General features: G+C 63.6%; 55 protein-coding genes, 1 tRNA gene, 2 rRNA genes and 1 pseudogene (1 of these 59 running past the window's edge). 29 read left to right on the plus strand and 30 right to left on the minus strand.

What is annotated here, in order from left to right:
• Positions 1-68 precede the first annotated feature (68 nt).
• Positions 69-818 carry a phosphonate metabolism transcriptional regulator PhnF gene (gene phnF / locus A4R29_RS25050; protein ID WP_063173106.1) on the minus strand — a complete coding sequence of 250 codons (750 nt, stop codon included), beginning with the start codon at positions 816-818 and terminating at the stop codon, positions 69-71.
• Positions 819-951: 133 nt separating this feature from the next.
• Here phnF and phnG point away from each other — a divergent pair, with 133 nt between their 5' ends.
• The 13 genes from phnG to phnE (A4R29_RS25115) all read left to right on the plus strand — a co-directional run bounded on the left by phnG (position 952) and on the right by phnE (A4R29_RS25115) (position 11,659).
• Positions 952-1,413: a phosphonate C-P lyase system protein PhnG gene (gene phnG / locus A4R29_RS25055; protein ID WP_063173107.1), complete on the plus strand. Its 462-nt coding sequence runs from the start codon at positions 952-954 to the stop codon at positions 1,411-1,413.
• Positions 1,413-2,024, plus strand: coding sequence for a phosphonate C-P lyase system protein PhnH (gene phnH, locus A4R29_RS25060; protein ID WP_063173108.1), 612 nt, complete (start codon positions 1,413-1,415; stop codon positions 2,022-2,024). The genes phnG and phnH overlap by 1 nt, the downstream gene beginning before the upstream one ends.
• A gap of 1 nt (position 2,025) precedes the next feature.
• The gene (locus A4R29_RS25065) at positions 2,026-3,138 is read left to right on the plus strand and encodes a carbon-phosphorus lyase complex subunit (RefSeq protein ID WP_063173109.1); all 1,113 of its coding nucleotides are present in this window, start codon (positions 2,026-2,028) and stop codon (positions 3,136-3,138) included.
• On the plus strand, positions 3,135-3,554 hold the full coding sequence (gene fosX / locus A4R29_RS25070; protein WP_013529521.1) for a FosX/FosE/FosI family fosfomycin resistance hydrolase: 420 nt from the start codon (positions 3,135-3,137) through the stop codon (positions 3,552-3,554). Before A4R29_RS25065 ends, fosX begins: the two co-directional genes overlap by 4 nt.
• Positions 3,551-3,826 (plus strand): hypothetical protein, encoded by a 276-nt coding sequence (locus A4R29_RS25075; RefSeq protein ID WP_063173110.1) that lies wholly within the window; start codon positions 3,551-3,553, stop codon positions 3,824-3,826. The genes fosX and A4R29_RS25075 overlap by 4 nt, the downstream gene beginning before the upstream one ends.
• A gap of 5 nt (positions 3,827-3,831) precedes the next feature.
• Complete coding sequence (locus A4R29_RS25080) at positions 3,832-4,731, plus strand: alpha-D-ribose 1-methylphosphonate 5-phosphate C-P-lyase PhnJ (protein WP_063173800.1); 900 nt, start codon at positions 3,832-3,834, stop codon at positions 4,729-4,731.
• On the plus strand, positions 4,728-5,504 hold the full coding sequence (gene phnK / locus A4R29_RS25085; RefSeq protein WP_063173111.1) for a phosphonate C-P lyase system protein PhnK: 777 nt from the start codon (positions 4,728-4,730) through the stop codon (positions 5,502-5,504). Before A4R29_RS25080 ends, phnK begins: the two co-directional genes overlap by 4 nt.
• A gap of 208 nt (positions 5,505-5,712) precedes the next feature.
• Entirely contained in the window at positions 5,713-6,420 is a 708-nt protein-coding gene (gene phnL / locus A4R29_RS25090) for a phosphonate C-P lyase system protein PhnL (RefSeq protein WP_013529517.1), read from the plus strand.
• The gene (locus A4R29_RS25095) at positions 6,417-7,031 is read left to right on the plus strand and encodes a DapH/DapD/GlmU-related protein (RefSeq protein ID WP_063173112.1); all 615 of its coding nucleotides are present in this window, start codon (positions 6,417-6,419) and stop codon (positions 7,029-7,031) included. Before phnL ends, A4R29_RS25095 begins: the two co-directional genes overlap by 4 nt.
• 385 nt (positions 7,032-7,416) lie before the next feature.
• Entirely contained in the window at positions 7,417-8,274 is an 858-nt protein-coding gene (gene phnC, locus A4R29_RS25100) for a phosphonate ABC transporter ATP-binding protein (protein ID WP_063173113.1), read from the plus strand.
• Between the two features lie 92 nt (positions 8,275-8,366).
• Complete coding sequence (phnD, locus tag A4R29_RS25105) at positions 8,367-9,275, plus strand: phosphonate ABC transporter substrate-binding protein (RefSeq protein WP_063169040.1); 909 nt, start codon at positions 8,367-8,369, stop codon at positions 9,273-9,275.
• 57 nt (positions 9,276-9,332) lie between these two features.
• Entirely contained in the window at positions 9,333-10,289 is a 957-nt protein-coding gene (gene phnE, locus A4R29_RS25110; protein ID WP_063173114.1) for a phosphonate ABC transporter, permease protein PhnE, read from the plus strand.
• A 2-nt stretch (positions 10,290-10,291) separates the two neighbouring features.
• On the plus strand, positions 10,292-11,659 hold the full coding sequence (gene phnE / locus A4R29_RS25115) for a phosphonate ABC transporter, permease protein PhnE (RefSeq protein ID WP_024504429.1): 1,368 nt from the start codon (positions 10,292-10,294) through the stop codon (positions 11,657-11,659).
• 212 nt (positions 11,660-11,871) lie between these two features.
• Here the strand turns inward: phnE (A4R29_RS25115) and A4R29_RS25120 are convergent, their stop codons facing one another.
• The 4 genes from A4R29_RS25120 to A4R29_RS25135 all read right to left on the minus strand — a co-directional run bounded on the left by A4R29_RS25120 (position 11,872) and on the right by A4R29_RS25135 (position 16,550).
• Positions 11,872-12,810: an IS110 family RNA-guided transposase gene (locus tag A4R29_RS25120; protein WP_063172372.1), complete on the minus strand. Its 939-nt coding sequence runs from the start codon at positions 12,808-12,810 to the stop codon at positions 11,872-11,874.
• A 275-nt stretch (positions 12,811-13,085) separates the two neighbouring features.
• A complete protein-coding gene (locus A4R29_RS25125) occupies positions 13,086-13,937 on the minus strand; it encodes a sugar phosphate isomerase/epimerase family protein (RefSeq protein ID WP_063173115.1) in 852 nt (283 codons plus the stop codon).
• Between the two features lie 224 nt (positions 13,938-14,161).
• Entirely contained in the window at positions 14,162-15,349 is a 1,188-nt protein-coding gene (locus tag A4R29_RS25130; protein ID WP_063173116.1) for a Gfo/Idh/MocA family protein, read from the minus strand.
• Positions 15,350-15,494: 145 nt separating this feature from the next.
• On the minus strand, positions 15,495-16,550 hold the full coding sequence (locus tag A4R29_RS25135; RefSeq protein ID WP_013529509.1) for a sugar phosphate isomerase/epimerase family protein: 1,056 nt from the start codon (positions 16,548-16,550) through the stop codon (positions 15,495-15,497).
• A gap of 400 nt (positions 16,551-16,950) precedes the next feature.
• On the opposite strand from A4R29_RS25135, the gene A4R29_RS25140 reads away from it, so the two are divergent.
• From A4R29_RS25140 to A4R29_RS25160, 5 genes are read left to right on the plus strand one after another with little or no spacing between them, the layout of a single operon-like run.
• On the plus strand, positions 16,951-17,838 hold the full coding sequence (locus A4R29_RS25140; protein WP_013529508.1) for a sugar phosphate isomerase/epimerase family protein: 888 nt from the start codon (positions 16,951-16,953) through the stop codon (positions 17,836-17,838).
• Positions 17,839-17,897: 59 nt separating this feature from the next.
• Entirely contained in the window at positions 17,898-19,067 is a 1,170-nt protein-coding gene (locus A4R29_RS25145) for a mandelate racemase/muconate lactonizing enzyme family protein (protein WP_013529507.1), read from the plus strand.
• Between the two features lie 2 nt (positions 19,068-19,069).
• Positions 19,070-19,786: a FadR/GntR family transcriptional regulator gene (locus A4R29_RS25150; protein ID WP_013529506.1), complete on the plus strand. Its 717-nt coding sequence runs from the start codon at positions 19,070-19,072 to the stop codon at positions 19,784-19,786.
• A 5-nt stretch (positions 19,787-19,791) separates the two neighbouring features.
• Positions 19,792-20,772: a hydroxyacid dehydrogenase gene (locus A4R29_RS25155; RefSeq protein ID WP_013529505.1), complete on the plus strand. Its 981-nt coding sequence runs from the start codon at positions 19,792-19,794 to the stop codon at positions 20,770-20,772.
• Positions 20,773-20,814: 42 nt separating this feature from the next.
• Positions 20,815-21,195 carry a hypothetical protein gene (locus A4R29_RS25160; protein WP_063173117.1) on the plus strand — a complete coding sequence of 127 codons (381 nt, stop codon included), beginning with the start codon at positions 20,815-20,817 and terminating at the stop codon, positions 21,193-21,195.
• An 18-nt stretch (positions 21,196-21,213) separates the two neighbouring features.
• On the opposite strand, the gene A4R29_RS25165 is transcribed toward A4R29_RS25160, so the two are convergent.
• Complete coding sequence (locus A4R29_RS25165) at positions 21,214-22,509, minus strand: amidase (RefSeq protein WP_013529503.1); 1,296 nt, start codon at positions 22,507-22,509, stop codon at positions 21,214-21,216.
• Between the two features lie 119 nt (positions 22,510-22,628).
• On the opposite strand from A4R29_RS25165, the gene A4R29_RS25170 reads away from it, so the two are divergent.
• A complete protein-coding gene (locus A4R29_RS25170) occupies positions 22,629-22,976 on the plus strand; it encodes a GFA family protein (protein WP_013529502.1) in 348 nt (115 codons plus the stop codon).
• Positions 22,977-23,072: 96 nt separating this feature from the next.
• Here the strand turns inward: A4R29_RS25170 and A4R29_RS25175 are convergent.
• A pseudogene (locus tag A4R29_RS25175) lies at positions 23,073-23,864 on the minus strand (MFS transporter); the annotation flags it as partial.
• Between the two features lie 139 nt (positions 23,865-24,003).
• Here A4R29_RS25175 and A4R29_RS25180 point away from each other — a divergent pair.
• Positions 24,004-24,435 carry a DUF4437 domain-containing protein gene (locus A4R29_RS25180; protein ID WP_063173118.1) on the plus strand — a complete coding sequence of 144 codons (432 nt, stop codon included), beginning with the start codon at positions 24,004-24,006 and terminating at the stop codon, positions 24,433-24,435.
• 12 nt (positions 24,436-24,447) lie between these two features.
• Here A4R29_RS25180 and A4R29_RS25185 read toward each other — a convergent pair whose 3' ends face one another.
• The 7 genes from A4R29_RS25185 to A4R29_RS25215 all read right to left on the minus strand — a co-directional run bounded on the left by A4R29_RS25185 (position 24,448) and on the right by A4R29_RS25215 (position 31,154).
• Positions 24,448-25,533, minus strand: coding sequence for an ABC transporter ATP-binding protein (locus tag A4R29_RS25185; protein WP_063173119.1), 1,086 nt, complete (start codon positions 25,531-25,533; stop codon positions 24,448-24,450).
• The gene (locus A4R29_RS25190) at positions 25,533-26,636 is read right to left on the minus strand and encodes an ABC transporter ATP-binding protein (protein ID WP_013529498.1); all 1,104 of its coding nucleotides are present in this window, start codon (positions 26,634-26,636) and stop codon (positions 25,533-25,535) included. The genes A4R29_RS25185 and A4R29_RS25190 overlap by 1 nt, the downstream gene beginning before the upstream one ends.
• The gene (locus tag A4R29_RS25195) at positions 26,633-26,854 is read right to left on the minus strand and encodes a hypothetical protein (RefSeq protein ID WP_013529497.1); all 222 of its coding nucleotides are present in this window, start codon (positions 26,852-26,854) and stop codon (positions 26,633-26,635) included. The genes A4R29_RS25190 and A4R29_RS25195 overlap by 4 nt, the downstream gene beginning before the upstream one ends.
• A complete protein-coding gene (locus tag A4R29_RS25200) occupies positions 26,851-27,810 on the minus strand; it encodes a carbohydrate ABC transporter permease (RefSeq protein WP_013529496.1) in 960 nt (319 codons plus the stop codon). The genes A4R29_RS25195 and A4R29_RS25200 overlap by 4 nt, the downstream gene beginning before the upstream one ends.
• A gap of 1 nt (position 27,811) precedes the next feature.
• Positions 27,812-28,717 carry a carbohydrate ABC transporter permease gene (locus A4R29_RS25205; RefSeq protein ID WP_013529495.1) on the minus strand — a complete coding sequence of 302 codons (906 nt, stop codon included), beginning with the start codon at positions 28,715-28,717 and terminating at the stop codon, positions 27,812-27,814.
• 65 nt (positions 28,718-28,782) lie between these two features.
• Positions 28,783-30,099, minus strand: a complete 1,317-nt coding sequence (locus tag A4R29_RS25210; RefSeq protein WP_013529494.1) for an ABC transporter substrate-binding protein — start codon at positions 30,097-30,099, stop codon at positions 28,783-28,785.
• Between the two features lie 359 nt (positions 30,100-30,458).
• A complete protein-coding gene (locus A4R29_RS25215) occupies positions 30,459-31,154 on the minus strand; it encodes a TetR/AcrR family transcriptional regulator (protein WP_063173120.1) in 696 nt (231 codons plus the stop codon).
• 109 nt (positions 31,155-31,263) lie between these two features.
• Between A4R29_RS25215 and A4R29_RS25220 the strand changes: the two genes are divergently transcribed.
• From A4R29_RS25220 to A4R29_RS25230, 3 genes are read left to right on the plus strand one after another with little or no spacing between them, the layout of a single operon-like run.
• Complete coding sequence (locus A4R29_RS25220; protein ID WP_063173121.1) at positions 31,264-32,460, plus strand: Tm-1-like ATP-binding domain-containing protein; 1,197 nt, start codon at positions 31,264-31,266, stop codon at positions 32,458-32,460.
• 13 nt (positions 32,461-32,473) lie between these two features.
• On the plus strand, positions 32,474-33,340 hold the full coding sequence (locus A4R29_RS25225) for a phosphoenolpyruvate hydrolase family protein (RefSeq protein ID WP_063173122.1): 867 nt from the start codon (positions 32,474-32,476) through the stop codon (positions 33,338-33,340).
• A gap of 5 nt (positions 33,341-33,345) precedes the next feature.
• The gene (locus tag A4R29_RS25230) at positions 33,346-33,762 is read left to right on the plus strand and encodes a cupin domain-containing protein (protein WP_013529490.1); all 417 of its coding nucleotides are present in this window, start codon (positions 33,346-33,348) and stop codon (positions 33,760-33,762) included.
• A 110-nt stretch (positions 33,763-33,872) separates the two neighbouring features.
• Here the strand turns inward: A4R29_RS25230 and A4R29_RS25235 are convergent, their stop codons facing one another.
• Together A4R29_RS25235 and A4R29_RS34295 are read right to left on the minus strand one after the other, a co-directional pair.
• Positions 33,873-35,063 carry a M24 family metallopeptidase gene (locus tag A4R29_RS25235; RefSeq protein ID WP_063173123.1) on the minus strand — a complete coding sequence of 397 codons (1,191 nt, stop codon included), beginning with the start codon at positions 35,061-35,063 and terminating at the stop codon, positions 33,873-33,875.
• A gap of 62 nt (positions 35,064-35,125) precedes the next feature.
• Positions 35,126-35,347: a hypothetical protein gene (locus A4R29_RS34295; RefSeq protein ID WP_145923785.1), complete on the minus strand. Its 222-nt coding sequence runs from the start codon at positions 35,345-35,347 to the stop codon at positions 35,126-35,128.
• 90 nt (positions 35,348-35,437) lie between these two features.
• Between A4R29_RS34295 and A4R29_RS25240 the strand changes: the two genes are divergently transcribed.
• The 5 genes from A4R29_RS25240 (at position 35,438) to A4R29_RS25260 (ending at position 40,816) form a co-directional block, all read left to right on the plus strand.
• On the plus strand, positions 35,438-37,048 hold the full coding sequence (locus A4R29_RS25240) for an ABC transporter substrate-binding protein (protein ID WP_063173124.1): 1,611 nt from the start codon (positions 35,438-35,440) through the stop codon (positions 37,046-37,048).
• A 258-nt stretch (positions 37,049-37,306) separates the two neighbouring features.
• Complete coding sequence (locus A4R29_RS25245) at positions 37,307-38,293, plus strand: ABC transporter permease (RefSeq protein ID WP_063173125.1); 987 nt, start codon at positions 37,307-37,309, stop codon at positions 38,291-38,293.
• On the plus strand, positions 38,290-39,120 hold the full coding sequence (locus A4R29_RS25250; RefSeq protein WP_063173126.1) for an ABC transporter permease: 831 nt from the start codon (positions 38,290-38,292) through the stop codon (positions 39,118-39,120). Before A4R29_RS25245 ends, A4R29_RS25250 begins: the two co-directional genes overlap by 4 nt.
• Positions 39,117-40,019 (plus strand): ABC transporter ATP-binding protein, encoded by a 903-nt coding sequence (locus tag A4R29_RS25255; RefSeq protein ID WP_063173127.1) that lies wholly within the window; start codon positions 39,117-39,119, stop codon positions 40,017-40,019. The genes A4R29_RS25250 and A4R29_RS25255 overlap by 4 nt, the downstream gene beginning before the upstream one ends.
• Entirely contained in the window at positions 40,016-40,816 is an 801-nt protein-coding gene (locus tag A4R29_RS25260; protein WP_063173128.1) for an ABC transporter ATP-binding protein, read from the plus strand. Before A4R29_RS25255 ends, A4R29_RS25260 begins: the two co-directional genes overlap by 4 nt.
• 25 nt (positions 40,817-40,841) lie before the next feature.
• On the opposite strand, the gene A4R29_RS25265 is transcribed toward A4R29_RS25260, so the two are convergent.
• Complete coding sequence (locus A4R29_RS25265) at positions 40,842-41,453, minus strand: NAD(P)-dependent oxidoreductase (protein WP_024504443.1); 612 nt, start codon at positions 41,451-41,453, stop codon at positions 40,842-40,844.
• A 36-nt stretch (positions 41,454-41,489) separates the two neighbouring features.
• Positions 41,490-42,128 (minus strand): DsbA family protein, encoded by a 639-nt coding sequence (locus A4R29_RS25270; RefSeq protein ID WP_024504444.1) that lies wholly within the window; start codon positions 42,126-42,128, stop codon positions 41,490-41,492.
• Positions 42,129-42,262: 134 nt separating this feature from the next.
• Between A4R29_RS25270 and A4R29_RS25275 the strand changes: the two genes are divergently transcribed.
• The gene (locus tag A4R29_RS25275; RefSeq protein ID WP_024504445.1) at positions 42,263-43,180 is read left to right on the plus strand and encodes a LysR family transcriptional regulator; all 918 of its coding nucleotides are present in this window, start codon (positions 42,263-42,265) and stop codon (positions 43,178-43,180) included.
• A 12-nt stretch (positions 43,181-43,192) separates the two neighbouring features.
• On the opposite strand, the gene A4R29_RS25280 is transcribed toward A4R29_RS25275, so the two are convergent.
• The 12 genes from A4R29_RS25280 to A4R29_RS25335 form a co-directional block, all read right to left on the minus strand.
• Positions 43,193-44,809 (minus strand): GMC family oxidoreductase, encoded by a 1,617-nt coding sequence (locus A4R29_RS25280; RefSeq protein ID WP_063173129.1) that lies wholly within the window; start codon positions 44,807-44,809, stop codon positions 43,193-43,195.
• Positions 44,806-46,320, minus strand: a complete 1,515-nt coding sequence (locus tag A4R29_RS25285) for an FGGY-family carbohydrate kinase (RefSeq protein WP_063173130.1) — start codon at positions 46,318-46,320, stop codon at positions 44,806-44,808. The genes A4R29_RS25280 and A4R29_RS25285 overlap by 4 nt, the downstream gene beginning before the upstream one ends.
• 22 nt (positions 46,321-46,342) lie before the next feature.
• Complete coding sequence (locus A4R29_RS25290) at positions 46,343-47,185, minus strand: class I fructose-bisphosphate aldolase (protein WP_032808092.1); 843 nt, start codon at positions 47,183-47,185, stop codon at positions 46,343-46,345.
• Positions 47,176-48,873 (minus strand): glycerol-3-phosphate dehydrogenase/oxidase, encoded by a 1,698-nt coding sequence (locus A4R29_RS25295; protein ID WP_063173131.1) that lies wholly within the window; start codon positions 48,871-48,873, stop codon positions 47,176-47,178. Before A4R29_RS25295 ends, A4R29_RS25290 begins: the two co-directional genes overlap by 10 nt.
• Before the next feature lie 21 nt (positions 48,874-48,894).
• Positions 48,895-49,890 carry an aldo/keto reductase gene (locus A4R29_RS25300; protein WP_063173132.1) on the minus strand — a complete coding sequence of 332 codons (996 nt, stop codon included), beginning with the start codon at positions 49,888-49,890 and terminating at the stop codon, positions 48,895-48,897.
• Positions 49,887-50,867: a sugar-binding transcriptional regulator gene (locus A4R29_RS25305; RefSeq protein WP_024504451.1), complete on the minus strand. Its 981-nt coding sequence runs from the start codon at positions 50,865-50,867 to the stop codon at positions 49,887-49,889. Before A4R29_RS25305 ends, A4R29_RS25300 begins: the two co-directional genes overlap by 4 nt.
• A 25-nt stretch (positions 50,868-50,892) precedes the next feature.
• The gene (locus A4R29_RS25310; RefSeq protein ID WP_224674565.1) at positions 50,893-51,816 is read right to left on the minus strand and encodes an ABC transporter permease; all 924 of its coding nucleotides are present in this window, start codon (positions 51,814-51,816) and stop codon (positions 50,893-50,895) included.
• 76 nt (positions 51,817-51,892) lie between these two features.
• Positions 51,893-53,428: a sugar ABC transporter ATP-binding protein gene (locus A4R29_RS25315; RefSeq protein WP_063173133.1), complete on the minus strand. Its 1,536-nt coding sequence runs from the start codon at positions 53,426-53,428 to the stop codon at positions 51,893-51,895.
• A gap of 93 nt (positions 53,429-53,521) precedes the next feature.
• A complete protein-coding gene (locus tag A4R29_RS25320; protein WP_063173801.1) occupies positions 53,522-54,553 on the minus strand; it encodes a substrate-binding domain-containing protein in 1,032 nt (343 codons plus the stop codon).
• Positions 54,554-55,205: 652 nt separating this feature from the next.
• Positions 55,206-55,282, minus strand: a tRNA-Met gene (locus tag A4R29_RS25325).
• Between the two features lie 154 nt (positions 55,283-55,436).
• Positions 55,437-55,551, minus strand: a 5S ribosomal RNA gene (gene rrf, locus A4R29_RS25330).
• A 266-nt stretch (positions 55,552-55,817) separates the two neighbouring features.
• A 23S ribosomal RNA gene (locus tag A4R29_RS25335) occupies positions 55,818-56,094 on the minus strand; it runs 2,545 nt beyond the window's last position.

Consider the following 56,094-nt stretch of genomic DNA (forward strand, 5'->3'; position numbering starts at 1 on the left):
CGCGACCGAGCTGGTCTGATATCAGCGTGAGTCAGATAAATCACGGTCTCGTATAAGCCCGTCACTCCCTACAGCGCCGACAGCTTCAGCTCCACCCGTTCGGCCGGGAAGCGCGACTCGGAAAACTGGATCGGTTGGCCGTCCGGCGTGACGTTGACGGCGACCGTGACCAGTACGATGGCGCCCGGCTGCAGGTCGAGGTCGGCAAGGTCCGCCGCATCGGCATGGCGCGCCGACAGCACGGTCGATTGCCTGAGATAGTCGTCGATGCCGAAGCGCGCCAGCGAGGCGGTGATCGACCCTGTTTGCGCCATCGCGGCATCGATGCCGGCAAAGCGCCGGGCTTCGAACCAGCCAGCAGCGCGCGACACCGGCCGTCCATCGGCTTCGCCGCGCGTTTCCAGGCGGATCACATCGGCTCCCTTGGCAAGACCCAGTCCCTCGGCGACGCGCTGGCTGGCCGGCTCGACCGACGAGGCGAGCAAGGCGATGTGCCGTTCCGTCGTCTGCGCTTGCAGCCCTGTCGAAAACCGTGTGCGCGCCCCGATCGGATAGGACAGCCGCTTGCGCGACAGCACGAAGGTGCCGCGCCCCTGCTCGGCCCGCAGCACGCCTTCCCTTACGAGGGCTGATATGGCGCTGCGCACCGTGTGGCGGTTGACGCCATAGCGCTCTGCCAGCGCCACCTCCGGCGGCAGCGCTGCATTCTCCGTGAAATCGCCGATGGCGATCGCATGCAGCATCTTGTCGGCAATCTGCCGCCACAGCGAAACGCCACTGCGCCGCTCGATGCTGTCCGCTGCTAGCCGCCCGACCATCATTGCCCCAACCTTCCAGCGCCCAGTCTTCTATCGCTGTCATCCACCCGTCATGGACACCCGTTAGATAATAGGTATAATTTGTATAGTTGTCTATATCAATAGACAAATTTAGCCACGAGGACTACAGCTCATGCGAGGACAGGAAGCCCGCGACCAGGCCGAGCGCAAGGCCGCCATGGCAACCCTTGCGCAATCCAGCGGCGATGACATCGTGCGGCTCTGGAATGAGGCCGGACTGCCTTCGGACGCCGAGCTGTTGCGCGGCCCCGAAACCGGACTGGTCACCCTGCGCGGCCGCATCGGCGGCGGTGGCGCGCCCTTCAATGTCGGCGAGGCGACCGTCACCCGCGCCACGGTCCGGCTGCCGTCCGGACAGGTCGGCCATTGCTATGCGCTTGGCCGCGACAAGCAGAAGGCGAAGCTGGCGGCTATCGCCGACGCCCTATGGCAGGACCCTGCCCGCCGCAATGAGGTCGAGACCGGACTGATAGCGCCTCTGCGGTCGGCTCTGACCATGGCGCACGAAAAACGCCGCGCCGAGACGGCGGCAACGAAGGTGGATTTCTTCACCATGGTTCGCGGAGAAGACTGATGGACGCAGCTGTGCAATCGATCGAGGGCGGGTTCGCCGATCCGGTCTTCAACGCCCAGACCGTGTTCCGCGCCGTGATGGACGCAATGGCTCGGCCGGGCAGCGTGCAACCGCTGCCGGCCTTCGCCCGCCCGCCGGTGCCGCTCTCGGCTACCGCCGGCGCCATCGCACTGGCGCTGTGCGACAATGACACGCCGCTCTGGCTCGACCCGGCTTTGCAGGCCTCCACCGCGATCAGATCGTGGCTTGGGTTCCATACCGGCGCGCCATTGGCCAACACACCGGCCGATGCGCATTTCGCCTTGATCGCAGCACCTGCCGAGATGATGGCGCTCGATGGCTTTTCGCAGGGCACGCAGGATTATCCCGACCGCTCGACCACGCTGATCCTGCAGGTCAGCGATCTGGTCTCCGGCACGCCGCTATTGCTCGAAGGTCCTGGCATCGAAACCAGCGCCACGATCGCGCCGGCGCAGATGCCACGCCATTTCGTCGAGCAGTGGAAGCAGAATATCAAGCGCTTTCCGCGCGGCGTCGACATCATCCTCGCCACATCAGGCGGCATCGCCTGCCTACCGCGCACGACGCGCATCAAGACGATGGAGGCGTAAGATGTATGTCGCGGTAAAAGGTGGCGAAGCGGCAATCGCCAACGCCCACAGCCTGCTGGCCGACCGCCGGCGTGGCGACCGTTCGGTGCCCGCCCTGCGCCTCGACCAGATCGTCGAGCAGTTGGCGCTCGGCGTCGACCGGGTAATGAGCGAAGGCTCGCTCTATGATCGTGAACTGGCCGCGCTCGCCATCGTCCAGGCGCGCGGCGACATGATCGAGGCGATCTTCCTGGTGCGCGCCTACCGCACCACACTGCCGCGCTTCGGCTACTCCAAGCCGATCGACACCGCCAACATGCTGGTCGAGCGGCGCGTCTCGGCGACCTACAAGGATCTGCCCGGTGGCCAGTTGCTCGGACCTACCTTCGACTACACCCACCGGCTGCTCGATCCCGAGCTTGCCGCCGGCGCCGATGTCGCCGAGCCCTTGCTGCGCGAGACGGAAGCGCAAGCCATGCCACGCGTCTCGGCGATCCTCGCCCGCGAAGGCTTGATCGAACCGGATGGCGACATGCCGCAGGACCATGTCCCCGGCGACATCACCCGCGAGCCGCTCGAATTCCCGATGGCGCGCGACATCCGCCTGCAGGCGCTGTCACGCGGCGATGAAGGATTCCTGCTGGCGCTCGGCTATTCCACCCAGCGCGGCTATGCCCGCAACCACCCCTTCGTCGGCGAGATCCGCATCGGCGAAGTCGAGCTGGAGCTCGACGTGCCCGAACTGCCCTTCGCGGTGCCGCTCGGCACTGTCCGCGTCACCGAATGCCAGATGGTCAACCAGTTCAAAGGCTCGGCCAAGGCGCCGCCGCAATTCACCCGCGGCTACGGCCTGGTCTTCGGCCAGAGCGAACGCAAGGCGATGGCCGTGGCACTCTGCGACCGGGCGCTGCGCGCGAAAGAGCTCGGCGAGGATGTCGTCGCCGCGGCCCAGGACGAGGAGTTCGTCATCTCGCATTCCGACAATGTCCAGGCGACCGGCTTCGTCGAGCATCTGAAGCTGCCGCACTATGTCGACTTCCAGGCAGAACTCGATCTCGTACGCCGCATGCGCACCGAATATGACGCGCGCGAAAACCCCGTGAAGGTCGAAGAGAAGCGGGAGGCCGCGGAATGATCGAGGGCCTTTCCCACATGACCTTCATCGTCCGCGATCTCGAGCGGATGACCGAGATCCTCGAGGGCGTATTCGACGCACGCGAAGTCTATGCCAGCGACGCCAGGCAGTTCTCGCTGTCGCCCGAAAAATTCTTCCTGATCGGTGACATCTGGGTCGCCATCATGGAGGGCGAACCCTTGCCGGAGCGCAGCTACAACCACATCGCCTTCAAGATCGATGACGCCGATTTCGACCGCTATGCCGAGCGCATCGGCAGGCTCGGCCTCGACATGCGCCCGCCGCGCCCGCGCGTCGAGGGTGAAGGCCGCTCGATCTATTTCTACGACGAAGACAACCACATGTTCGAACTGCACACCGGCACGCTCAATGAGCGGCTGGCGCGCTATGCCAGGGGATCGGAGGCTGCGGAATGAATTTAGTGCCCGACGCCACCATGGCCGCCACCATCGTGGGAATGACCGCCATAGCCGTCATACCCGGAGTAATCACCATTCCCGACGCCCAGGGACTCACCTTGAGAGCCTTCTTTGGGGCCGGGCAGAATCATGCGCCGAAGGAAGAAGAGAACGACGCCGGCGAACACCACCAACAGAATTCCGAGATGCATCCATCCGGTCGAGTTCATCTGAATTCGCCCCTGTATCCGCGTCCTGGACGCCAATTCGATAACACAATGTGGATGTGATCGCCATGACCGACATCGCCACCTACAACTTCGCCTATCTCGACGAGCAGACCAAAAGGATGATCCGCCGGGCGATCCTCAAGGGCATCGCCATTCCCGGCTACCAGGTGCCGTTCGCTTCGCGCGAAATGCCGATGCCCTACGGCTGGGGCACCGGCGGCGTCCAGGTCACCGCTTCCATCATCGGCCCGGACGATGTGCTGAAGGTCATCGACCAGGGCGCCGACGACACCACCAATGCGGTGTCGATCCGCGCCTTCTTCAAGAAGGTCGCCAATGTCGCGGTGACGACCGACACTGCCAGCGCCACCATCATCCAGACCCGTCACCGCATTCCCGAGCATCCGCTGACGGCGGGCCAGGTCCTGGTCTATCAGGTGCCGATCCCCGAACCCCTGCGCTTCCTCGAACCGCGCGAGACCGAAACGCGCAAAATGCACGCGCTGGAGGAATATGGCCTCATGCACGTCAAGCTCTACGAGGACATCGCCAAGCACGGCCGCATCGCCACCACCTATGCCTATCCGGTCAAGGTCGAGGGCCGCTATGTGATGGACCCCTCGCCGACGCCGAAATTCGACAATCCCAAGATGCACCGCTCGCCGGCCCTGCAGCTGTTTGGCGCCGGCCGCGAAAAGCGCATCTACGCGGTGCCGCCTTTCACCGAAGTGGTCAGCCTCGACTTCGAGGATCATCCGTTCGAGGTCCAGACCTTCGACCAGCCCTGCGCGCTGTGCGCGGCCGAGAACGTCTATCTCGACGAAGTCATCCTCGACGACCATGGCGGCCACATGTTCGTCTGCTCCGACACGGACCATTGCGAGAAGCGGCGGGCGGACGGCTATCGCGGCCATCTTGCCCCGGAAAACCATCTTGCCTCGGGAACAAGGGAGCCGGCGCAATGACCGACGAACCGCTGCTGCGTGTCGCAGCACTTTCTAAATTCTACGGTTCGCGCGTCGGCTGCGACAACGTCTCCTTCGACCTGTGGCCGGGCGAAGTCCTGGCTGTGGTCGGCGAGTCCGGCTCCGGCAAGACGACATTGCTCAACTGCCTGTCGACGCGGCTGCTACCGAGCTCCGGCTCCGCCAGCTACCGCATGCGCGACGGCCAGTTCCGCGAGCTCTACCGCATGAGCGAGGCCGAGCGCCGCTTCCTGATGCGCACCGACTGGGGATTTGTCCATCAGAACCCCGCCGACGGTCTGCGCATGACGGTGTCGGCGGGCGCCAATGTCGGCGAGCGGCTGATGGCGGTCGGCGACCGTCACTACGGCAGGATCCGCGCCACCGCCGTCGACTGGCTGTCGCGTGTCGAGATCGACGAGGACCGCATCGACGACGAGCCCCGGGCCTTTTCCGGCGGCATGCGCCAGCGCCTGCAGATTGCCCGCAACCTCGTCACCGGGCCGCGCCTGGTGTTCATGGATGAGCCAACAGGCGGCCTCGATGTCTCGGTGCAAGCCCGCCTGCTCGACCTGCTGCGTGGTCTGGTCACCGATCTCGGTCTGGCGGCCATCGTCGTCACCCACGACCTTGCCGTGGCGCGGCTCTTGTCGCAGCGCATGATGGTGATGAAGGACGGCCGCGTCGTCGAAAGCGGCCTCACCGACCGCGTGCTCGACGATCCCCGCGCGCCCTACACGCAATTGCTTGTTTCCTCGATTTTGCAGGTTTGACGATGGCGCCAAGGCACCCCCCTCTGGCCTGCCGGCCATCTCCCCCTCAAGGGGGGAGATTGGCTATCGTCCTCGGTTTCGCCACTCTCCAACGTTGCAGAACAAGCGCAACGAGAAAGCCGCCGATCTCCCCCCTTGAGGGGGAGATGCCTGGCAAGGCAGAGGGGGGCGTTGGCCCGCAAACGAACGACAATTGGAGGCCCTTCTGATGGCAACCCCCCTCGTTGTCTCCGACGTCGCCAAGAGTTTCACCATGCACCTGCGCGACGGCATCAAACTGCCTGTTGTCGCCGGTGTCTCGTTCTCGATCAGGGCTGGCGAATGCACCGTGCTCGGCGGTCCTTCCGGTGCCGGCAAGAGCTCGATCCTGAAGATGCTCTACGGCAACTACGCCGTCGACGAAGGCCAGATCATCGTCACGCATGATGATGGGCTGATCGACCTCGCCACCGCCAGCCCGCGCACCGTGCTGGCCATACGCCGGCAAACGATCGGCTATGTCAGCCAGTTCCTGCGCACCGTGCCGCGCGTCTCGGCGCTCGACGTCGTCGCCGAACCGCTGGTCGAGCGCGGCGAGGATCGCGAGATTGCCCGCGGCAAGGCGCGCGCCTTGCTGGCGCAGCTCAACCTGCCGGAGAAACTCTGGGCCTTGCCGCCTGCGACCTTCTCCGGCGGCGAGCAGCAGCGCGTTAACATCGCGCGCGGCTTCATCACCGAGCATCCGATCCTGCTGCTCGACGAGCCGACAGCCTCGCTCGATGCCAGGAACCGCGATGTCGTGATCGAACTCATCGCCGCCAAGAAGGCTGCAGGTGTCGCCCTGCTCGGCATCTTCCATGACCACGATGTACGCGAGGCGGTTGCCGACCGCATCATCGACGTCACCGCTTTCGCGCCCGGAAAAATCGCCGCATGACCAGGAAATTGTCCGCGACGCCGCTGGTCCACCCGACGGCGGATGTACAGAATTCGACGCTCGGCCGCTGGACCGAGATCGCCGACCGCAGCCGGGTCTCGGAAAGCGAACTCGGCGACTATTCCTACATGATGCAGGACTGCTCCGTCTGGTGCGCGACGATCGGCAAGTTCGCCAACATCGCGGCCAGCGTGCGAATCAACGCCACCAACCACCCGACCTGGCGGCCGACGCTGCACCATTTCACCTATCGCGCCTCCGACTACTGGGACGATGCCGAGCACGAAAGCGAATTCTTCGCCCAGCGCCGCGCCAAGCGGGTCACCATCGGCCACGACACCTGGCTTGGTCACGGCTCGACCATCCTGCCCGGTGTCACCATCGGCGATGGCGCCGCGGTCGGCGCCGGCGCTGTCGTCTCGAAAGATGTAGCGCCCTATACGATCGTCGCCGGCGTGCCGGCAAAGCCGATCCGCGAGCGCTTCGATCGCCGCACGGCCGAACGCTACCAGGCGCTGGCCTGGTGGCACTGGGACCATGCAAGGCTGCGCGCTTGCCTTGAGGACTTCCGTGAGCTGTCCGCAGAGGCATTTCTGGAGAAGCATGGTTGACGCGAATGGTGCTTTCATCGAACTAATAATCACCCAACCCAGAGCCATGGGGCATATGTGACCTTTATTGTCGTAATACCTCTTTTCATTGGACTGGGGTTGGTCGCGTTGGGAATTTTGGTGATTAAGCTTGCAGCTAAGCGTTGGAGGCAATCCGACGTTGGCTCTTCAATAACGTTGATGATATTAGGCTGTGTTTTGTTCACGGCGGCGATAGCTCCACTCTATATGCTGTGGGTCCTTGCGCAACTTACAGGTAAGCCAGGCTGACAAGCTAAGGCCTGTGGAGCGTAACAAAACTGACATCATCGCGACACGGCAGGTTCATGTGGCTGCGTTAGGCGAGAGCCTGACGATCAATGGTCCCGGACTGGAACCTGCCCCCATGCCAGCAAATTCTGCCACGCTCGAAATCCGCGGTGTCACCCGACGATTTGGCAAGAACACTGCCGTCAGCGACATCAACATCGCGATCCCGCAGGGTCAGATGGTTGGCGTCATCGGCCGTTCGGGCGCCGGCAAATCAACCCTCCTTCGCATGATCAACCGTCTCATCGATCCCAGCCAGGGTTCGATTTTTTTTGACGGCGCCGAGGTCTCGAAGCTGAGCGGTTCGCCGCTGCGGCGCTGGCAGCGTGACTGCGCCATGATCTTCCAGCAGTTCAACCTGGTGCCGCGCCTCGACGTGCTGACCAATGTGCTGCTCGGCAAGCTGAACCACCGCTCGACCATCACTAACCTGTTCGGCATGTTCTCCCGCGCCGAATGCGCCGAGGCGGTCGCGGCACTCGAGCGGCTCGACATCGTCCGCACCGCGCTGCAGCCCGCCGGCACCTTGTCGGGCGGCCAGCAGCAGCGCGTCGCCATCGCTCGCGCCATGATGCAGCAGCCCAGAGTGATCCTCGCCGACGAGCCGATCGCCTCGCTCGACCCGCTCAACGCCAAGGTGGTGATGGATTCGCTGCAGGACATCAATTTGCGCGAAGGCATCACCGTCGTCACCAATCTGCACACGCTGGACACCGCCCGCACCTACTGCAACCGCATCATCGGCATGGCTGCCGGCAAGGTCGTCTTCGACGGCCCGCCGGAAGAGCTTAACCGCGAGGCGGTGCGCCTCGTCTACGGCGCCGACAGCAATGGCCAGGAAATCTCCGAGGCCATCACCTCGACCAGCGTTGCCTTCAGCCGAAAGATCGCCGCATCCGCCGGACCGCTCGAGCCCGCATTCCCGGGATATTGAGAGCGGTTGGGATCGCCAGCCCACGTCAAGGGCACCTGTCAAAATCGATAACGCTGCCGGCGCGGGGCCGGAACCTACAGGAGAGATAACAGATGTTCAGGAAGATGGTTTTTGGCGCCGTTTCGGTGCTCGCCATGGCGACCAGCATGGCCCATGCCGCCGACATGAAGGAATTTCGCGTCGGCATTCTCGGCGGCGAAAACGAAACCGACCGGCTGCGCAACTACCAGTGCCTCGCCGACCATCTGAAGGCCGAATTCGGCTTCGAAAAGGTCTCGCTGTTCCCCGCCGCCGACTATGACGGCGTCATCCAGGGCCTGCTCGGCGGCACGCTCGACTTCGCCGAACTCGGCGCTTCCGGCTACGCCAGCGTCGCTCTCAAGGACCCGAAGGCGGTCACCCCGATCCTCACCACCCAGCAGACCGACGGCGCCACAGGCTATTATTCGATCGGCCTGGCGCTGAAATCCTCCGGCATCACCGACATCAAGTCGGCCAAGGGCAAGAAGCTCGGCTACGCCGATCCGGATTCTACCTCCGGCTACCTGATCCCGCTGACCCAGATCCCGAAGGATACCGGCGCTTCGAACGAAACCTTCTTCGCCTCGACCCAGTTCAACGGCGGTCACGAGAACAACGTCCTGGCCGTGCGTGACGGCAAGGTCGACGTGGCGGTGGACGATTCTTCCGGCATCGGCGACTTCAAGGACGGCTACACCTCCGGCACCTTCCACAAGGAAGTCGCCAAGGGCGCCGTCGACCCCAACGACTTCGTCGAAGTCTGGCGCTCGGGTCTGATCCCGAACGGCCCGCTGGTCGTGCGCACCGCGCTCGGCGACGAAATGACCGCCAAGCTCGCCGACTTCTTCACGCAGTTGCCGAAGAAGGACAAGGCTTGCTTCGAAGGCGTCGAGGGCGGCGACTTTACCGGCTACGTCCCGGTTAAGGCGGACTTCTACAACGTCATCGTCGAAGCCCGTAAGGCAGCCATCGGCGGCTAACGGCGAAACCAGGAAGGGCGGCGTCGAGAAAACGCCGCCCTTCTTGCATGTCCGATCATGACCCTTTCCGTGACAGCCCCTTCCGGCGCCACTCACCAGATGGCCGACGCCTGGCGTCGCCAGACGTCCTTGCGCCGGCTCTACACCGCCATCGGTGTCGGCCTGCTCATCACCGCGCTCGGCAGCACCATGTGGTTCGCCGACGAGGCCAATGCCGGGCATTTCTTCGACCGGTTGCCGCATTTGCTGGATTTCCTGAGCTGGCTCGTCCCCAAGGACTGGAACGATGTCTGGCGGGCGATGTTCGACATCACTTCCCCGCATGACACCGGTACCCAGGAATTCAATTTTCCGCTTGGCCGCTCCTATGTCTGGGGCAGCTTCTACATCCCCGAATATTTCGAGCTGATGCTGACCACGCTCAACGTGGCCCTGGTCTCGACCTTCATCGGCTTCGTCTTCGCCGTACCGTTCTCCTTCATCGCGGCGCGCAATTTGACGCCGCATCCGGTGCTGCGGCTGATCGTCAAGCGCCTCATGGAACTGCTGCGCGCCTTTCCCGAGATCGTCATCGCCGGCCTGTTCGCCGCCATCGTCTCGATCGGCCCGATCGCCGCCATCATCGCCATCGGCCTGCACTCGATCGGCGCGCTGGGCAAGCTGTTCTACGAGATCAGCGAGAACATCGACATGCGCGCCGAGGAAGGCCTGAGGGCCGTCGGCGCCAACTGGTTCGAGCGGGTTCGCTTCGCCGGCCTGCCGCAGGTGCTGCCCAACTTCATGTCCTACACGCTGCTGCGTGTTGAGATAAATGTCCGCATTTCCACCATCATGGGCGCGGTCGGCGGCGGCGGTATCGGCGAGGAGTTGAAGCTGTCGATCTCGCGCGGCTTCGGCGCCAAGACGATAGCCCTCGTGCTGCTCCTGTTCACGACGATCTTCATCGTCGACCAGTTCTCCGCCTGGCTGCGCCGCAAGCTGGTCGGCGAGCAGGCTTTCGTGATGAGCGCTTGACCATGGCCACCATGACCGCCGATCAGATCCAGTCGATCGAAGAGCGCTTCCCGCAGGTGTTCCAGCGGCCGTTCCACAAGCGCTTCGGGCCGCTGATGCTGCTTGGCGGCATCTTTCTCTACCTGCTGTACGCCTTGTGGTTCTTCAACCTGCCGCAGGTCATGCGGGAATCGCACTGGGAGCGGCTGCCGCTGTTCCTGACCCAGTGGATCAGCTACGACGTGCAGCCGATCTTCCGCCTCGATGAACCGCAGATCACTGCCAAATATCCACGCTTCTCGGTGCTCGGCCCGAACCCGGATCCGGACTGGGTCAAGACCAATGCCGATGGTTCGGTGACGATCCTGATCGACGGCACCGCCAAGTCGATTACCTTCACCAAGACGCAAGCGACGATAATTGCCAACGGTGAGACCGTTGCGGTCGCACTCGGCACCGGCAAGCCGCTGATCTCGGGACCGGTTCCCGGCTGGATCACCGCGCATGAGGATGAGGTGGTCGCCGACATGGGCTTTGCCGGCGAGGCCCGCGTCGCCGTTGACCGCGTCAGGATACGCAAGCGGTTTCTAGGCTGGGCAAACTTCATCTTCGACACGCGTTCGCCTTTCTTCGGCAAGTCGGCAAGCGAAGTCGCTTCGCTGATCGTCTCCGGGCCGGAACTGAAACCGGGCACGTCAAATCTGGCGCTGGCCGGCGACAACATCTGGAACAACGCCCAGTGGCAGCATGGCGATGTCTGGACGAAGCTGCTGCAGACCATCGTCATGGCCTTTCTCGGCACCATGCTGGGCGGCATCGTCGCCTTCCCGCTGGCCTTCTTCGCCGCCCGCAACATCACGCCCAGCCGGCTGGTCAACCAGGTGCTCAAGCGCTTCTTCGATTTCATGCGCTCCATCGACATGCTGATCTGGGCGCTGTTCTTCACCCGCGCCTTCGGGCCGGGACCGCTGGCTGGCAGTGCGGCGATCTTCTTCACAGAGGTCGGCACGCTCGGCAAAACCTATTCCGAGGCGCTGGAGAACATCGACGACAAGCCGCGCGAGGGGATTACCTCGACCGGAGCCAACGGCCTCCTGGTGCAGCGCTACGGCGTGCTGCCGGAAGTGGTGCCGGTGTTCATCAGCCAGACGCTCTACCAGTGGGAATCCAACACCCGCGGCGCCACCATCATCGGCGCTGTCGGTGCCGGCGGCATCGGCCTGAAGCTGTGGGAAGCGATGCGCACCAACTCCAACTGGGCCAACGTCTTCTACATGGTGCTGCTGATCCTGCTCGTCGTCTTCATCTTCGACAACATCTCCAACTTCCTGCGCCGCCGGCTGAGCCGGACCATCCACGACTACAACAGGATCCAGGCTGAGCAGGGGTAGGCTTGTGATGCAGACGCGCAAGTCGTCTCGACCGGCGCCAAAGGATCGACCCCCACTCCGTCGAGCTTCGCTCGACACCTCTCCCCCTATCGACGGGGTAGAGGAAAGCGCCAGGCTGTCCGAGCCGACGCCTGTCCTCTTAGGCCGAGTGTCCTCCCAGGCCGAGGCTTCCTTCCTCTCCCTCCGGAGGGGGAGAGCGACTATCTGGGGTGTCAAGTTGCACTCGCGAACTCGTTGCGCGCATCGCGTGCTTTTGCATTGAGGATGACGAGGAGTTTTCTGGCGAGTGCGATGCGGATGAGCATTTTTGGCTTTCCCGCCTGTTGCAACCGTTGAGCGAAAGCTTTGAGATTGGGATCGAATTTGGCCACGATGGCTGCGACGATGAAGAGGATGCCACGCGGCCCGGCGCGTCCGCCGCGCACATGCCTGTTGCCGGTGCGCTTGCCGCTATCGTTGGCGAAGGGAGCGAGGCCTGCCAGCTTGGCGATGGCCTTGTTGGAGATGAGGCCGATCTCGGGCAGTTCGGCCATCAGGCGGGCGACGGTGCGTCCGGCCACGCCCTTCAGCGAACGAAAGGCCTGCTCCAGCCTGGCCCACAGCGGATCGTCATCGATCATCGAGGCAATCTCGCCTTCCAGGCGCCGTTGCTCGCGCTTGAGGAAGGCCAGCATCGCCTCGATGCTGGCGCATACCTCGGCGTCGCGTGCGGCACTTCTACGCTGCTTGTTGATGGTCGCATCGCCGACAATCTGGCAAAGCCGGCCAACCAACGCGGCAAGCCGCTGCTGGGCGGCGCTTGGCGGTGGCGTCGGCACAGTGTTCTTGACTGCGCCGTAGTGGGCGATGACAGCGGCGTCGATCCTGTCGGTCTTCTCAAGATAGCCCATCGCCTCGGCGAAACGGCGCACGCTCTTGGCATTGACCACGCCGCACGGCATGCCGTGCGCCCACAAGAGCATGAATCCCAGCCGTTCATAGCCGCCCGATGCCTCCATCACCGCAAGGGCTGCGTCATGGCTGCGGCAGAACAGCCAAAGAGCTGCGATCCCCGCCGCGTCGTTGGCGAAGCGCGCTGCCGCTCCGCCAGGCCAGACATGCGCGTCCAGCCAATCTTTCGAAACATCAACTCCACAAATAATCCTGTTCACGGTAACCTGCCTTGTGCGTACGGTTGGAACCAAGCGACTGTTCGGTCGTGCGTGATGAAGGCGAAGATCCCAAGCTCTCCGGCGGCTGTAACCTCAGGTGGTACGGGCGACTTCGCCAAGCCAAGGTCCGGGCGGCCACCCGGACCTTGGCTCAATCGCTCTAATCCCACGAAATCTCTCTCGTGTAGATACAAGGTGGCTCGGCGAAGCCGAGACGGAGTGGGGGAACCACCTGGCAACCGCCGCGAACGCAAATAGAAAATGGGCCAGGGCGCCTAAGCCGCCTTCTTCCACCCGCTCTTGATATGCCTATACCCCTCCCGATAGACCGCTTCCGGCGTCTCTGAGAAATCCCGCCACACCTTGGTCGCCGCCGCCAAATCCTTGAGTGAGCGGCCGAACGCCTCGATCGTCAGCCAATCGTCATAGCCGCTCTTGCGGATGGCGGAAAACGTTTCGGTCCACGGAATGTTGCCGCGCCCCGGCACGCCGCGATCATTCTCCGAGATATGGATATGCACGACATTCCTGCGGTGTTTCGTGTAGGCGCCGATCGGGTCGGCCTCCTCGATATTGGCGTGGAAGGTGTCGTACATCGCCTTGATGTGCGGCCGGTCGATGGCCTCGATATGCTCCGACAGGTCCGCCATCGTGTTGAGCAGGTAGCATTCGAAGCGGTTGAGCGCCTCGAGCCCGATGGTGACGTTCCTCTGGCCGGCATGGTCGCCGATGGCGCGCTGCGAGCCGACGGAGCGCTTCTTCTCCGCGGCCGTCGGCCCAGAGCCGGAAAAGGACCCGAGCGTCGAATGCAGAGGGCCGCTCAGCGTGTTGGCGCCAAGTGCCTGCGCGCAGTCGATCGCCCATTTCATGTAGTCGACACCGGCCTTGCGCGTTGCCGCGTCGGCCGCGATCAAATTCATCGCCGGATCGCCCATGGCCGAAACAGCAGTCCGCTCCAGCCCGATGCGGTCGAGCAGATCGCCGAGCTTTTTATAATCGTCCGGCGTGCCGGCGAAGATCGGTATCTCGACGCCATCGAAACCGGTCGCCTTGATGTCGCGCAGCAGCGGCTCGTGTTTCTTCGACACCGCCGTCGTCCACAAGAACATGCACATGCCGATTTTCATCGAAGCCCCCTCCCTTTGACGGCGCACTGGCTGTTCCGCCGCTTCGCGCCATGCCCCCTCATCCGACCGCTTCGCGGCCACCTTCTCCCCGCTGGGGAGAAGAGACTTGGCGTCGCGCCATCTCCTCCTCCTCTCCCCTCGGGGAGAGGTCGGATTGCCCCGAATTGCCCTTCGCAATTCGGCTGGCAATCCGGGTGAGGGGGCCTTCGTTACCCGCCGTGCGACTACAGCTTCGTCCACGCCCCGTTCTTCTTCGACGACTTCACGCAAGCCTCGATGAAGGCCATGCCCTCGACGCCGTCCTGTATGGTCGGGAAGACGACATCCTTTGCCGGCTTGCCGCCCTTCTTACGCGCCGCCCGGATGGCGCGTGCGGCCTCCTGGTAGATGTTGGCGAAGCCTTCGAGGTAGCCTTCCGGATGGCCTGACGGCACGCGGCTGACACGGCCCGCCACCGGCAGCGCGCCGGCGCCATTGCGGGTAATCAATTGCTTTGGCTGGCCGAACGGCGTGTACCAGAGATAGTTCGGGTCGGCCTGCACCCATTCCAGCCCACCCTTCGAGCCATAGATGCGCAGCTTCAGCCCGTTCTCATGGCCGGGCGCCACCTGGCTTGCCCAGATCATGCCCTTGGCCGGGTGCGTCTTGCCGGTAGGCTTGAAGCGCAGCATGACGTTGACGTTATCATCCAGTAGCCGTCCCGGCACGAAGGCGTCGAGATCGGCCGACAGGGAGTCCAGTTCCAGCCCCGAGACGAAGCGGGCGAGGTTGTAGGCATGCGTGCCGATATCGCCCAGCGCACCGCCGGCACCTGCCTGCTTGGGGTCGGAGCGCCACGCCGCCTGCTTCTGGCCTGTCGCCGCCAAATCCTCGGTCAGCCAGTCCTGCGGATATTCGGACTGCACGATGCGGATGTCGCCGAGCACGCCCTTGGCGACCATTTCGCGTGCTTGCCGCACCATCGGATAGGCGGTGTAGTTGTGCGTCAGCACGAACACCTTGCCGGTCTTCTCGACTATCGCCGCAAGCTTTTTCGCCTCGGCCAGCGTCGTCGCCAGCGGCTTGTCGCAGATGACGTGGATGCCGGCCTCGAGGAAAGCTTTTGCCGCCGGCACATGCACATTGTTGGGCGTGACGATGGCCACCGCCTCGATGCCGTCGGGGCGCTTCGCCTCGGCCTTGGCCATCTCGGCATAGGATGCGTAGCTGCGTGAGGGGTCGAGCCCCAGTTCGGCGGCCGAGGCCTTGGCACGGGCCGGGTCGGCTGACAAAGCGCCGGCAACCAGCACGAACTCGTTGTCCAGCCGCGCCGCGATCCGATGCACCGCGCCGATGAAGGCGCCTTGCCCGCCGCCGACCATGCCGTAGCGGATCGGGCCGCCTCCCGTTTCCGACTTCGATGCGCCGACCATATCTTGCTCCTCGCTGTTGCTTACCCCCTTGAGGGGAGGTCGATCCGCGCAGCGGATCGGGTGGGGTCGTTGAGGCAGAGCGCGGTGTGAACCGACCCACCCGGCCTTTGGGCCACCCTCCCCGCGAAGGGGAGGGAAAATCGAGCTAGATTCCCATCATGGCGCGCAGCAACTTCTTGTCGGTGGTGCCAGCGGCGAAGTCGTCGAATGCCTTTTCCGTCACCCGGATGATGTGGTGCTCGATGAAAGGCGCGCCTTCGGCCGCACCATCCTCCGGATGCTTCAGGCAGCACTCCCACTCCAGCACCGCCCAGGAATCATAATTGTACTGCGTCAGCTTGGAGAAGATGCCGCCGAAATCCACCTGTCCATCGCCCAGCGAACGGAAGCGCCCGGCGCGGTTGGTCCAGCTCTGATAGCCGGAATAGACGCCTTGCCGGCCGGTCGGGTTGAACTCGGCGTCCTTGACGTGGAACGCCTTGATGCGCTCGTGATAGATGTCGATGAATTCGAGATAGTCGAGCTGCTGCAGCAGGAAATGCGACGGATCGTAATTGATGTTGCAGCGCTTGTGGCCGCCGACCGCGTCGAGGAACATCTCGAAAGTGGCGCCGTCGAAAACGTCTTCAGACGGGTGAATTTCATAGCCGACATCGACGCCGTTGTCCTCGTACACGTCGAGAATCGGCTTCCAGCGTTTGCCGAGCTCGCCAAACGCTTCCTCAATGAGTCCAGCCGGCCGCTGCGGGAACGGATAGAGGTAAGGGAAAGCCAGCGAGCCGGTAAACGACACTGAAGCATTCAGGCCTAGATTACGCGATGCTTTAGCGCCGAACTTCATCTGCTCGACAGCCCACTTCTGCCGGGCTGCGGGATTGTTGTGCACCGATGGCGGCGCAAAGCCATCCATCTGCGCGTCATAGGCAGGATGCACCGCCACCAATTGCCCCTGCAGATGCGTCGACAATTCCGTGATCTCGACGCCGGCGTCGGCGCAAATGCCTTTCACCTCGTCGCAATAGGCCTTGGAAGAGGCCGCCTTCTTGAGATCGAACAGCCGCGCGTCCCAGGTCGGGATCTGCACGCCCTTGTAGCCGAGACCGGCCGCCCATTTGGTGATCGACGCCAGTGAGTTGAACGGCGCGGCGTCGCCCGCGAACTGCGCCAGAAACAGCCCCGGGCCCTTCATTGTCGTCGGCATCGGCATCCTCCCTCATTTCTCTCGCGACCGAGCATAGCGCCGATTGGAAACAGGGCCAGCCACTTTGGTCTTTTCTCAACGGGCGCTTGCACGCACCACCATTCTGGTATTACCAAATGTGGAATTTTGGTCAAGCCTTGCAATGCGCCATCATGACCCCAAAACCACCCGGCGCAGGCATATATATCTCAATATAATCAAGGAAATACTCCACAGCGAAAGTTGCATCCCGGCGCTTCTTGCCGATCCGGATAATTTGCTGTAGACCTCGCTTCAGGCCCAATTGGTCGAACCAGTTTGCGAGAAAAGGCTGGGAACGCCTTGGGGAGGAACCTTTGTGTCGCCTTTTGGCGATGCATGTCGCAGGCGAACCATAGAGACGAGTTGGGAAGGACAGACCATGCATCTTTCGACGCACAACTGGATGCGCGCGGAACCCTTGGAAACGACGCTCAAGCGCATCAAGAAATTCGGCTATGAGTCGATCGAGATTTCCGGCGAACCCGAGCAGTACAAGACCAGGGAGACCCGGGCGCTTCTGAAGGAGCATGGCATTCGTTGCTGGGGCGCGGTGACCCTGATGCTGGGCGAGCGCAACCTTGCCGCCAGGAACCAGGGCCAGCGCGAGCGTTCCGTTCAGTATGTCAAGGACGTGCTGACCATGGTCAGCGAACTCGATGGCGAGATCATCACGCTGGTTCCGGCGACCGTCGGCAAGGTCGTGCCTGACGGCACCGAGGAAGAGGAATGGAAGTGGGTCGTCGACGCCACCCGCGAATGCTTCACCCACGCCAAGAAGGTCGGCGTCAAGATCGCTGTTGAACCGCTCAACCGCTTCGAGACCTATCTGTTCAATCGCGGCGCCCAGGCGCTGGCTTTGGCCGACGCGGTCAGCCCCGAATGCGGTGTCTGCCTCGACGCCTACCACCTCCATATGGAAGAATTTAACGTCTATGACGCGATCCGGCAGGCCGGAAAGCGCCTGTTCGACTTCCATGTCGCCGACAACAACCGCTTCGCCGCCGGTCTCGGCCAGATCGACTGGCCGAAGATCGTCGCCACCTTGCGCGAGATCGGCTACGACGGCGCGCTGACCAACGAGTTCGTCGCGCCCGTCGACCGGACGCCGGCGGCCCCCTATCCCGACATGGTCGAGCGCAATCCGGTCGATATCTCGCCCGAACAGCTGAAGTTCATCCAGGACCACGGCTCCAGCGTGCTCACCGAGAAATTCTACACCGACCAGATGCGCATCAACGCCGAAACGTTGCTGCCGCTGATCAAGTAGTCGACTGCCTCAGGGAAATTCGCCCTTCCGCCCTGACCGGCGCAGGGCTGGGGAAGAATATGCGTATCAAGTCCGTCCAAGCCTGGTGGATCCGCGTTCCGATCGAAGCCGCTCGGCAGCACCGCAGCGACTTCGGTCAGGTGACGACCTTCGACGCCGCCATCCTGCGCATCGAGACCGATGACGGGCTGGTCGGCTGGGGCGAAGGCAAGAACGCCGCCGGCAGTGCCGGCAGCTACGGTGCACTCGTCCACATGCTGAACCATGAAGTCGGGCCGCAGCTGGTCGGCCGCGATCCGGCCGACATCGGCATCATCTGGGAGATGCTCTACAATGGCGTGCGCCACGACAGCGCCGCACGCGGCGGCCACGCCATGCCGCAGCTGGCGCGGCGCGGCATGAGCATCGCCGCGATCAGCGCCGTCGACATCGCGCTGTGGGACATTCTTGGCAAATCGCTTGGCGTTCCGGTCTGGCGGCTGCTCGGCGGCCGCAAGCTCGATCGCATGCCGGCTTACGCGTCCGGCGGCTGGGCGGCCGCCGACGCCATCGGCGAGCAGTTGAAGTCCTATATCGCCAAGGGCGGTTTCAAGGCACTGAAGATGCGGGTTGGCGCCATGGACGGCGCGGCGCACATTTCCGCCACCCGCGTGCGCGCCGCACGGCAGGCGCTCGGCCCCGATGTCGAACTGATGGTCGACGCGCACGGCACCTACACGGTGGCTGAAGCCAAGCGCTTCATCCACCTTGTCAACGATTTGGACCTCGCCTGGTTCGAGGAACCTATCATCGCCGACGATAAGCCGGGCATGGCCGAAGTGCGGGCAAGTGGCGCCGTTCCGATCGCCACCGGCGAAAGCGAGGCGACCCGCTACGCCTTCCGCGACCTCGCCGTGCTCAAAGCCGCCGACATCTTCCAGCCCGATCCCGCCTTCTGCGGCGGCATCAGCGAAGCGATGAAGATCGGCACCATCGCCAGCGCCTTCAATCTGCGCTTTGCACCGCATTTGTGGGCCGGCGCGCCCTGTTTTTTCGCAGGCTTGCATGTCTGCGCCGCCTCGCCGTCGAGTTTCACCGTCGAATATTCGCTCGGCGCCAACCCGATGATCCATGATCTGGTCGAAGAGACTGTCGAAGCCAGGGACGGTATGATAGCGATCCCGGAAAAACCGGGTCTGGGATTCACCATTTCGGAGCGGTTCCTGGAGGCGCACGCGCAACGCGGTTGACGATGAAAGAAAAGAACCTTCTCGCGGAACTCGCTGCCTACCTGTTCTCCCATTCGGACAAGGAGAGCGGCCGAACGCCATCGGAGCGCGAATTGGCGGAGCATTTCGCCGTCAGCCGCGGTCAGATCCGCGAGGCGCTGGCCATCCTGGAGGCCATGCGCATCGTTGAGCGCCGGGCCAAATCCGGCATCTACATCGACACCAAGCAGGCCAGTGTGGAGGCCATGGCGCTCTTTGCCCGCGCGGGCCTGCCGCTCGACCCGATCCAGATCTACGAGACGGTCGAACTGCGCAAGATCCACGAGATCAAGGCGGCCGAACTTGCCTGTTCGCGTGCCACCGAGGAGAATTTCGAGCGGCTGCGCGAAATCCTGAAGGCTTCGGAAGAGCGCATCGCCGCCGGCGAGGGGCTTGCCAGGGAAGACCGCGAATTCCACCTCGAAATCGTGCGCGCCACCAAGAACAGCGTCTTCCACAATGTCTGCAGCGTCTACTACATGATGGGCGAGCAGCGCCTGCCGATCTATTTCAACGACCCCGAGCGCAACGTGCGCTCGCATGCCGAGCACATCCAGATCTATGAGGCGCTGCTGCGCCGCGACGGCAATCTCGCCCAGGCGCTGATGAGCGCCCATCTGCAGGGCGCTGAGAGCTACTGGAAGGGCCTGATCGAGGGCCATGGCGAGGAGCCGCAAAGCCCGGCGCTCGAAAAAGCCTGACCGACATGGCCCGTATCCTCACGACCCACGCCCTGCACCCGCGCGCCTCGGCCATGCTGGCCGGCGCCGGAGAGCTCGTCGTCGCCTCCGCCATCGATCCGGCCACGCTGGCCGCCGAAGCCAGGAATGCCGACATCGTCATCGTGCGCGCGCCGCTGCCCCCACAGCTTTTCGACGGCGCAAAGCTGCTGCGGGCGGCAATCCGTCATGGCGCCGGGCTCGACATGATCCCGATGGAAGCAGCGACGGCCGCCGGCGTGCTGGTGGCGAATGTGCCGGCGGTCAATGCCCGCTCGGTTGCCGAACACGTCATGTTCGTGGCCCTCGCCTTGCTGCGCAACTTCCGCGTCGTCGATCGCGACCTGCGCGCCAAAGGCTGGCTCGCCGGCCGCGAGCACGCCAACGCCAACAGCGAGCTTGCCGGCAAGACGATCGGCATTGTCGGCCTCGGCGCCGTCGGCCAGGCGGTCGGCCATATCGCCGCGCACGGCTTCGACCTGAAAGTGGTGGCAACGACGCGCAGCATGCAGCCGGCGCCGGACAAGGTCGGCTTCCTGTCGATCGACGCTCTCGTCGAGCAGAGCGACATCATCGTTCTGTGCTGCCCGCTGACGCCGGAAACGCGCGGCCTGATCAACCGTGAGCGGATCGCCCGCATGAAGCCGCAGGCGTTGCTGATCAACGTGTCGCGCGGACCGGTCGTCGACGACGACGCGCTGATCGAGGCCTTGCAGAAACGGCGCATCGGCGGCGCCGCGCTCGACGTGTTTGCGACGCAGCCGCTGCCGTCGAACCATCCCTATTTCGGCTTCGACAATGTCATCGTCACGCCGCACATGGCGGGGATCACCGAGGAATCGATGATGCGCATGGGCGTCGGCGCGGCGGGCGAAGCCCTGCTGGTGCTGGCGGGCAAGCTGCCGGTCAATCTGCGCAATCCAGAAGTGGTCGATCACTATCGGCGGCGGTTTCCGGCGAGCCTGTAACACATCGCGGTTTCGCCCCAATTCTCCGCGACGTTGAGAGCCATGTCCGGTCTAGCCTTCCTCTTTGTCGCTGCCTGTTCGCTCTGTGCCATGCCGGCATTCGCGGCCGAGAGCAGTTATGTCTATTGCGACAACGGGCTGCGCTGCTTCAAGGCGCCCTGCCCGTCCAACAGCGCACTCGACCTTGCCACCGGGGCGATCATCAAGGGCGTGTCGATCGACCCCAGCGGATTGCCGCAGGCCGACAAGGCCATAACCGATCTTTCCGACGCGCTTCATGCTGGCAAGATCGTCGTCAATGGCTCGATCGAGCACCGCACCCAGACGATCGCCGGCAAGGAGTACAATTTGCCCTGGCTGGTCGCGACCCGTATCGTACGGACCGCCAAGGACAGCGAACGCAAGCACTGTTCGTCGCGCTGATGGGCGGTTCAGCCCTGCTCACGCGCCAAGCAGCTGCTCCACCTCTGCTGCTATGCGCAGCAGGCGTTGGTCATGGCCGTTGCGCGCCACCAGCATCAAGCCGGCGGGCAGCTGAGTGCCCGGCATCGGCAGCGAGATCGCGCAGAGATCGAACTGGTTGGCGACCTGCGTGTTGCGCAGCAGCAGGCCTTCGGTGCGGTCACGCAACCCGGCGTCGTCAGACATCGAGACGATAGTCGGCGCCGTCACCGGTGTGGTCGGCAAGGCCAGCACATCGACCGAGGACAGCCGCTCGTCCATGGCGGCGGCGAGCGCTGTACGACGGCGCATTGCCCGGATGTAGACAGGCGTCGGCAGCATGGCTGCCCGCGACAAAGGTCCGCTGACATGCGGGTCGACCGGTACCGAAGCTCCTGTCGCCAGCCAGTCGGCATGCACTTCGGCCCCTTCCATCGCGGCGATCGAACCACGCTTGGTGGCCGCGCGCAAATCGGCAAGCAGATCGTCGATCGACAAATCCTCGATCCGCGCGCCCGTCTGCTCGATCTTGCCAAGGCAGCGGTCGAACGCGGTCGCCACCTCGTCTTCCGTCTCTTCGAAAAGGACGCCGCGCGGAATGCCTATGCGAAGCCCTGCCAGGGCAATCGGCGTCAGCGCGGTCGGCACCTCACCGGCCATCACGGCGTCGGCGGCGGCACACTGGGCGACGGTTCGGGCAAGCGGACCGATCGAGTCCAGCGTGGCCGACAGTGGGAACGCGCCGGCGAGCGGCACACGTCGCGCCGTCGGCTTGAAGCCGACGACACCGTTGAGTGAAGCCGGAATGCGTATCGAACCGCCGGTGTCGGAACCGATCGATATTTCGCTCGTGCCCTCGCCGACGGAAACGCCGGCGCCTGAAGAAGAACCGCCCGGAATGCGGCTGGCGTCCACAGCATTGCCGGGCGTACCGAAATGCTGGTTATCGCCGATCGCGGTGAAGGCGAATTCGGTCATGTTGGTCTTGCCGATGATAACCGCGCCGGCCTGCCGCAGCCGGCTGACGATCACGGCATCGCGCAGCGGAGGTGCTGTGGTCCTGAGCATCAGCGAGCCGGCCCTGGTCGGCTCGCCGGCGACATCGAGCAAATCCTTGATCGAGACGATGGTGCCGTCGAGCGGCCCGAGCGTCACGCCGGCTTGGCTGCGCGCATCGCTGGCATCGGCCGCGGCCCGCGCGGCTTCGGCATAGAGCTTCGTGAACACACGCTCTTCGCCGGCACGGGCGGCGAGGCGCGCAAGGATGGTTTCCAGATGATCACGGACGGATTGCATTTTCGGTGTCGGACTCCGGACGCCTTGAACGTCTTAAGGGATAGCGGCCAGTGCCTGGCTTGCCGAGACTTAACCCGGCGCAGACGGTTTTGCACCCTGTTGAATGCGAGGAAAATCCGATGCTCTACAAAGGCAGTTGCCACTGCGGCAAGGTCGCCTTCGAATTCAAGGCCGAACTGACCGGCGCCATCAGGTGCAATTGCTCGATCTGCTCGCGCAAGGGCGCCCTGTTGTGTGCCATCCCGCACGAGACCTTGCGGGTCCTGGCCTGGGGCGACGATTTGGGCACCTACACATTCGGCAATCATGCCATCGCGCACCGGTTCTGCCGGGCCTGCGGCATCCATCCCTTTGCGGAGGATGTCCGCGAGGGCCGTGAACGCAGCGCCTACATCAACGTCAACTGCGTGGCCGATCTCGACCCCTCGACACTGTCGGTCTTCGATTTCGATGGGCGGTCGGCCTGAGTTCGTTCGTCGCTGCCGTCACAACGGCGTCGACCGAAAACCGTGATGGTTCTCGGGCCGACGCGCAGGTGTCAGGGAAGCCTGATTGCGGCGAGGCTACTCGGCCTGCTTCGGGCCGCGCAGGAACACCACGCTGGCCGCCAGCAATGTCGCCGCGCCGCAATGGGCGAAGGCACTGGCGACGCCGGTGTGGTCGACCAGCAGGCCGCCGAAGACGGCGCCGAGCGCGATCGCCACCTGGAACGTCGCCACCATCAGTCCGCCGGCGCTTTCTGCCTGGTCGGGTGCTGCCCGCACCAGCCAGCTCTGCAGCCCGACCGGAACCGCGCCGAAAGCAAAGCCCCAGACCGCAACGGCGGCAGCGGCGATCGTCGGCGAAGCTCCGAAAACCAGCATCGAGGCGGCGGCCGGTGCGATCAGCAAGGGCGCCAGCCCAACGGCTGCCTTGAGGCTGCGCTCGGCCAGGATGCCGCCGGCGACATTGCCGAAGAAGCCGCCAATGCCATAGGCCAGCAGCACCAGCGAGATCGTCTCGATGTCGAGCACGGGGACCTTCTCGAGGAAGGGACGGACATAGGTGAAGCCGGCAAAGTGTCCCGAAGCGACCAGCAGCACGACCAGCAGCGCCACCCTGATCGACGGACGCTTCAGCACGTCGAGCAAGGTGCGGAAGCTTGCCACACCCACGGGGGGCAATTTCGGAATGGTGGCCAGCTGCACCAGCAGCGCCAGGGCGGCGACCACGGTCGCAATCATGAAGGCCGTGCGCCAGCCCCAGATGTCACCGACATAGGCGCCGACCGGCGCCGCACAGACGGTCGCCAGCGAAACGCCGGTCAGGATGATCGACATGGCGCGCGGCATCAATCGCATCGGCACCAGCCGCAGCGTGGCCGTGGATTGCCGGGTCTGGATGAATTGCCAAGCCTTCCGGACGCAATGCCATTGCCGGGCCACCCGCATGCAATAGCTTGCCAGAACCAGGCAGCGAGAGGCCGGCGGCAAGCCGGTCCGAAGAGGAGAACCAATGCCAAATCATCCGAAGCGCATCGCACTCGCCGTCATGCTTGCGGTTCCCGGGCGCGCCTTTGCCCTCGAGGACAGCTACCTGCCGGCCGACAAGATCCCCTATGTGGCGGAAGTACCCGACCAGCCGCATCGTCTTGGCCCATTGTGGGGCGAGCGGGCCAAGGGTCCGGCAGGCACGTTGCTGAAGGTTCCCGGCAACTGGCGCGCACCGGTCCATGCGCACACCGCGGATTATCGTGCGGTGGTCATAAAGGGGATGTGGGCGCACTGGCAGATGGATGGCGGCGAGGCGACCAAGGTCGAACTGCCTCCTGGATCCTACTGGACCCAGAAAGCCAATGAGATGCATGACGACGCCTGCGTCTCCGACACGGAATGCGTGATCCTGCTGATCAACGACACGCCCTACGAAACCTACTTCCAGAAATAGGCTGGGATGCGGCTACGAGGCGTGACGCAAGCTGACGCCGCTGCCCTTGTCGAACAGCACCACCTTGTCGGGGTTCCAGGCAAAGCGCACCGCCTGCTCGATGGCGACGTCGGTCCTGGCCGGCACGGTTGCACGCACTGTCGCGTCGCCGACGCGCAGCGTCAGGATCTTTTCGACGCCGTGGTTCTCGACGTCGTGGACACGCGCCTCGACCGGCGCGCCGCTCTCGAGATAGACGTCCTCGGGACGAATGCCGAAGACGAGCGGGCGACCATCGGTCGCCCCGCCCGCTTTGGCTCCCCCTGAAAAAGGCAATTCGAAATTCAGCGGCGCCATCACCGCGCGGCCGTTCACGAGCTTGCCGTCGATGAGATTCATCGGCGGCGAACCGACGAAGCTCGCCACATAGGTGTCGCGTGGATTGTTGTAGATCTCATGCGGTGTGCCGGTCTGGACGATTCGGCCATGGTTGAGCACGCCGACCTTGTCACCCATCGACATCGCCTCGATCTGATCGTGGGTGACGAACAGGAAGGTGGCGCCGAGCTGTATCTGCAGGTTCTTCAGTTCAGTCCGCAGCGCCTCGCGCAGCTTGGCGTCGAGCGCAGACAGCGGCTCGTCCATCAGGAACACACGCGGCTTGCGCACAATGGCGCGGCCGATCGAGACGCGCTGCATCTCGCCGCCGGACAGCCGATCCGTCTTGCGGTCGAGCAGATGCTCGATCCGCAGCGTACGGGCGGCACGGTCGACACGGTCCTTGATCTCGGCGTCGGGCAGCCGGCGAATTTTCGGCTTCAGCGGGAATTCGAGATTTTCGCGCACCGTGTAGCGCGGATAGAGCGAATATTGCTGCAGCACCAGCGCCACGTCACGCTCGGCCGCACCCCAGTCGGCAACGTCGACGCCGTCGATGAAGACCTGGCCTTCGCTGGGCTTCTCCAGGCCGGCGATAAGCCGCAGCGTCGTCGTCTTGCCGGCGCCCGTCTCGCCCAGCAGCACGAAGAACTCGCCATCGGCAATTTCGAGATCGAGCCCGGTGAGCGCCGTGTGGTTGCCGAAGGTCTTCGAGATGTTCTTGAGCTGGATATGGGCCATCAGAGTCTCACCTCGAGCGACTTGCCGCTTGCCTTGTCGAAGAAATGCGCCTGGGTCGGGTCGATCCTGGCGAAGACCCTTTCACCGGGTCCGGCAACGAAGCCGCTCTTGGTGCGGGCCCGCAGCAACTCGGTTCCGACCTTGAGATCGACGATGTCGAAGGAGCCGAGCGGCTCGACGATATGTGTGTCGACAGGCACGAAGCCCTCGGTCGCCTCGCGCCGGATGAGCACGCCTTCCGGCCGTATGCCAAGCGCCAACTGGCCGCCGGCATGGCCGTTGAGCTTCGACAGCAGCGCTCGCGGGAACTCGAAGCCGGCGGCGGCTCCACCGACCGTCACCGAAACCGAGGACGCCGTCTCGGCCACCGCCGCATCGGTGACATTCATCACCGGGCTGCCGACGAATTGCGCCACGAACAGATTTGCCGGCTGCGAATAGACCTCGTCGGGCGTGCCGACCTGCTGCAAGACGCCTGCGTGCATGATGACGATGCGGTCGGCCAGGCTCATGGCCTCGATCTGGTCGTGCGTGACATAGATGGTGGTCGAGCCCTGCTTGATGTGCAGCCGCTTGATTTCCGCGCGCATCTCCTCGCGCAGCTTGGCGTCGAGCGCGCCGATCGGCTCATCCATCAGCATGGCCTTCGGTCGCCGCACCAGAGCGCGGCCAATGGCGACGCGCTGCATGTCGCCACCCGAGAGCGCCGACGGCTTCTTGTCCAGCAGGTCGGTGATCTGCAGCGTCTTGGCGACCGAACGCACCTCGCTGTCGATCTCCGTCTTGCTCTTGCGCGTGGCGCGCAAGGGGAAGGCGATGTTCTCGTAGACGCTCATATGCGGATAGAGCGAGAACGACTGGAACACCATGGCGATGTCGCGGTCGGCGGCCTTCAAATGCTGCACCGGCTTGCCGTCGATGAAGATGTCGCCCTCGTCGATGGTTTCCAGCCCGGCGATGGCGCGCAGCGTCGTCGTCTTGCCGCAGCCCGATTGGCCGAGCAGCACGATGAACTCGTTGTCGGCGATCTTGAGGTTCAGGTCCTTGATGACCTGGACGGCGCCGAAGAATTTCTGGACGCCGCGAAGCTCGATCTGGGTCAATGCTGTGCTCCCGGATTGCGCACCTGGCCGGTGCCGGCCTTCTCCTCGGGCGCGATCTTGGAGGTTACGTTGAAGCCGACGAGCCCGATCAGGATGATGGTCAGGCCATAGCTGTGCAGCAGCATGTTCCAGGGCTGGCAGAGCGCGACGATGCCGAGCACCATCAGTATCTGCGACCCAGGCTCAAGGTATTTCTGGTTGAAGGCGCGAAAACTCATTTGCGGATCGCTCCGAAGGACATGCCGCGCAGCAGATGATTGCGAAGCAGGAAGGTGAAGATGGCGACCGGCAGCAGGAACAGGAAGGTTCCGGAGGCGATCACCGTCCAGTCCGGCAGGCCCGAACCGACCTGGCTCGGGATGAAGGGAGGCGCGGTCTGGGCGCGGCGGTTGGTCATGATCAGCGCAAAGGCGTATTCGTTCCATGCGGTGATGAAACAGAACACGGCGGTGGCGGCGATGCCCGTGGCGGCCTCCGGCAGCACGATCTTGAAGAACGCCTCCATGCGCGTGTAGCCGTCGACAAGCGCGGCCTCCTCATATTCCTTCGGAATCTCGTCCATGAAACCCTTCATCAGCCACACGGAGAAGGACAGGTTGAAGGCGGTGTAGAGAATGATCAGGCCCAGATGCGTATCGTTGAGCCCGACTGCCCGGTACATCAGGAACATCGGGATGGCGACCACCACCGCCGGCAACATGCGCGTCGACAGGATGAAGAAGAGCAGGTCCGCTTCCCCCTTCACCTTGAAGCGCGAGAAGCCATAGGCGGTGAATGTCCCCATGCCGACCGCCAACACCGTCGAGGTGATGGCGATGATGAGCGAGTTCAGGAAGCGGCTCGGATATCCCGACCATTGCACCTGGCCCTTGCCGTCGCGCACGATCTTCTCGCCGCCGTCGAACACGACGCGTTCCCACCACGGGGCGGCGGCATATTCTTCGGCCGACGGCGGGCTGCGCAACTGTGAGCGCTTTGTGAAAAGTTTGACGAAAGGCGAGATGGTCGGCTCGAACATCACCGTCGGCGGGATCGTCGTGGCCAGGTTGCGTGGCTTGAACGAGGTCGCCACGATCCAGTAGATCGGCGCCAGGAAGATGATCGTCACCAAGAGGACGGCGACAATAGCGACCTTGTTGAGCGCCCGTTCACCCGAAGTCTGGACGGCCGCCATCTCAGCGCTCCTTAACTTTGTTGAGGTATTTCACATAGATGTTGGTGATCGCCAGCACCATGATCAGCACGATATAGGCAAGCGCGCAGGAGCGCCCCGTCTGCCATTCCTGGAAAGCCATCTTGTAGAGACGGATGGAAATCACCTCCGTGCTCGGCTGCGTCGACAGCACATAGGCAAGATCGAAAGTCTTGAAGGCTTCCATGGTGCGGAAGATGACCGCGATCATCAGGATCGGCGCGACCAGCGGCAGCGTGATGCGGAAGAAGGTATAGAACGGCCCGGCGCGGTCGATCGCGGCAGCTTCGTAAAGATGCTTCGGCACCGCCGAAAGCCCGGCGAGCGACAACAGCATGACGAAGGGCGACCACATCCAGATGTCCGTGAACGCGACCGCGTAGAGCGCCATCTTCGGGTCGCCGAGCCATTGGAATTTGCCGAGGTCGAGCACGTAGTTGATGACACCCCAGGACGGATCGTAGAGCAGCTTCCAGAACAGGCCGACCACCGCCATCGAGAGCATCATCGGCAAGAGCAGCAATGTCGTGATCAGGCCCTTGAGCGGAATGGTGCGATTGAGCAGCATTGCCGTTCCAAAGCCGACGACAACCTGACCGACGACCGAGACGATGACGTATTTCGCGGTCACCGCGAAATTGTTCCAGATATAAGGGTCGCTGAGGAGCTCGCGATAGTTCTTCAGTCCGACGAAATTGGCCGGCGCATTGGTCGATGCGCGGAAGTCGGTGAAGGAATAGCCGAGCGAATAGATCAGCGGAAAGATGTTGAAGACGATCAGGAACACGATCGTCGGAATGATGAAGAGGTTGCGTATCGAAATGTCGCTGAGGCCGCGAGAGGCGGCTCTGGAGGAGGTATTCAGCGGTGTGATCATTGTGGTCGCCAAGACCTGCTCCCATTCCTGAAAAAGAAAACGGAGGAGGCGCAGGCCTCCTCCGCACTACATGTCGGTTATTGGCCGCGGCCGTATTTCTTGAACGTGGCGTCCCAATCCTTCGCCAGCGCATCCAGCATTTCCTTGGCCGTACCATCGCCGTTTACGATGTACGGATAGACACGCTGGTTGAGCTGCTGCAGCAGTTCCGCATACTCCGGCACCGCCCAGAAGTCCTTGACCTTGAACATCGTGTCGTAGAAGGCCTTGTTGTAGGGCGTGGCGTTCTGAAACTCGGCCGATTCCAGCACGGCCTTGTTGCAGGTGTAGCCGCCGAGGGCCGCCCACTTCTTCTGCGTATCGTCCTGGATGAACCACTTCAGGAATTTCATCGCCTCTTCCTTGTTGTTGGAATAGGAGACGACGGAAATGCCCTGGCCGCCGAGCGCGGCGAACTGCTCGCCACCTGGACCTGCCGGGTTGGCGAAGAAGCCGGTGTTCTTGGCGTTCGGGTTCGACGCCTCGTTGATCAACGAGGGGAAGAAGGCGAAGTAGTTCATGCTCATCGCCGCCAGGCCTTCGGTGATGGCCTGGTTGTTCTCGACGAAAAAGGCGTTGGTCCAGCCCGGAGGCGTGAAGCCGAACAGCTTGCGGTAGTTTTCCGCCGCGGCCACCGCCTTGTCCGAGTTGATGATGCCGTCGACCTTGTAGGTGCCGAAGTCGCCGAGCTCACCGCCATACGAGAACAGCGCGTTCTCGAAGCCCATCGCCAGGCCGTCATACTGGTTCTGTGTGTAGATGGCGATGCCGTAGCGGTTCTGGTCGGGCCTGTTGAAGAACTCCGCGATGTCGGTCATTTCCTTGAAGGTCTTCGGAACGGCAAGGTCGTAGCCATACTTGGCCTTGAACGCTTCCATTTCCTTCGGATCCTCGAACCAGTCCTTGCGGTAGGCCCAGCCCACGGCGTCGCCCTCGGCCGGGATCGACCAGTATTTGCCGCTGTTGCCGGGATATTCGGAGTAGAACTTGACCGTCGCCGGAGCCATCTTGTCGAGAACCTTGTTCTCTTTGACGAAGTCGGTGAGGTCGACATAGTGACCGCCCTCGGAGGCGGCACCAAGCCATTGCGAGTCGCCGACGACCAGGTCATAGGCGCTGCCCTTGGCGTTGAACTCGGTAAAGGCCTTGGTCTGGAAATCGGCCCACGGGGTGGTTTCCACCGTGATCTTGACGCCGGTTTGCTTCTCGTACTCGTTGCCGAGCTCCTGCAGATAGTTTGCGGGATCCCATTCAGCCCAGAAGATGGTGAGTGACTTTTCCTGCGCGTAAACGGACGTTCCGCAGGCAAGCGTTAAGCCGATACCAGCAAGTACGCTGGTCACTAACTTGCGCATAATGATTTCCTCCCTTGTGCGCGTTCTACCTTATCGTGCGAGCCGGCAACGTGGCCGGCCCTGGTAGTTCCTCCCGTGATCGCACCTTTCCGGTTTCGAGCCTCCTCGCCCCGCCGGAAAATGGATCGCAGCCCTCACTTTCGATCCGCTTTTCTGATCCAATCTGGTATTACCAATTTTGCATGCGCGTCAAGCCCTTTCTTGGCAGCTTGACGCGGCCATTTCCATCGGATTACCGCTTTATCTGCCTGTTTTACCAAGATTTTCCTACTCAGTGATATGATCGGGTATTGTCCAATACCCCACCCAACCGCTAAGATCAGTAGTGTGCATGCCAATCTGGTCGAACCAGTTAGGCTCTATTTCACGACTGCCTTCGGATCGAGGCTGCCTCCTTCATCGACCGATTCCGCCACTGCCGCACGCACCAGCGCCCCGGCCGCCCACTGTGCGACCGACATCGTCCGGCGGCTGTCCAGCCCCCAGATATCCTTGAGCACGATCAGCACCTCGACGCCGAAGATAAGCGACAGCGCCTGTGCCAGCCGCTTGAAGTCGCGCGGCGGCAAACGGCCCTTGAGCGGCGTGATCGCATCCTTCAGCAGGTCGATGCGGTGGCCACGCGTAAAGGCGGGCTCACCGCCCAGCGTGCCGGCCTGACGCCGCGCCCATTGATCGAGCGACAGCTTCAGTGCTGCCTTGAACGTAGCCTCGAAGGCCTCGATGCGCGGCATGGCCGTGTCGAACAGCTCGGCGACCCGGCGCTCGGCATCGGCGGAGGTCGATTGCCAGGTGAGGATTGGCCCCAGCCCCTCGTCGACGACGGCCTGCACCAGTGCCGACTGGCTCGGGAAGTAACGATAGGCGGTGGCGCGGGAAACCTCGGCCGCCTCGGCGACCTCGCTGACCGAGGGCGTGACGCCCGCCTGCATCAGCCTTGTTGCCGTCTCCAGCATCAGCCGTTTGGTCCGCGCGCGCGGCCCACGTTCGGGCACTGGGCCGGTTGCCCGTTCAGCCTCGTCGCTCGCAGCGGATTGTTGACGTGAGACATTCATACCAATACGATACGCGCGTCTCAAAAATTTGCAATGGTCCGCATCGTCGAGTGGCCCGGGCAATGAGCGATGGGGGCGGCATCGCGCCTGCCAGGATTGGGAGAGCGCAATGAAGCGTATTTATGTGGTGGGGACCGCGGACACCAAGGGCGAGGAACTCGCCTTCCTGGCCGATGCGATCACTGCTGCGGGCGCCCTCGTTTGTCGTGTCGATGTCGGAACGCGCGACGCAACCATCCCCGTCGATATCAGCGCGAGGGAAATCGCCGACCATCATCCCGGCGGCCGTGAAACCGTGCTCGGCGGCAATGATCGCGGCGCCGCGGTCGCCGCAATGGGCATCGCCTTCGCCCGCTTTGCCCAATCGCGCAACGACATCGCGGCCATGATCGGCATTGGCGGCGGTGGCGGCACATCGATCGTCACGTCGGGCATGCGCGCCCTGCCGCTCGGCCTGCCCAAGATCATGGTCTCGACGCTCGCCTCCGGCGACACCGCTCCCTACGTCGATGTCTCCGACATCATCATGATGCCTTCTGTGACCGACATGGCCGGACTGAACCGGCTCTCCCGTGTCGTGTTGCACAACGCGGCTCAAGCCATATCAGGCATGGCGGCCAGCCCGGCGCCACCACCCGACGGCAAACCATCGATCGGCCTCACCATGTTCGGCGTCACCACGCCTTGCGTGACCGCCATCGCCGACCAGCTCCGTTCCGGATATGACTGCATGGTCTTCCACGCCACCGGCACCGGCGGCCGCAGCATGGAAAAGCTGACCGACAGCGGCTTGCTGTCCGGCGTCGTCGACATCACCACGACCGAAGTCTGCGATCTTCTGTTCGGCGGCGTGCTGCCGGCGACGGAGGATCGTTTCGGCGCCGTCGCACGCACGGGGCTGCCCTATGTCGGCTCCGTCGGCGCGCTCGATATGGTGAACTTCTGGGCGCCTTCGACCATCCCGGAACACTATCGCGACCGGCTGTTCTACGAACACAATCCCAATGTCACGCTGATGCGCACCACGGCGGACGAATGCCGTGCGATCGGCGAGTGGATCGGCACCAGGCTCGCCCGCTGCAAGGGGCCGGTGCATTTTCTCATCCCGGAAAAAGGCGTCTCGGCGCTCGACATCGAAGGCGGCGCCTTCTTCGACCCGGAAGCCGACGCCGTTCTGTTCGATGCAATCGAGCGCACCATCAAGCCCAACGGCAAGCGCCGCGTGACGCGCCTGCCGCTGCATATCAACGACCCGGAATTCGCAAGGGCTGCAACAGCGGCCTTCCTCGCCATCGCCAGACAGTGAGAGACCTCAAAAAATGCCCGCCATACCGCGCAAGGACATCTTGAAGAAATTCAGGGGAATGATCGACAAGGGCGTGCCGATCGTCGGCGGCGGCGCCGGCACCGGCCTGTCGGCGAAGGCCGAGGAGGCCGGTGGCATCGACCTCATCATCATCTACAATTCCGGTCGCTACCGCATGGCCGGGCGCGGCTCGGCCGCCGGCCTGCTCGCCTATGGCAATGCCAACGAGATCGTAAGGGAAATGGCCTATGAGGTGCTGCCGGTGGTCAGACACACGCCGGTGCTGGCCGGCGTCAACGGCACCGACCCGTTCGTCATCATGCCGCTGTTGCTGGCAGAGCTGAAGACGATGGGCTTTTCCGGCGTGCAGAATTTTCCCACCATCGGCCTGTTCGACGGCAGCATGCGGCAGAGCTTCGAGGAAACCGGCATGGGCTTCGGCCTCGAGGTCGACATGATCGCCGAGGCGCACAAGCTCGACCTCTTGACCACGCCCTACGTCTTCAACCCGGATGAGGCGCGCGCCATGACCAAGGCCGGCGCCGACATCGTCGTCGCCCATATGGGTGTGACGACAGGCGGCTCGATCGGCGCCACGTCGGCCAAGTCGCTCGACGACTGCGTTCAGGAGATCGACGCCATCGCCAACGCGGCGTGCTCGGTGCGCAAGGATGTCATCCTGCTTTGCCATGGCGGCCCGATTTCGATGCCCGACGACGCCCGTTACATTCTCTCCCAGGCCAAGGGCCTGCACGGCTTCTATGGCGCCAGCTCGATGGAACGGCTGCCGGCGGAAGCCGCGATCGCCAAGCAGACGGCCGATTTCAAGGCCGTCGCGCTCGGCGGCCAGAAGACCACATTCAAGAAAAAGAAGGGATGAGTGAGATGACCGACAAGAGCAAAGTGTTCGTGTACCCGAAGGACGTCAGCGCCTTCGGCTTCGACTGGGGAAAATTGGCGCTGACGGTGGCGCCCGAAGTGAATGGCGCAACCCGCTTTTCCGGCGGCGTCGTCGACCTGCCTTCCGGCAAGGGCCACACGCGCCACAACCATCCGGGCGCGGAAGAAATCATCTTCGTCATCTCAGGCCATGGCGAACAGATGGTCGAGGACGAGAAGGGCAACCCGATGGTCGAGAAGGTCGGCCCCGGCTGCACCATCTACGTGCCGGAAAGCCGCTTTCATTCGACGCTCAACACCGGCGACGGGCCGATGCAGCTGTTCGTCGTCTATTCGCCGGCAGGACCTGAACTGGTTTTGCGTGAGCTGCCGGATTTCAGGCTGATTCCGCCGGGGCAGTGATCTTTCCTCGGTTCCGGCTCCGACCTCTGCCCTCGGGGAGAGGTCGGATTGCCCCGAATTGCTTTTCCCGGATGGCAATCCGGGTGAGGGGGCAGCAGCCTCAATACCAGCTAGGCCGTCCCACCCCTGTTCCACCCCCGGCCCCGATCACCGAACATCACATAGCCAGCGTCCGTCACCGCCAGCGTGTCTTCCAGCTTGATGAAGCCCCGTGTCGGGTGAAGCATGGTCGTCTCCACCGACAGTACCATGTTCTTCTCCAGCGGCTTGGCCGCATAGGTGCCTTCATAGGTCACCGGATGGTTGGTCATCAGGAACGGCGCCTCGTGCGTGATCAGGCCCATGCCATGGGCGAAGAAATCCGTGTAGGGCGCGACCTTCGAAGCCTTCAGCACGCCCTCGGCATGCGAAATCATGTCGCCGCCCAGCGTGCCCGCTTTGACTTTTGAGAAGGCCGCCTGCTGCACCGTCTCGACCTCGGCCAGCAGATCTTCGAGCTCGGCATCCGGTTCGCCGAGAATGCCCATCCGGCAGAGGTCCCCTATATAGCCGTGATAATTGCCGCCGGAATCGATTGACAGCACCTCGCCTTTTTCCCACGCCTGCGGTGAAGCGGCGCGGTTGTGGCTGGCACCCAGCGTCAGCAGGCAATATTCGAAATGGATGCCGCGATTGGTTTCCTCGCGCCGCAGCTGCTCGATGATCTCGCTTTTAGTCGTGCCTTCACGCGCCCAGGCAATGGTCGCCAGCATGGAATCGGTGATCAGTTCGGAGGCCGTGCGCAGCTTCTCCAGCTCCGCATCGGTCTTGATGGCGCGCATACGCTCCAGCATGTCGGTCGCATCGATCAGCCTGGCATCCGGCAACGCCTTGCGGATCAGCGTATAGGCGTCCGATGGCAGGAAGCCAGGCTCGATGCCGATGCGCGCGCCAGCCTTGCCGATCTTCTGCAGGTGCTCGACCGCAAGGTTGGCGGCGTCGAGCGTGCCCCAGCAGGCGGCGTGCAGCGTCGGCGTCCAGAACGGATTGTTCTGGTGCTCGCCGCCCTCCATGCGGTTGCCGATATAGGCGGCACGGTCCGGCCCGCCCTTTTCGTACACGACGATCGGCAGGTACCGGCTGTGGCCGATCGCATCCATGGCGGCGAAGAAGATGAACTTGTAACCGCCCAGCAGGTATTGCGTGTTGTGCTTGGAGGTGGCGAGCAGCACATCGATGCCGGCCTCCTCCATCAGCCGGTCGACCCTTGCCTGGTCGAACGGGATATTGCCGACGGCATTCTTGCCCGGAGCAATGTTCATCTCTCTCTCCCTGAATTGCCTGGGACCGCCGGCCGTTCCGCTCGCGATCCCCTGGCCATGACTCAAATCTGCACCATTTTGCCCGCTCTGGTCCAGCCAGAAATAGGGAAAACAGCACCGTTCGATGTCATCATACCTTTGTCCGTCGCATATCCCATCAATTTGGTCCTACCAGATTGACGTGATAGAAGCGCATGCTCCAAACTGGTCCAGCGGACGAAAATTTCAAAGCCAAGCGAGGATGCGCCAATTCCGTCTCTGGCGAAACCCTCGGCAAGGCTCATAATCGCCGCCGCAAGGATGCTGGCGGGCTTGCCGGCGTCCGAGGGGTATTGGCGCGCCCAACCGGGTCGCGGAGAGGACGGAGTTCGATCATGTCAGGTTTCACGATTTCCAGGCGCACGATGCTTTCCGGCTCGGCAATGCTGCTGGCCTCCACCGCCATCCCGACACCGGGCTGGGCGCAGACGCCGAAGAAGGGCGGGCGGCTTGTGCTTGCCGCCGATTCCGAACCGCGCAACCTCAACCCGGCGATCGTCGCTTCCAACGGCGTCTTCTTCATCTCCAGCAAGATCGTCGAAACGCTGGCCGACGCCTCCTACGACGGCAAGGACGGACTCGCGCCAAGGCTGGCGCTGAGCTGGGAGGGTGCCGCCGATGGGCTCTCGGTGACGTTCAAACTGCGCGACGGCGTCAAATGGCATGACGGCAAACCGTTCACCTCGGCCGACGTCGCCTTCTCGGCGCTGCAAATCTGGAAGCCGCTGCAAAATCTCGGCCGCACCGTGTTCAAGGATCTGGCCAGCGTCGACACCCCTGACGATCTCACCGCCGTGTTCAAATTCGCCAAGCCGACGCCGTTCCAGTTGATCCGCAACGCGCTGCCGGCGCTGAGCAGCGTGGTGCCGAAGCACATCTACGAGGTCGGCAAGATCGAGGACAACCCGGCCAACAACGCGCCCATCGGCACCGGACCGTTCAAATTCGGCGAGTACAAGGCCGGCCAGTATTACCGGCTGACCAAAAACACCGACTACTGGGGCAAGGACGAGCCCTATCTCGACGAGATCATCTATCAGGTGCTGCCGGATCGCACGTCCGCGGCGAGCGCGCTGGAGGCCGGAGAGATCCAGCTCGCGGCCTTTTCCGCCGTGCCGCTGGCCGACCTCGACCGCATCTCGAAAGTGCCGGGCCTGAAAGTGATCACCAAGGGTTACGAAGGGCTGACCTATCAACTCGTCGTCGAGATCAATCATCGCCGCAAGGAACTGGCCGACGTCAAAGTGCGGCAGGCGATCGCACATGCCATCGACAAGGATTTCGTCGTCAAGACGGTGTTCCTCGGCTATGCCGCGACAGCCACCGGCCCGGTGCCGAAGAACGATCCACAATTCTACACCGCCGATGTGCCGACCTATGCCTTCGACGTCGCCAAGGCCAACGCGCTGCTCGATGAAGCCGGCTACAAGAAAGGCCCGGACGGCAAGCGCTTCACGCTGAAACTGCTGCCTGCGCCCTATTTCAACGAGACAAAACAGTTCGGCGACTATCTGCGCCAGGCGCTCGCCGCCATCGGCATCGACGCTGAGCTGGTCAACAACGACTCGGCCGCGCACATCAAGGCGGTCTACACCGACCACGCCTTCGATCTCGCGGTCGGTCCGCCGGTGTTCCGCGGCGATCCGGCGATCTCGACCACCATCCTGGTGCAGAGCGGCATTCCCAACGGCGTGCCGTTCTCCAACCAGGGCGGCTACAAGAACGATGCGCTCGATGCGCTCATCGCCGAGGCATCGGAGACGCTCGACGCATCAGCCCGCACCGACCTCTACAAGGAATTCCAGAAGGCGGTGGCTGCCGACCTGCCGCTGATCAACGTCGCCGAATGGAGTTTCATCAGCGTCGCGCGAGACACCGTCGGCAACATCGCCAACAACCCGCGCTGGGCGGTGTCGAACTGGGCGGACACGTATCTGGAATCGTGACAGAATTGCGCGGATGAAAATTCGCGAAATCATCGTAGGCTTTGAGTTCTACGAGGCCCCCCTCTGTCCTACCGGACATCTCCCCCTCAAGGGGGGAGATTGGCCGCTTGTCTGTCCCGCGAATTCTTCAACGTTGGAGATTGGCGAAGCCAAAAGAGACAGCCGATCTCCCCCCTTGAGGGGGAGATGTCCGGCAGGACAGAGGAGGGTGCCTAGGCGCGGTCCTAATCAACGTATCGCCAACCCATCGACGCCCCCATGAACCGCGCCCTCACCCTTCTCCGCCGCCGCCTCGTCGGCAGCGTCTTCGTGCTGCTGATCGTCGTCATCGGCACGTTCCTTTTGCTCGAGGCCGCCCCCGGCGACGCCGTCGACGCCTACATCGTCTCGACCGGCGGCGACGCCGGCATGATCGAGCTGTTGCGCCATCGCTGGGGCCTCGACCAGTCGGAGCTGACGCGGCTGGCAAACTATCTCTGGGCGCTGTTGCATCTCGACCTCGGGCAGTCGGTGACCTTCTCCAGGCCGATCCGCGACGTGATCCTCGAACGCCTGCCCAACACGCTGCTGTTGATGGTCAGCGCCACCGCGCTCTCCTTCGGGCTCGGCTCGGCACTCGGCATCTATGCCGGCGCGCGGCCCGGGAGTTTGCGCGACCGCCTCCTGTCGATCGGCTCGCTGGCGCTCTATGCCGTGCCGGGTTTCTGGCTCGGACTGGTGCTGATCGTCGTCTTTGCCGTCGACCTGCGCTGGCTGCCGATCGGCGGCATCGAGACCCTGGCTTCCGACAAGACCGGCCTTGACCGCGCAGCCGACATCGCCGTCCATCTTATCCTGCCTGTTTCGGCCCTCGGCTTCATCTACCTGGCGCTCTATCTGCGCATGATGCGCGCCGGCATGGCCGAGGTCTGGCGGCAGGATTTTGTGCTGGCCGCGCGCGCCAAGGGATTATCACGCCGCCGCATCGTGCTCGCCCACGTCGCCCGCAATGCACTGCTGCCCCTGGTCACCATGCTCGGCCTGCAGTCGGCGCAGATGCTCGGCGGCAGTGTCGTCATCGAGAGCGTCTTTTCCGTGCCCGGCCTCGGCCGGCTGGCGCAGGAGGCAGTCGCCTCCCGCGATACGCCGCTTCTGCTCGGCATTATTCTCACCAGCGCCGTCCTGGTCATTGTCATCAACCTTGCCGTCGACATCGCCTATGCCTTCCTCGACCCGCGCGTCGGCGCCAGCGAGGCCGGCGCATGAGTGCCCTCCGCCGCTTTCTGCGCACGCCCGAGGCGGTCGCCGGCGCCATCCTCCTGGCGGCGCTGATCGCCATGGCGCTGTCGGCGTCGCTGCTGTTCCCCGGCGATCCGCAAGCGATTGCCGGGCCGGCGCTGCTGCCGTCGTTCCAGGACTGGTCGCTCCCGCTTGGCACCGATCGGCTTGGCCGCGACGTGCTGGCCGAGCTTTTTCATGGCGCCCGCACATCGCTGGCTGTCGGGATCGCCGCCGCGGCCGCCGCACTTGTCGTCGGGGCAGTGGTCGGCACATTGGCCGGCTTTGCCGGCGGCCTCGTCGACGAGGTGCTGATGCGCATCACCGACGCCTTCCAGACCGTGCCGAGTTTCCTGCTGGCACTGGCCTTCGTCAGCGTCGTCGGACCGTCGCTCGGCATCGTCGTGATCGCCATCGCGCTTGGCACCTGGACCGGACCAGCCCGTGTCGCCCGCGCGGAAGTCCTCTCCATTCGCGAACGCGATTATGTCGCCGGCGCCAGGGTCATCGGCATGCACCCGCTGCCGATCGCCTTTCGCGAGGTGCTGCCCAATGCCTTGCCGCCGGTGCTGGCGATGTCGTCGGTGATCGTCGCCGCGGCGATCCTCACCGAGGCGGCCTTGTCGTTCCTCGGCCTGGGAGATCCCAACCGGGTCACCTGGGGCGGCATGATTGCTGAAGGCCGCACTGTTTTGCGCACCGCGCCCTTCCTGTCGATCGTCCCGGGCATAGCACTGGTGCTGACCGTGCTCGGCGTCTATCTCGCCGGCGAAGGCATCGTCGAGACGACGGCGGTCAGGAGAGGCCTGTCGTGACCGCGCTGGCTTCGATCCGCGACCTGACGGTGACCTACCGCCGCGACGGCAACGAGGCGACGGCGCTGAAGGATTTCAGCCTCGACATAGAGGCTGGCGAGCGCTTGGCCATCATCGGCGAAAGCGGTTCGGGCAAGAGCACGCTGGCGCTGGCGATTGCAGGGCTGTTGCCGGCAAGCACCAAGACTGAAGGAAAGATCGATTGGTTCCTACCGTCGGCGTTGGGCGTCAAGGCACCCCCCTCTGTCCTGCCGGACATGTCCGGCAGGACAGAGGGGGGCCTCGTAGAGCACAGACCGCAAAAGCTCTTCACCAGATCAAGTCACCCTCCCCTCGGCGGCCGCGATATCGGTTTCGTCTTCCAGGACCCATCCGCCAGCCTCGACCCCGTAATGCCAATCGGCAAACAAATCGCCGAAGTCGCCCGCACCCATCTCGGCCTCACCTGGCCGCAGGCCTACACGCAAGCAAAAACCCTGCTCGAACGCGTCCGGCTGCCCGATCCTGACTCGGCCCTGCGCGCCTTCCCGCACCAGCTTTCCGGCGGCCAGAAGCAGCGTGTGGCGATTGCCGCCGCCATTGCGGCCGGTCCGAAATTGCTGATCGCCGACGAAGCGACCAGCGCGCTCGATACCATCGTGCAGGCCGAGATCGTCGCCTTGATCCGACGCCTGGTGACCGAGGACGGCATGACGCTGCTGTTCATCAGCCATGACATCGCGCTGGCGGCCGAGCTTGCCGGGCGCATCGCCGTTTTCCGCCATGGGCAGTTGGTCGAGCTTGGCATGACGGCGCAGATTGTCGGCGCCCCGGCCCAGCCCTATACGCGCGCATTGCTCGATGCCCATATCGGCCTCGACACCAAGCCGCTGCTGAACCGAGCCGGGCTCCACGCATGAGCCTGCTGGCGGTGTCCAACCTCACCAAGCGCTACCGTCGCGGCGACAACACCATCGCTGCAGTCGACGATGTCTCCTTTCACATCGAGCCGGGTGAAACGCTGGCGTTGGCCGGACCCTCCGGCAGCGGCAAATCGACGATCGCGCGGGTGGTGCTGCGATTGATCGAGCCGGACGACGGACGCATCGAGTTCGAAGGCGACGATTTCCTGGCCCTGCGCAGCGCAGCACTGCGTGCCCGCCGCGCGCGCCTGCAAATGGTGTTCCAGGACCCGCTTGCCGCCTTCAACCCGCGCGCCACGGTGGCGCGTGTGCTCGACGATCCCTTGCGCATCCATGGCATCGCTTCCCGCAGCGAGCGCCCGCGCCGCATCGCCGCCTTGCTGGAGCGCGTCGGGCTGACGGCGGACCTCGCCCCGCGTGCCATCCACGAAATTTCAGGCGGTCAGCGGCAGCGCGTCGCCATTGCCCGCGCCATCGCCACGAAGCCGTCGCTGATCGTGCTCGATGAAGCGGTGTCGGCGCTCGACGTTTCCGTGCGCGGGGAGATCCTCGAGCTTTTGCTCGACCTGCAGCGCCAGGAAAAGATCGCCTATCTCTTCATTTCACATGATCTCGGCGTCATCCGGTCGGTCGCCCACCGCGTCATCCTTCTCGACGCCGGCCGGGTTGCCGAGAACGGCGATGCCCGAACCGTCATCGACGCACCGCAATCGGCCATTGGAAAGGCGCTGGTGGCGGCAGCACCGAGATTGAACCGGACCCTGATGCGGCTGGCGTCGGCCGGCCTCGATTGAGACCCGGCCGCCACCATCCGTTCGCTCAATAGCCGACGGTGAAGCGCTGCCTGATATGGGCCGGCTTCTCGATCTCGTCGACCATGACGATCGCGTAGTCCTCGAAGGAAATGCTGCTGCCCTCGTCGGAGGCGAGAAGCGTGTCCTTGCCGAGGCGGAATTTGCCGGTGCGCTCGCCAGGCACGAACATGGCGGATGGCGACAGGAACGTCCAATCGAGGTCGTCGACCGTCTTCAATCTGTCCAGGAAGTCGGCGCCCTTCTGCGCTTCTGCCTTGTAGATCGCCGGGAAGTTGGGGCTATCGACCAGCCGCTTGCCGGGCGCGACTTCGAGACTGCCGGCGCCGCCGACGACGAGATAGCGCTTCACGCCGGAGGCGCGCACCGCCTCGATCAGTGCATCGGTATCGCTATCCAGGAAATGCACAGAGCTGATCACAGCGTCATGGCCGCGGATCAGGTCCGCGAGACCTTCTGTGTCGAAGACATCGCCCTTCCTGGCCGTAACGCCCGGAAGCGCGACAATCTTTTCCGGGTTGCGCGCGATGCCCGTGACGGTATGGCCGCCATCGGAGAGTTCCCTGAGAAGGCGCGAACCGACAGCGCCCGATGCACCAATGAGAGCGACTTTTGCCATGTGTGTTTCCTTATGCTTGGGGTCTGGAGGATGGGGTCACGCCGCCGCGATGTGGGCGACGAGATTGTCGAAGCTGCCGAACAGCGCGTTCGAACCGATGAGCCGGGGCGCATCGTTGCGGATGACCGCGAGCGAAGGCACGCCATCGGCATGCAGGCGCTGGAACAGCGCACGGCCACGGCCAACCTGGTCGCGGTGAGCCGCCAGCAATGTTTCGGTCGGCGCCTTGAGCATTTCGGCGGCGTCCGCCATGCCGTCGGCGGCGAGCACCTCGGCCACACCGCCGATCGTCACGACATCGCGTCCTTCTACATAGCGCGCATGCTGGATCGTCTTCAGCGCCGCAAACCGGCGGCTAGGGTCCTCCAGGCCAGCGGCAGTGATGCCGAGTGTGGCGGCATGTGAGTCGAGCAGGGTGCCACGGACATTGAGGACATTGTGCCGGTAGGCCGGCGTGAACGATTGTCCGGTCAGGCGCTCGATGCGCTGGTCGTTCGCCCAGGCGTGCGCCGCAAAACCTTCATCCATCGGACGCGCGCCGGCGCCGGAAAACAGGCCGGTCGGCAGCAGCTCGACGCGCACGCCGGCGGCCGACAACCGGCCGAGCATCCGGGTGGCACCATAGCACCAGCCGCAGAGCGGATCGAAAAGATAGGTCACTTCTGAATTGTTCATAATCGCTGCTACCCATGATCCGGCTGCCGGCTTGATCGAATGCCGTTGGCTGATATGTGGCAGGTGGGGGTCTTGCGATAAATGGCACCCAATAATACAAACTGTATGATCTGATCATACAAATGGCAGCCAGCTTGGCCGAACTTCTGAACCTCAATCGGCTCGCCTACTTCACCACGGTGATGGAAACCGGCTCGTTCACGGCCGCAGCCAACCGGCTTGGCGTCGCCAAGGCCGTGGTCAGCCATCAGATCGGCAAGCTCGAAGAGGAACTGGGCGCAACGCTGCTGCAGCGCACGACCCGGCGTGTCAGGCCGACCGAAGAGGGGCGCCTCTTCTATGACCGCGCGATGATCATCCTGCGGGAAGCGGAGGCCGCCTATGGCGAAATCTCGCGCGGGACCGTCGAACCGAGCGGAACGCTGAGGCTGACGGCGCCGCTCGACTACGGCACCAAGATGGTGGCTCCGGTCATGGCGGCCTATCTCAGAACCTATCCGCAGATGCGCGTCGAGGCGATCTTCGACGACGCCGTCAGCAATCTGGTGGACGAGCAGATCGATCTCGGCATCCGCGTCGGCTGGCTCACCGATTCCTCGAACCAGGCGCGGCGGCTGGGGACGATCCGGCAAATCGTGGTGGCGAGCCCTGGCTTCGCGGCGAGCCTGCCGCCGGACCTGACGCCGCGCCAGGCAAGATCGCTGGCCTGGGTCGGCAACACCCAGTTGCGCGGCATCGGCCAATGGCTGTTTTCCAGGGATGGCGAAACGGTGCTGACCGAGCTCAATCCGGTCCTCATGTGCGACAAGAGCCCCGCCGCCCTTGCTTGCGTGCTCGTCGGCATCGGGCTGGGCGTCTTTCCGGACTACAGCGTCAGCGACGATATCGCCGAGGGGCGGCTGGTGCCGGTATTTGCCGACTGGAGCCTGCCGTCAGGCGGCATCCACGCAGTCTTTCCGCCGGCCCGGTTCCGGCCCGCCAAGGTGCGCACCTTCGTCGATCTGCTCGCGGCGGCCGAGAAGCGGCGATCGCGCGGTGTTGCCACGGCTTGAAGCCGATGGCGGTCAGCGGGCCTCTTGCAGGATCATCTCGGCTGCCTTCTCCGCGATCATGACGACCGGCGAGTTGGTGTTGCCCGAGACGATTGTTGGCATGATCGAGGCATCGACCACGCGCAGCCCGGCAAGCCCGTGAACACGCAGGCCGTCGTCGACCACCGCCATCGTATCCGAACCCATCTTGCAGGTGCCGACGGGGTGGAAGATCGTCGTGCCGATATCGCCGGCCTTGCGGATGAGCTCTTCATCGCTGTCATACTGCGTGCCGGGCAGCATCTCTTCCGGCGCAAAGCGCGCCACCGCCCGAGCCTTCATCAAACTGCGGACATGGCGCAACGACGCGACGGCCACGCTGCGGTCTCCCTCGGTGGAAAGATAGTTCGGCCGGATCTTCGCCGTCTCCCGCGCGTCGGACGAACCCATGTGCACGCTGCCCCGGCTTTCCGGACGCAGATTGCAGACCGAGACGGTGACCGCGGGAAAGCGATGCAGCGGCTCGCCCAGACGGTCGGTGCTCAGCGGCTGCACATGATATTCCAGATCGGGCGTTGCGAGGCGCGGATCGCTCCTGGCGAAGATGCCGAGCTGGCTTGGCGCCATCGACAGCGGCCCGCTGCGCTTGAGCGCGTATTCCAGCCCCATCGACGCACGGCTGACCAGATTGTGGTAACGCTGGTTGAGCGTGGCAGTGTTGGCGACCTTGAAGACGGTGCGGATCTGCAGATGGTCCTGCAGGTTTTCTCCGACGCCTGGCAAAGCATGACGAACATCCACGCCGATGCCCGAGAGCAGGTCGGGGCGACCCACCCCCGACAGTTCGAGCAGCTTGGGCGAGTTGATGGCGCCGGCCGCAAGGATCGTCTGTCCAGCGCGGACCTGATGCAGGCGGCCGCCTTGGCGGAAAACCAGTCCGGTGACGCGCCGGCCGTCGAATTCGAGCCGTTCGGTTTCCGCGCCGAGCACCACGCGCAGGTTCTTGCGCCCCGCTATACCGCGCAAAAACGCCTTCGATGTGTTCCAGCGGACGCCCTTCCTCTGGTTGACCTCGAAATAGCCCGAGCCTTCATTGGTGCCGGTGTTGAAGTCTTCGGTGCGCGGAATGCCGAGTTCCTCGGCCGCGTCCCGGAAGGCGTCGAGGATCGGCCATGAAAGCCGCTGCCGTTCGACCCGCCACTCGCCGCCGCTGCCGTGCATGGCGCTCTTGCCACCGTGGAAGTCTTCCGACTTGAGGAAGTAAGGCAGGACATCGTCCCAGCCCCAGCCTGCATTGCCGGCCTGGCGCCAGCCATCATAGTCGGCAGCCTGGCCGCGCATGTAGATCATGCCGTTGATCGATGAACAGCCGCCGAGCACCTTGCCGCGCGGATAGTTGAGGCTGCGTCCGTTGAGACCGGCTTCCGGCTCGGTCTTCATCATCCAGTCGGTGCGCGGGTTGCCCATGCAGAAGAGGTAGCCGATCGGGATATCGACCCAGTGATAGCGGTCGCTGCCGCCGGCCTCGAGCAGCAGCACCTTGTTGCGCGGATCGGCCGAGAGCCGGTTGGCGAGCACGCAGCCGGCGGAGCCGGCACCGACGATGACGTAGTCGCAACTGCCGAACGGAGACGGTGAAGCTTCGGTCACGTGCGCGCCTGCTGTCCGGCGATGCGCTCCCACATCGGGGTCATCGCCTGGTTGATCTCGCCATAGAGTCGATACCGCCGTGCGTATGCGTGAGCAACCGTCTCGTTGGGTACAAAATGTCGGGCGGCCGCTGTCATGGCGGTTGCACCGGCACTGTAGTCCGCGAAAATGCCGACGCCGGTGCCCGCCGCGATCGCCGCTCCCAGCGCGCCGGTTTCGCGGCTGCGCGCCACGGTGACGGGCACGCCGAGCACATCGGCGAAAATCTGCGGCCAGATGCTGCTGCGCGAGCCGCCGCCGGACAGCACCACCTGGTCGAAATCGGCGCCCGCTTTGTGCAAGGTCTCGACATGGCGCTTGTGCTCGAAGGCGACACCCTCGAACAGCGCACGCAGCAGATGGGCTCGGCTGTGCCAGCCGGCGATGCCGTAGAAGCCGGCGCGCGCATGGCCATTCTGCTGCGAGCCATAAAGGAAGGGATGATAGATCGGGATGTCGCTGTTGGGATCGACGGACGCCACCAGTTCGCTGCACAATTCGAATGGCGACTTGCCGGCTTCGCCGCCATGTTCGAGGAATTCGCGAACGATCCATTCGAGATTGGCGGCCGAGGTGGCACTGGATTCGATCGCCAGATAGCGCTGGCGATCGAAAGTCGACAGCATGAAGATCGAAGGGTCGCGGATCGGCTTGTCGGTGATGACCTGGTTGATGCTCCAGGTTCCGGCGATGACCGAGGCGGCACCGGTTCTGGTCACGCCCGAACCGACCGCGCTGGCGACGACATCGAACAGCCCGGCGACGACCGGCGTGCCGGCGCGCAGTCCCGTCAGGGCCGCCACCTCCGCGCTGACATGGCCGGCAATGTCGGCCGATTCCAGCACTGGCGGCAGCAGGTCCATGCAATCGCCGAGCCCATAGGCGGCAAGCAGGTCCGGCTCGTAGTGGCGGTCCTGCATCTGCAGCAGGCCGCAGCCCGACATATCTGAAGTATCGCTGCTGCGCGCACCTGTCAGGCGGTTGACGACGAAATCCTTGCACAGGAACACAGTTCCGATGCTGGCAAACAAAGCCGGCGAAAAGCGCTTGAGCCAGGCAAGCAAGGTCGGCGTCTGCGCCGCCCACGGCCGCTGCAGGCAATGTGCGTAGGTGCGGTCGCCGACATTCTGTTCTGCCCACTCGGCAACGATGTCGACGGCGCGTGTGTCGAGCGACTGGATGCCGATCAATGGCGCGCCCGCACGATCGAGCGCGTAGAGCCCGTTGCCATGGCCGGCGCAGCCGATGGCGACGATCTCGCCGGCGTCGATACCGGCTTCAGCGATGCATTGACCAATGACCGAGACCGCATTGCGCCAGAGTTCGTCGAGGTCGCGTTCGACATGTCCGGGCTTTGGCATGGACGAGCGGCCGTCACGGGCGGCGAATGCCAGTTCGCGGCCCGACAGGTCGAAGAGGATGGCCTTGATGACGGTGTTGCCGGCATCGAGACCGAGGATATAGCTTGCCATTGGCGCCTCCCGAGGCCGCAACCTATGCCTGGTTGTACAGATCCCAGGCTGCGCCGCCATCGGCATCGTCGTGAATGATTGCCATCAGCCCGCGCACGACAGCGCTCGGGTTGGCATGCTGGTAGATGTTGCGGCCATAGACCATGCCAAGCGCACCCTGTGCCATCAAGGCGGCCGACTTGTCGAACACGGCACGCAGATCCTCCTTGCCGCCGCCGCGCACCAGCACCGGGCAGCGCGCCGCCTCGACAACGCGGTGGAAGTCGTTGGGATCGGTGGTCGGGTCGGCCTTGACGATATCGGCACCCATCTCGCGGGCAAGCCGGGTCAAGGTGACGATCTTATCGGCGTCGCCGTCGACCATGTAGCCGCCATGCTCGGTGACCGGCAGCATGGCCAGCGGCTCGATCATCAGCGGCAGGCCGTATTTCTCGCAATCGGCGCGCACGCGGGCGATGTTCTGCACGCATTGGCGGAACAGGTCCGGCTCGTCGGGTAGCATGAACAGATTGACCACGACGCAAGCCGCATCCATCTCGATGGCGCCAAGCAAGGGCTCGGCTTCGTTCTGCAGCACCGCCCACATCGCCCGGTGGCGTATCCTGTTATAGGGATTGCCCATGTCGATGCGCATCACCAGCGCCGGCTTGTCCTTGCCAGGCACGGCCTGCAGCAGGTCAGCCTGGCCGTAGTTCATCTGGATGGCGTCGGGGCCGGCCTTGACCAGCTGGTTGACCACGCTGGCCATGTCTTCCAGCCCGGCAAGGAAACTCGGCTCGTTGCAGACGCCATGATCGATGGCGACGTCGAGGCAGCGGCCGCCGCCGAACAGCCGGTTCATACGGACTTTCTTGTTTACGCGCATAGGGCGCTCCTTTGATGTGTCTGGAGGTCGATGCCGTGCCGGTCGGCCAGCAAGGCGAGGAAGGTCGAGCGCTCGGTGGCAGCCTCGCTGGCGCTCCAGTCCTTGTGCGCCGCCAGCATGTCGAGAACGGCGTTGACGAGGTCGAAGCTGAGACCGCCTGAAATGGCGATGGTGGTGCGGCGCAAGAACAGGTCGGCAAGGCACTCGACCTGCTCGCGCTCGATGATGCGCCCCATCTCGCTTGCCGAATAGTCCGACTGCGGCAGCATCTGTTCGCCCGCCGGGTGCGAAACGAAATCCCTGGCCGACGTGCCATAGCGCTGCAGAAGCGTTTGCGCGCGCTCGACCGTCAGGCCATGCTCGGCGGCGAATGACGCGCACCAGGCGTCCGGGTCGGCCGGAAAATCACGGCCGCCACCGATGGCCATGTCCTGCGTGCCCTGGCTGCGCGCGAGGCCGAGCCGCTTCAGTGCCATGTCGGCGGCCAGCGCTCCAAACGAACGGAAGGTGGTCCACTTGCCTCCGACCATGCACAGTGTCGCCGGCAGGTGCCCGCTCGCTTCTACGAACTCGCAAAAATGATCGCGCGGTATGCGGCTGGTAAAACTGTCCTCGCTGGCGGGCAAGGGTCGCACGCCGGCGAAGCGGAACACGATCTGGTTTTCAGCTACTTTGATCGACGGGAATACAAAGGCGAGCGACTGCAGGATGTAGCGCTGCTCGTCCTCCTCGCAACGCACCTTGTCCGGATCGTCGACCCGGATGTCGGTCGAGCCGATCAGCACCTTGCCGAGATAGGGAAACAGGATGCAGATGCGCCCGTCCTCGTTCTCGTAATAGACCATATGGCCGCCGAGCGCGTCGAACAGTTCTGCATTGTCGACGATGAGATGCGAGCCCTTGGTGCCGCCCATCATCGTCTGCGCCGCCGCCCCGATGGCCTTGTTGGTCAGGTCGATCCAGCCGCCAGTAGCGTTGATGACCAATTGCGCCCGTACCGGCAGTTGTTCGCCCGTCAGCGTGTCGGTAATGGCGAGGCTATCACCTGTCGACGATACCTGAGCGTAGTTCAAGGCGCGGGCGTTCGCCGCGCTCGCCGTGGCGTCCAGCAGCATCTCCAGGCCGAGGCGTTCGGGCCGGCTCACCCAGGCGTCGTAATAGGTCGCCGAATTGCGGATCGCCGGATTGATCGCCGGCCATTTTCTCAAGGTTTCGGCGCGGCCCCTGAACCTGTGCGTCGGCATCAAACGCCGTGCGGCGGTGAACAGGTCGTACATGGCAAGGCCGGTCTTGATGACCAGCGCACCACGCCGGCTCGGCCGCCGCGTCAGACCCAGGAAACGCACCGCACCGTTGGCAAGGCCGGAGAAAATGTCGAAGATCGGCACCGTCGTCGGCAACGGGGCCACATAGTGCGGGGCATTCCTCAGCAGCCGGTCACGTTCGAGCAGCGATTCGCGCACCAGTTTGAATTCGCCGTTTTCGAGATAACGCAGGCCGCCATGCACCATGCGTGAAAGGGCGGCGCTGGCGCCGCTGCAATAATCGCCCTTTTCCGCCAGTACGACATCGACGCCTTGCAGCGCCAGTTCGCGAAAGACGCTGATGCCGTTGATGCCGCCACCGATGACGAGCACGGCGATATCAGGCCGGTCGCGCAGACCGGCTAACGTATGGCTACGGTTCATCGGGGCTGTTGCCTTTTTTTCTCAGGCATCCATCGCGGTGAGATGCGCGGCTGCCGCGGCGTCGATTGCCGCAAGCTCGCTTGCCGCAAGCGTGATCTCCCCGGCCCGTGCATTGTCGAGCGCCTGTTCGGGATTGCGCGCGCCGCACAGGGCGAAGGTGATGCCCGGCTGGGCGAGCGTCCAGGCGATGACGATCTGCGCCGTCGACGCCTGGTGGCTCTCGGCGATAGGGGCGATGGCCTCTTTCAGCTTTGCCACCTTCTGCCGGTTGGCCGTGGAAAAGCGCGGGTTGTCCTTGCGCTGGTCGTCGCCGCCGAATGTGCGGCCGGGGTCGACCGTGCCGGTGAGCAGCCCCAGCGCCAGCGACGAATAGCTGAGCGTGGCGATGTCATGGCGGCGAGTGATCGGCAGCAGGCTGCTCTCGATGTCGCGGTCGATCATCGAATAGCGCTCCTGGATCGCATCGAGCTGGCCGGCATCGATATAATGGCCGAGATCCTCGGCGCTGATATTGCTGGCGCCGATGGCGCGGATCTTGCCGGCTGCCTTGAGCTTTTCCAATGCCGCCATCGTCTCGGCGATCGGCGTCGTCGGGTCCTGCCAATGGGTGATGTAGAGGTCGATATGATCGGTGCCGAGACGCCGCAGGCTCTGCTCGACCTCATAGGCGATGCCGTCGGCGCCGAGATAGCGATGCACTGGCTTGTCGTCCTGGTCGAAGAAATGCCCGCCCTTGCCCGAATGCCAGTTCAGCCCGCATTTGGTCGCGATCACCACCTTGTCGCGCTTGCCCTTGATGGCGGTGCCGACGATCGCCTCGCTGCGGCCAAGACCGTAGGCCGGCGCTGTGTCGATCAGGCTGAGGCCGGCATCGATCGAGGCTTCGATCGCCCGCACCGACTCCTTTTCGTCGGTGCCGCCCCACATCCATCCGCCAATCGCCCAGGTGCCCAGGCCCACGGCCGACGCCGATATGCCGGACTTGCCGATCTGCCGCTGGATCTGTCGAGAATTCATGCTGCCTCCTGTTCGGCCAGCTCGAGGATCTGGAGCCCCGTGGCCTCGTCCGTGACGATGGTGTCGAGATGATTTCCGCGCATTGCGGCGAGGATCGGCGCGACCTTGCTGGCGCCACTTGCAATGCCGATCGAGCGCGGGATGGTCGCGAACTCGTCAAGCGTCAGCGAGACCAACGAACGGTTGAGCGAGTAGTTGCAAAGCTTGCCCCGGCGATCGATGAGATGGGCGAGCAGCTCGCCTGTTGCCCCGGACTTCTCGATCGCCTGGCGATCGGCATTCGAGGACGGATGCAAATCGTAGTAACTGGAATCGTCGGTCAGGATGGAGCCGACACCCACCACCGCGACATCGGCCTCGCGCGCCTTGCGAAACACGTCTGCGACGGAGCTGATGCCCATCAGCATCTCGCGCTGCTGCGCGGTATCGGCAAACAACGGCGCATGGATCTGGTAGGCGCGGCCGCCGAGCTTGTCGGCCATCAGCGAGGCGACGTGGTTGACATCGGTGTAGTGCTTGCCCTGCACCAGCCCGGTGGCGGGAATGATTTCGACGTCGTAGCGGCGCCCCGGCTTGAGACCGGCGACCAGCGCGCTGACGCCCTTGCCGCCGGTGATCGAAATGGTGTCGCCGTCCTTGATGGTGTCGAGCAGCAGCCCAGCCGCCGCCTCGCCGACCCGCTGCAGGGCGGTGTGCGGATTTTCGGAGACCGACGGCACCACCATCGCCCGCTCGATGCCGCCCAGCGCCACCAGCCGCGCTTCCAGGTCGACCAGATGATCGATCGGCGACTTGATCTTGATCTCGACGAGACCGAGCTGGTGACCGCGCTTGATCAGCCGGTTGACGGTCGCGTGCGAGATGCCGAGTTCCCCGGCGATCTCGGCCTGGGTCTTGCCTTCGACATAATGCAGGACAAGCGCCTGGTGCATCTGACGAACAGCGGCGATGTCGTCGCGGGTGTTGGGAGGGGCCATGGTCTTGTTTCGCCGCCTTTGAGGTTCAGGACTTCTTGCGGTGCAGGAAGTGATCGATCGACACCGCTGCCAGCAGGATGCATCCCTTGATCATGTCCTGCCAATAGACCGAGACATCGAGCAGGATAAGCGAGCTCGTCACCACCGACAGCAGAGCCATGCCGAGGATCGCCCCGAAGATGGTGCCCGAGCCGCCATTCAGCGAGGCGCCGCCGATGACGGCCGCGGCGATGATGTTGAGCTCCATGCCGGCGCCGAAGGTCGGCGTCGCCGCGCCGAAGCGCGCCATGTAGATGACGCCGGCCACTCCGGCGAGGGTCGAGCACAGCACCGTGACCCAGAACTTCACCTGATTGGTCCTGATGCCGGAGAACTGCGCGGCCTTCTCGTTGGAGCCGGTGTAGAAAACCTTGCGGAAGGCCGTGGCGCGACGCAGCAGGAAGTCGAAGATCGCCACCACGACGATGAAGATCAGGATGACATAGGGGATGTTGTTGAAACTGCCCTGGCCGATGGCCTTGAAGGCCGGCGGCAAGGTGAACAGCGACAACGGCGTGCCCTTGGTGACCACCAGGCACATGCCGCGCACGATGACCATGGCGGCCAGCGACGTGATGAAATGATTGAGCCCTATCACGGTCACGAAGAAGCCCATGGCCGCGCCGATCAGCGCGCTGACGCCGATGCCGATCAGGCTTGCCGTCCAGGGATCGAGCCCGGCGAGGAACAGCGCACCCGAGACCACCATCGAGAAACACACGACCGAGCCGACGGAAAGGTCGATGCCGCCGACGATGAGCAGGACGGTCATGCCGACGACGACGATGCCTTCGATGGAGAAGCTCATCAGCATGGCGCGGAAATTGCCCCATGTCAGGAAGTGCGGCGAGGCGAAGCTCATGGCGATGCACAGCGCCAGGATGATGACGATCAGCCCGGCCTCGCGCATCGAGGCGAGGTGAGCGAAGTTGATGCGCCGCCCGGCGGACTTGATCTCGGCGTGCACGAGCGCTTCTCCTGATTCCCTAGGCGACATTCTGGGCCTGCCTTTGAATTGAACTGTCCTGGACGCCCGAGGCGAGCATGATGATGGCTTCCTCGCCGAGCTCGCTGGCGGCGAGTTCGCCGGCGATCCTGCCTTCGCGCACCACAAGAACGCGGTCGCACAAGCCAATCAGCTCCGGCAGTTCGGACGAGATGATGATGACGCCGACACCGCTGCCGGCTAGCTGGCGCAGCAGCCGGTGAATCTCGACCTTGGCGCCGACATCGATCCCGCGCGTCGGCTCGTCCATGATGATGACCTTGGGACTGACGGACAGCTGCTTGGCGATGGCAACCTTCTGCTGGTTGCCACCGCTCAGCGTCGACACAGTGGCCTCGATGCCGGGCATGCGCACGCCGAGCCTGCCGGTCAGCTCCCGCGCCTGACGATCCTCGGCCTTGCGGTCGAGCAGGCCGAGGCGCCCGGTGAGCCGGCCGAGGTCGAGCGCCGATATGTTCGCCGCGATCGGCAGATCGAGGAACACGCCGGAGCCTTTGCGATCCTCAGAGAGATAGACCAGCCCCGCCTTGACCGCATCGCCATAACTGCGCAGCCGCAGCTGCTTTCCGTCGAGCGCGACGGTTCCAGAAATCATTGGCCTGAGGCCGCAGACCGTCTGTGCGATCTCGCTGCGGCCGGCGCCGATCAGGCCGCCTATGCCCAGAATTTCGCCAGCGCGAAGCTGCAGATCGACGTCGGCGAAGCGGCGCCCATCGGAAAGCCCCTCGACCGACAGGAGAAGGCGCCCAGGCTCTTGCGGCGCCAGCTTGTCGGGATAGAGCTGGGTGATTTCGCGGCCGACCATCTTGCGCACGACATCGTCGGGTGAAACGGCGGCTATCGCATCGGTCGCCACGTAGCGGCCGTCGCGGAAGACGGTGACGCGGTCGCAGAGCGAGAAGATCTCGGCCATGCGGTGGCTGATATAGACCACCGAAATGCCACGTTCCCTAAGCCCGCGCACGATCGAGAACAGGCGTTGCGCTTCGCTTTCGGTGAGTGCGGCGGTCGGCTCGTCGAGCATCAGCACCTTGCAGTCGAGCGTCAGCGCCTTGGCGATCTCGACGAGCTGCTGGTTGGAAATGGAGAGGTCGGCGACCCTGGTGCGCACCGGAATGGGCGCGAGCAGGTCCATGACCTTCTGGGCGTCAGCGTAGAGCTTCTGGAAATTCATCAGCGGCGCGCGCCGGCTGTTGATCGCGGCCATGTAGATGTTTTCGGCAACCGTGGCGTCCTGGCACAGCGCGATCTCCTGGTGGACGAGCGCAATGCCGAGACGTTGGGCGGCCGCGGGCGAGTGGATCGAAATGCGCTCACCATCAATCAGGATGTCGCCCTCGTCAGGCTGCAATACACCGGCGATCATGTTCATCAGCGTCGACTTGCCGGCGCCGTTCTCGCCGCACAGCGCATGGATTTCGCCGCGCCGCAGCTCGAACCGCACGTCGCTCAGTGCCTTGACCGGGCCGAACGCCTTGGACAGGCCGCGGATTTCAAGAATGGGCGCCTGGGTCACGCCATGCTCCTGCGATGCTTGCGGGGGAGGAAGGAGGCCGAAGCCTCCTTCCCGGTTGGTCCGGCCTTGTGGAGGCCGGGGCGGCGATCGAGACTATTCCTCGATGCCCTTGGTGCCGCGACGCTTGAGGTACTTGTCCCAGTAGAAGTCGTCCGCATTGTCCTTGGAGACGATGGAGAAGCCATTGTCGACGAAGGGCACGCTCATCGGGTTGAAACCCGAACGCTTGGCGTCGTTCAACGGATCGATCAGGCCGGGATGCTTGGCCATCCACAACAGCATGAAGCCCATATAGCCCTGCATGCCCTGGTTGGGATTGACCGAGCCGAAGATCTCGCCGGCCTTGATCATGTCGAGGATCTTGGCGTTGACGTCGGCGAGCATGACGCGGATCTTGCCGCCGCCTTCCTTGGCGGCCTGGGCAGCACCGATGGCCGAGTTGGCCTCCGGCATGAACACGGCGCCAAGATCAGGATGCGCCTGGGCCAGGCTCAAAACCGCCTGATAGGCCTTGGTCGGATCCTGGTTCGAAGCGGCGCGGCCGACGAGCTTCATGTCAGGCCATTTGGCTTCCATGCGGGCAACGAAGGCGTTGACGCGCTTGTCGTGGTTGTCCTGGCCGGGATTCTCCAGCACCGCATATTCGCCCTTGCCGTCCATCGCCTTGGCAACGGCGTCGGCGGCATAGGTGCCTTCGGCATTGTTGTCGGAGGTGATGTAGGAGACGCGCTTGGAATTCGGCGAGTCGGCGGCGAAGGTCACCACCGCGGTGCCCTGCTCGATGGCGCGGTTGATCGGCTCGATGAACGGATCGGAGTTCATCGGGTGTACCAGTATGCCGGCCGGCTTCTGCGCCAGTGCCTGGTCGAAGGTGGCGATCTGCTTGTTGACGTCGTATTCCGGCGTACCCGTATAGGCGGTCTCGCAGCCGAACTGCTGGCCGGCCTGCTTGAACATTTCATAGACCGGGAACCAGTATTCGACACCCGAGACCATCACGTTCATGACGTATTTTTCACCCGGCTCGCATTTGAACGGGTTAGGGGTTTCGGCGCGTACCTGCATCGACCCGAAGCAGGTCGATGCAGCCGCCGCGATTGCGAGCGTGCTCAGAAATTTGCGCAAGTTTCCTCCCTTGGCCGAAGCCATCCTCAATGACCGTTGCAGGCACTCAGTGAGCGCTGCCGTATGGATTTGATGATGCCGACCTTCCTCCGAAAGCCGACGATCGGGACATTACAGCCCGGGCGCGCATTGTCAATATAATTCACATAGCGAAATATATTTCATACTCTACTTCAAGGGGATTCCTACGCTCCGGTCGACGAGGCTGGGCGCGGCCGCCAAGATGCCGTACGGGCTGGGCAAGGCCTTACCGGGCCTTTGGCCGCGAAACCGGAGAGGGTGGTAGAATATCCGCACGGGGGCTCGCATGGTACCCTCCCGCCGGCCGCGTCTTTATCGCCTGAAGCCCCCGATCCTGTCTTTGATAGATCTGTTCCGGACGCAGCGTGACGCTCTCCATATGTCCGCTTGTCCCGCAGCTTCGGCTTCGCTTTCGGGGGCCTGAGCCTGGGCAGATCGATGGCCACCCCAGCCGCATATCAAAACGGCGCGCGGGCATTTGTGGCTGGCGGGCTGTTTTTGATGTTGGTTTTGGGGAGAGGATTTGTTTTCTGTCTGGCGGCTTGGCTTGGCTGGTTGCGGGCGCCTGATGACAGGCCGGCAGCACAGCACAAAACAAAAGAGCCCGCACGATGGCGGGCTTTTTTGAATTTGGTTGCGGGGACAGGATTTGAACCTGTGACCTTCAGGTTATGAGCCTGACGAGCTACCGGGCTGCTCCACCCCGCGTCAATTTTTGTGTAAGCCGAGGCCTACAGATAGGTATATGGCTGACCAAATGAAAGGGCCGCTTACGCGGCCCGTGATCCCTTGGCGGGCCATTTCATAAAGAGAAGATTTTTCTCCATCCGATTTGGATGTGAGATCAACGTGCGTTTGGCAGACCTGGCAGCGACCTACTCTCCCGCGTCTTGAGACGAAGTACCATCAGCGCTGGAGCGTTTCACGGCCGAGTTCGGAATGGGATCGGGTGCAGCCGCTCCGCCATAACCACCAGGTCGGCAAAACGCACGTTGTTCGAGAAGCTTTTGAGCGAAGGCGCACAAAGAGACATCGGCAGCGGAGCTGTCGGGTGCCTCTCGGGGCTGTTCGCTGGTCTTTGTGTGCCTTTACGGTTCTTGGTCTGGCGCCTTTCGAAGCGAAGCTTCGCAAGGTCGACCGTCGGCGCTGATGCGCCGCACCCACGTAGCGCCGCCCGCAGGGCGGAACAAGCGTGAGTGAGAACAGACCATCTGACTTTGTCAGATGGGCATAAGGAATGAGAACGATCAAGCCGATCGAACTATTAGTACCGGTAAGCTTCAAGCGTTGCCGCTCTTCCACACCCGGCCTATCAACGTGGTCGTCTTCCACGGTTCTCAGGGAATACTCGTTTTAAGGTGGGTTTCCCGCTTAGATGCCTTCAGCGGTTATCCCGTCCGGATATAGCTACCCTGCTATGCGGCTGGCGCCACAACAGGTCCACCAGAGATCCGTCCATCCCGGTCCTCTCGTACTAGGGACAGATCCTTTCAATATTCCTACACCCACGGCAGATAGGG

The sequence above is a fragment of the Mesorhizobium ciceri biovar biserrulae genome (genome assembly GCF_001618845.1).
Taxonomy (GTDB): Bacteria; Pseudomonadota; Alphaproteobacteria; order Rhizobiales; family Rhizobiaceae; genus Mesorhizobium; species Mesorhizobium ciceri.

Bases quoted from the DNA above. Each gene is read 5' to 3' on its own strand.
- phnF (WP_063173106.1), bottom strand. From the start codon at position 818: ATGGTCGGGCGGCTAGCAGCGGACAGCATCGAGCGGCGCAGTGGCGTT.
- phnG (WP_063173107.1), top strand. From the start codon at position 952: ATGCGAGGACAGGAAGCCCGCGACCAGGCCGAGCGCAAGGCCGCCATG.
- phnH (WP_063173108.1), top strand. From the start codon at position 1,413: ATGGACGCAGCTGTGCAATCGATCGAGGGCGGGTTCGCCGATCCGGTC.
- A4R29_RS25065 (WP_063173109.1), top strand. From the start codon at position 2,026: ATGTATGTCGCGGTAAAAGGTGGCGAAGCGGCAATCGCCAACGCCCAC.
- fosX (WP_013529521.1), top strand. From the start codon at position 3,135: ATGATCGAGGGCCTTTCCCACATGACCTTCATCGTCCGCGATCTCGAG.
- A4R29_RS25075 (WP_063173110.1), top strand. From the start codon at position 3,551: ATGAATTTAGTGCCCGACGCCACCATGGCCGCCACCATCGTGGGAATG.
- A4R29_RS25080 (WP_063173800.1), top strand. From the start codon at position 3,832: ATGACCGACATCGCCACCTACAACTTCGCCTATCTCGACGAGCAGACC.
- phnK (WP_063173111.1), top strand. From the start codon at position 4,728: ATGACCGACGAACCGCTGCTGCGTGTCGCAGCACTTTCTAAATTCTAC.
- phnL (WP_013529517.1), top strand. From the start codon at position 5,713: ATGGCAACCCCCCTCGTTGTCTCCGACGTCGCCAAGAGTTTCACCATG.
- A4R29_RS25095 (WP_063173112.1), top strand. From the start codon at position 6,417: ATGACCAGGAAATTGTCCGCGACGCCGCTGGTCCACCCGACGGCGGAT.
- phnC (WP_063173113.1), top strand. From the start codon at position 7,417: ATGCCAGCAAATTCTGCCACGCTCGAAATCCGCGGTGTCACCCGACGA.
- phnD (WP_063169040.1), top strand. From the start codon at position 8,367: ATGTTCAGGAAGATGGTTTTTGGCGCCGTTTCGGTGCTCGCCATGGCG.
- phnE (WP_063173114.1), top strand. From the start codon at position 9,333: ATGACCCTTTCCGTGACAGCCCCTTCCGGCGCCACTCACCAGATGGCC.
- phnE (WP_024504429.1), top strand. From the start codon at position 10,292: ATGGCCACCATGACCGCCGATCAGATCCAGTCGATCGAAGAGCGCTTC.
- A4R29_RS25125 (WP_063173115.1), bottom strand. From the start codon at position 13,937: ATGAAAATCGGCATGTGCATGTTCTTGTGGACGACGGCGGTGTCGAAG.
- A4R29_RS25130 (WP_063173116.1), bottom strand. From the start codon at position 15,349: ATGGTCGGCGCATCGAAGTCGGAAACGGGAGGCGGCCCGATCCGCTAC.
- A4R29_RS25135 (WP_013529509.1), bottom strand. From the start codon at position 16,550: ATGCCGACGACAATGAAGGGCCCGGGGCTGTTTCTGGCGCAGTTCGCG.
- A4R29_RS25140 (WP_013529508.1), top strand. From the start codon at position 16,951: ATGCATCTTTCGACGCACAACTGGATGCGCGCGGAACCCTTGGAAACG.
- A4R29_RS25145 (WP_013529507.1), top strand. From the start codon at position 17,898: ATGCGTATCAAGTCCGTCCAAGCCTGGTGGATCCGCGTTCCGATCGAA.
- A4R29_RS25150 (WP_013529506.1), top strand. From the start codon at position 19,070: ATGAAAGAAAAGAACCTTCTCGCGGAACTCGCTGCCTACCTGTTCTCC.
- A4R29_RS25155 (WP_013529505.1), top strand. From the start codon at position 19,792: ATGGCCCGTATCCTCACGACCCACGCCCTGCACCCGCGCGCCTCGGCC.
- A4R29_RS25160 (WP_063173117.1), top strand. From the start codon at position 20,815: ATGTCCGGTCTAGCCTTCCTCTTTGTCGCTGCCTGTTCGCTCTGTGCC.
- A4R29_RS25165 (WP_013529503.1), bottom strand. From the start codon at position 22,509: ATGCAATCCGTCCGTGATCATCTGGAAACCATCCTTGCGCGCCTCGCC.
- A4R29_RS25170 (WP_013529502.1), top strand. From the start codon at position 22,629: ATGCTCTACAAAGGCAGTTGCCACTGCGGCAAGGTCGCCTTCGAATTC.
- A4R29_RS25180 (WP_063173118.1), top strand. From the start codon at position 24,004: ATGCCAAATCATCCGAAGCGCATCGCACTCGCCGTCATGCTTGCGGTT.
- A4R29_RS25185 (WP_063173119.1), bottom strand. From the start codon at position 25,533: ATGGCCCATATCCAGCTCAAGAACATCTCGAAGACCTTCGGCAACCAC.
- A4R29_RS25195 (WP_013529497.1), bottom strand. From the start codon at position 26,854: ATGAGTTTTCGCGCCTTCAACCAGAAATACCTTGAGCCTGGGTCGCAG.
- A4R29_RS25200 (WP_013529496.1), bottom strand. From the start codon at position 27,810: ATGGCGGCCGTCCAGACTTCGGGTGAACGGGCGCTCAACAAGGTCGCT.
- A4R29_RS25210 (WP_013529494.1), bottom strand. From the start codon at position 30,099: ATGCGCAAGTTAGTGACCAGCGTACTTGCTGGTATCGGCTTAACGCTT.
- A4R29_RS25215 (WP_063173120.1), bottom strand. From the start codon at position 31,154: ATGAATGTCTCACGTCAACAATCCGCTGCGAGCGACGAGGCTGAACGG.
- A4R29_RS25220 (WP_063173121.1), top strand. From the start codon at position 31,264: ATGAAGCGTATTTATGTGGTGGGGACCGCGGACACCAAGGGCGAGGAA.
- A4R29_RS25225 (WP_063173122.1), top strand. From the start codon at position 32,474: ATGCCCGCCATACCGCGCAAGGACATCTTGAAGAAATTCAGGGGAATG.
- A4R29_RS25230 (WP_013529490.1), top strand. From the start codon at position 33,346: ATGACCGACAAGAGCAAAGTGTTCGTGTACCCGAAGGACGTCAGCGCC.
- A4R29_RS25235 (WP_063173123.1), bottom strand. From the start codon at position 35,063: ATGAACATTGCTCCGGGCAAGAATGCCGTCGGCAATATCCCGTTCGAC.
- A4R29_RS34295 (WP_145923785.1), bottom strand. From the start codon at position 35,347: ATGAGCCTTGCCGAGGGTTTCGCCAGAGACGGAATTGGCGCATCCTCG.
- A4R29_RS25240 (WP_063173124.1), top strand. From the start codon at position 35,438: ATGTCAGGTTTCACGATTTCCAGGCGCACGATGCTTTCCGGCTCGGCA.
- A4R29_RS25245 (WP_063173125.1), top strand. From the start codon at position 37,307: ATGAACCGCGCCCTCACCCTTCTCCGCCGCCGCCTCGTCGGCAGCGTC.
- A4R29_RS25250 (WP_063173126.1), top strand. From the start codon at position 38,290: ATGAGTGCCCTCCGCCGCTTTCTGCGCACGCCCGAGGCGGTCGCCGGC.
- A4R29_RS25260 (WP_063173128.1), top strand. From the start codon at position 40,016: ATGAGCCTGCTGGCGGTGTCCAACCTCACCAAGCGCTACCGTCGCGGC.
- A4R29_RS25265 (WP_024504443.1), bottom strand. From the start codon at position 41,453: ATGGCAAAAGTCGCTCTCATTGGTGCATCGGGCGCTGTCGGTTCGCGC.
- A4R29_RS25270 (WP_024504444.1), bottom strand. From the start codon at position 42,128: ATGAACAATTCAGAAGTGACCTATCTTTTCGATCCGCTCTGCGGCTGG.
- A4R29_RS25285 (WP_063173130.1), bottom strand. From the start codon at position 46,320: ATGGCAAGCTATATCCTCGGTCTCGATGCCGGCAACACCGTCATCAAG.
- A4R29_RS25290 (WP_032808092.1), bottom strand. From the start codon at position 47,185: ATGCGCGTAAACAAGAAAGTCCGTATGAACCGGCTGTTCGGCGGCGGC.
- A4R29_RS25295 (WP_063173131.1), bottom strand. From the start codon at position 48,873: ATGAACCGTAGCCATACGTTAGCCGGTCTGCGCGACCGGCCTGATATC.
- A4R29_RS25300 (WP_063173132.1), bottom strand. From the start codon at position 49,890: ATGAATTCTCGACAGATCCAGCGGCAGATCGGCAAGTCCGGCATATCG.
- A4R29_RS25305 (WP_024504451.1), bottom strand. From the start codon at position 50,867: ATGGCCCCTCCCAACACCCGCGACGACATCGCCGCTGTTCGTCAGATG.
- A4R29_RS25310 (WP_224674565.1), bottom strand. From the start codon at position 51,816: ATGCGCGAGGCCGGGCTGATCGTCATCATCCTGGCGCTGTGCATCGCC.